Source organism: Endomicrobiales bacterium, from assembly GCA_023228045.1.
Lineage (GTDB): Bacteria > Elusimicrobiota > Endomicrobiia > Endomicrobiales > JALOBY01 > JALOBY01.
In genome coordinates this window covers 1-57671 of record JALOBY010000003.1, presented here as the reverse complement: position 1 = coordinate 57671, position 57671 = coordinate 1, and the positions used below count along the sequence as shown (strand labels likewise).

General features: G+C 35.6%; 58 protein-coding genes and 1 pseudogene (1 of these 59 running past the window's edge). 58 read left to right on the top strand and 1 reads right to left on the bottom strand.

Going from position 1 to position 57671, the window contains the following annotated elements:
* The 22 genes from M0Q46_01345 to M0Q46_01240 all read left to right on the top strand — a co-directional run.
* Positions 1–914 carry the 3' portion of a flippase-like domain-containing protein gene (locus tag M0Q46_01345; protein MCK9582258.1) on the top strand. 55 nt of this gene lie to the left of the window's left edge, so only the last 914 of its 969 coding nucleotides appear in the window; the start codon falls outside the window, past its left edge; the stop codon is at positions 912–914.
* A gap of 123 nt (positions 915–1037) precedes the next feature.
* Entirely contained in the window at positions 1038–2150 is a 1113-nt protein-coding gene (locus M0Q46_01340) for a glycosyltransferase family 4 protein (GenBank protein MCK9582257.1), read from the top strand.
* Between the two features lie 20 nt (positions 2151–2170).
* Entirely contained in the window at positions 2171–3307 is a 1137-nt protein-coding gene (locus M0Q46_01335; protein ID MCK9582256.1) for a glycosyltransferase family 4 protein, read from the top strand.
* Positions 3308–3479: 172 nt separating this feature from the next.
* Entirely contained in the window at positions 3480–4613 is a 1134-nt protein-coding gene (locus M0Q46_01330; GenBank protein ID MCK9582255.1) for a DegT/DnrJ/EryC1/StrS family aminotransferase, read from the top strand.
* On the top strand, positions 4610–5656 hold the full coding sequence (locus M0Q46_01325) for an undecaprenyl/decaprenyl-phosphate alpha-N-acetylglucosaminyl 1-phosphate transferase (GenBank protein ID MCK9582254.1): 1047 nt from the start codon (positions 4610–4612) through the stop codon (positions 5654–5656). The genes M0Q46_01330 and M0Q46_01325 overlap by 4 nt, the downstream gene beginning before the upstream one ends.
* Positions 5653–6951, top strand: coding sequence for an NAD(P)-binding protein (locus M0Q46_01320; protein MCK9582253.1), 1299 nt, complete (start codon positions 5653–5655; stop codon positions 6949–6951). The genes M0Q46_01325 and M0Q46_01320 overlap by 4 nt, the downstream gene beginning before the upstream one ends.
* Positions 6952–8103 (top strand): glycosyltransferase family 4 protein, encoded by a 1152-nt coding sequence (locus M0Q46_01315; GenBank protein MCK9582252.1) that lies wholly within the window; start codon positions 6952–6954, stop codon positions 8101–8103. It abuts the gene before it with no gap.
* Between the two features lie 158 nt (positions 8104–8261).
* Positions 8262–9332: an isocitrate/isopropylmalate dehydrogenase family protein gene (locus tag M0Q46_01310; GenBank protein ID MCK9582251.1), complete on the top strand. Its 1071-nt coding sequence runs from the start codon at positions 8262–8264 to the stop codon at positions 9330–9332.
* The gene (gene ndk / locus M0Q46_01305) at positions 9325–9933 is read left to right on the top strand and encodes a nucleoside-diphosphate kinase (GenBank protein ID MCK9582250.1); all 609 of its coding nucleotides are present in this window, start codon (positions 9325–9327) and stop codon (positions 9931–9933) included. The genes M0Q46_01310 and ndk overlap by 8 nt, the downstream gene beginning before the upstream one ends.
* 3 nt (positions 9934–9936) lie before the next feature.
* Positions 9937–11139, top strand: a complete 1203-nt coding sequence (locus tag M0Q46_01300; protein MCK9582249.1) for an acetate kinase — start codon at positions 9937–9939, stop codon at positions 11137–11139.
* A gap of 44 nt (positions 11140–11183) precedes the next feature.
* Positions 11184–11639, top strand: coding sequence for a DUF177 domain-containing protein (locus M0Q46_01295; protein ID MCK9582248.1), 456 nt, complete (start codon positions 11184–11186; stop codon positions 11637–11639).
* Positions 11640–11657: 18 nt separating this feature from the next.
* Positions 11658–11897 (top strand): 50S ribosomal protein L32, encoded by a 240-nt coding sequence (gene rpmF / locus M0Q46_01290; GenBank protein ID MCK9582247.1) that lies wholly within the window; start codon positions 11658–11660, stop codon positions 11895–11897.
* The gene (gene plsX, locus M0Q46_01285) at positions 11897–12907 is read left to right on the top strand and encodes a phosphate acyltransferase PlsX (protein MCK9582246.1); all 1011 of its coding nucleotides are present in this window, start codon (positions 11897–11899) and stop codon (positions 12905–12907) included. Before rpmF ends, plsX begins: the two co-directional genes overlap by 1 nt.
* Position 12908: 1 nt before the next feature.
* Positions 12909–13886 carry a ketoacyl-ACP synthase III gene (locus M0Q46_01280; protein ID MCK9582245.1) on the top strand — a complete coding sequence of 326 codons (978 nt, stop codon included), beginning with the start codon at positions 12909–12911 and terminating at the stop codon, positions 13884–13886.
* A gap of 4 nt (positions 13887–13890) precedes the next feature.
* Positions 13891–14838, top strand: a complete 948-nt coding sequence (fabD, locus tag M0Q46_01275) for an ACP S-malonyltransferase (GenBank protein MCK9582244.1) — start codon at positions 13891–13893, stop codon at positions 14836–14838.
* 15 nt (positions 14839–14853) lie between these two features.
* Entirely contained in the window at positions 14854–15597 is a 744-nt protein-coding gene (gene fabG / locus M0Q46_01270; protein ID MCK9582243.1) for a 3-oxoacyl-[acyl-carrier-protein] reductase, read from the top strand.
* A 29-nt stretch (positions 15598–15626) separates the two neighbouring features.
* A complete protein-coding gene (gene acpP, locus M0Q46_01265; GenBank protein MCK9582242.1) occupies positions 15627–15866 on the top strand; it encodes an acyl carrier protein in 240 nt (79 codons plus the stop codon).
* A 96-nt stretch (positions 15867–15962) separates the two neighbouring features.
* Positions 15963–17204: a beta-ketoacyl-ACP synthase II gene (fabF, locus tag M0Q46_01260; protein ID MCK9582241.1), complete on the top strand. Its 1242-nt coding sequence runs from the start codon at positions 15963–15965 to the stop codon at positions 17202–17204.
* Complete coding sequence (rnc, locus tag M0Q46_01255; GenBank protein MCK9582240.1) at positions 17194–17889, top strand: ribonuclease III; 696 nt, start codon at positions 17194–17196, stop codon at positions 17887–17889. Before fabF ends, rnc begins: the two co-directional genes overlap by 11 nt.
* 12 nt (positions 17890–17901) lie before the next feature.
* A complete protein-coding gene (locus M0Q46_01250) occupies positions 17902–19062 on the top strand; it encodes an acyl-CoA dehydrogenase family protein (GenBank protein ID MCK9582239.1) in 1161 nt (386 codons plus the stop codon).
* A 39-nt stretch (positions 19063–19101) separates the two neighbouring features.
* On the top strand, positions 19102–19881 hold the full coding sequence (locus M0Q46_01245) for an electron transfer flavoprotein subunit beta/FixA family protein (GenBank protein MCK9582238.1): 780 nt from the start codon (positions 19102–19104) through the stop codon (positions 19879–19881).
* Positions 19882–21120, top strand: coding sequence for an electron transfer flavoprotein subunit alpha (locus M0Q46_01240; protein ID MCK9582237.1), 1239 nt, complete (start codon positions 19882–19884; stop codon positions 21118–21120).
* A gap of 275 nt (positions 21121–21395) precedes the next feature.
* Here M0Q46_01240 and amrA read toward each other — a convergent pair whose 3' ends face one another.
* Positions 21396–21950, bottom strand: a complete 555-nt coding sequence (amrA, locus tag M0Q46_01235; protein MCK9582236.1) for an AmmeMemoRadiSam system protein A — start codon at positions 21948–21950, stop codon at positions 21396–21398.
* Between the two features lie 100 nt (positions 21951–22050).
* Between amrA and mfd the strand changes: the two genes are divergently transcribed.
* The 36 genes and pseudogenes from mfd to M0Q46_01055 all read left to right on the top strand — a co-directional run.
* On the top strand, positions 22051–25116 hold the full coding sequence (mfd, locus tag M0Q46_01230; GenBank protein MCK9582235.1) for a transcription-repair coupling factor: 3066 nt from the start codon (positions 22051–22053) through the stop codon (positions 25114–25116).
* 61 nt (positions 25117–25177) lie between these two features.
* Positions 25178–26083, top strand: a complete 906-nt coding sequence (locus M0Q46_01225; protein ID MCK9582234.1) for a peptidylprolyl isomerase — start codon at positions 25178–25180, stop codon at positions 26081–26083.
* A 108-nt stretch (positions 26084–26191) separates the two neighbouring features.
* Entirely contained in the window at positions 26192–27223 is a 1032-nt protein-coding gene (locus M0Q46_01220) for a peptidylprolyl isomerase (GenBank protein ID MCK9582233.1), read from the top strand.
* A 239-nt stretch (positions 27224–27462) separates the two neighbouring features.
* Positions 27463–29745 (top strand): carbamoyltransferase HypF, encoded by a 2283-nt coding sequence (gene hypF, locus M0Q46_01215; protein MCK9582232.1) that lies wholly within the window; start codon positions 27463–27465, stop codon positions 29743–29745.
* Between the two features lie 71 nt (positions 29746–29816).
* On the top strand, positions 29817–30041 hold the full coding sequence (locus tag M0Q46_01210; GenBank protein MCK9582231.1) for a HypC/HybG/HupF family hydrogenase formation chaperone: 225 nt from the start codon (positions 29817–29819) through the stop codon (positions 30039–30041).
* The gene (locus M0Q46_01205; protein MCK9582230.1) at positions 30028–30555 is read left to right on the top strand and encodes a GNAT family N-acetyltransferase; all 528 of its coding nucleotides are present in this window, start codon (positions 30028–30030) and stop codon (positions 30553–30555) included. The genes M0Q46_01210 and M0Q46_01205 overlap by 14 nt, the downstream gene beginning before the upstream one ends.
* A gap of 1 nt (position 30556) precedes the next feature.
* Positions 30557–31111 carry a TIGR00730 family Rossman fold protein gene (locus tag M0Q46_01200; protein ID MCK9582229.1) on the top strand — a complete coding sequence of 185 codons (555 nt, stop codon included), beginning with the start codon at positions 30557–30559 and terminating at the stop codon, positions 31109–31111.
* Positions 31101–32129: a hydrogenase formation protein HypD gene (gene hypD, locus M0Q46_01195; GenBank protein ID MCK9582228.1), complete on the top strand. Its 1029-nt coding sequence runs from the start codon at positions 31101–31103 to the stop codon at positions 32127–32129. Before M0Q46_01200 ends, hypD begins: the two co-directional genes overlap by 11 nt.
* Entirely contained in the window at positions 32104–33135 is a 1032-nt protein-coding gene (gene hypE / locus M0Q46_01190; protein ID MCK9582227.1) for a hydrogenase expression/formation protein HypE, read from the top strand. The genes hypD and hypE overlap by 26 nt, the downstream gene beginning before the upstream one ends.
* A gap of 5 nt (positions 33136–33140) precedes the next feature.
* Complete coding sequence (locus M0Q46_01185) at positions 33141–34118, top strand: NAD(P)-dependent oxidoreductase (GenBank protein ID MCK9582226.1); 978 nt, start codon at positions 33141–33143, stop codon at positions 34116–34118.
* A gap of 18 nt (positions 34119–34136) precedes the next feature.
* On the top strand, positions 34137–35447 hold the full coding sequence (locus tag M0Q46_01180; GenBank protein MCK9582225.1) for an aminotransferase class I/II-fold pyridoxal phosphate-dependent enzyme: 1311 nt from the start codon (positions 34137–34139) through the stop codon (positions 35445–35447).
* A 146-nt stretch (positions 35448–35593) separates the two neighbouring features.
* Positions 35594–36841, top strand: a complete 1248-nt coding sequence (locus M0Q46_01175; protein ID MCK9582224.1) for a glycosyltransferase family 4 protein — start codon at positions 35594–35596, stop codon at positions 36839–36841.
* A gap of 119 nt (positions 36842–36960) precedes the next feature.
* Positions 36961–37476: a winged helix-turn-helix transcriptional regulator gene (locus tag M0Q46_01170; GenBank protein MCK9582223.1), complete on the top strand. Its 516-nt coding sequence runs from the start codon at positions 36961–36963 to the stop codon at positions 37474–37476.
* A gap of 37 nt (positions 37477–37513) precedes the next feature.
* Positions 37514–38512, top strand: coding sequence for a UDP-N-acetylglucosamine 4,6-dehydratase (inverting) (pseB, locus tag M0Q46_01165; protein ID MCK9582222.1), 999 nt, complete (start codon positions 37514–37516; stop codon positions 38510–38512).
* A gap of 1 nt (position 38513) precedes the next feature.
* Positions 38514–39674 (top strand): UDP-4-amino-4,6-dideoxy-N-acetyl-beta-L-altrosamine transaminase, encoded by a 1161-nt coding sequence (gene pseC, locus M0Q46_01160; GenBank protein MCK9582221.1) that lies wholly within the window; start codon positions 38514–38516, stop codon positions 39672–39674.
* Positions 39664–40527: an aldo/keto reductase gene (locus M0Q46_01155; GenBank protein MCK9582220.1), complete on the top strand. Its 864-nt coding sequence runs from the start codon at positions 39664–39666 to the stop codon at positions 40525–40527. Before pseC ends, M0Q46_01155 begins: the two co-directional genes overlap by 11 nt.
* Positions 40524–41288 carry a glycosyltransferase family protein gene (locus M0Q46_01150; protein MCK9582219.1) on the top strand — a complete coding sequence of 255 codons (765 nt, stop codon included), beginning with the start codon at positions 40524–40526 and terminating at the stop codon, positions 41286–41288. The genes M0Q46_01155 and M0Q46_01150 overlap by 4 nt, the downstream gene beginning before the upstream one ends.
* On the top strand, positions 41285–42607 hold the full coding sequence (locus M0Q46_01145) for an aminotransferase class III-fold pyridoxal phosphate-dependent enzyme (GenBank protein ID MCK9582218.1): 1323 nt from the start codon (positions 41285–41287) through the stop codon (positions 42605–42607). Before M0Q46_01150 ends, M0Q46_01145 begins: the two co-directional genes overlap by 4 nt.
* Positions 42604–43368, top strand: a complete 765-nt coding sequence (locus M0Q46_01140; GenBank protein MCK9582217.1) for a sugar phosphate isomerase/epimerase — start codon at positions 42604–42606, stop codon at positions 43366–43368. The genes M0Q46_01145 and M0Q46_01140 overlap by 4 nt, the downstream gene beginning before the upstream one ends.
* Complete coding sequence (pseH, locus tag M0Q46_01135; GenBank protein ID MCK9582216.1) at positions 43355–43897, top strand: UDP-4-amino-4,6-dideoxy-N-acetyl-beta-L-altrosamine N-acetyltransferase; 543 nt, start codon at positions 43355–43357, stop codon at positions 43895–43897. The genes M0Q46_01140 and pseH overlap by 14 nt, the downstream gene beginning before the upstream one ends.
* Positions 43884–44957 carry a pseudaminic acid synthase gene (gene pseI / locus M0Q46_01130; protein MCK9582215.1) on the top strand — a complete coding sequence of 358 codons (1074 nt, stop codon included), beginning with the start codon at positions 43884–43886 and terminating at the stop codon, positions 44955–44957. Before pseH ends, pseI begins: the two co-directional genes overlap by 14 nt.
* A gap of 155 nt (positions 44958–45112) precedes the next feature.
* Positions 45113–45598: pseudogene (locus M0Q46_01125) on the top strand (D-sedoheptulose 7-phosphate isomerase).
* Between the two features lie 170 nt (positions 45599–45768).
* Complete coding sequence (locus M0Q46_01120) at positions 45769–46623, top strand: N-acetylneuraminate synthase family protein (GenBank protein MCK9582214.1); 855 nt, start codon at positions 45769–45771, stop codon at positions 46621–46623.
* Positions 46620–47366 carry an acylneuraminate cytidylyltransferase family protein gene (locus tag M0Q46_01115; protein ID MCK9582213.1) on the top strand — a complete coding sequence of 249 codons (747 nt, stop codon included), beginning with the start codon at positions 46620–46622 and terminating at the stop codon, positions 47364–47366. The genes M0Q46_01120 and M0Q46_01115 overlap by 4 nt, the downstream gene beginning before the upstream one ends.
* Positions 47367–48746 carry an aminotransferase class III-fold pyridoxal phosphate-dependent enzyme gene (locus tag M0Q46_01110; GenBank protein MCK9582212.1) on the top strand — a complete coding sequence of 460 codons (1380 nt, stop codon included), beginning with the start codon at positions 47367–47369 and terminating at the stop codon, positions 48744–48746.
* A gap of 3 nt (positions 48747–48749) precedes the next feature.
* A complete protein-coding gene (locus M0Q46_01105) occupies positions 48750–49184 on the top strand; it encodes a VOC family protein (GenBank protein MCK9582211.1) in 435 nt (144 codons plus the stop codon).
* A gap of 1 nt (position 49185) precedes the next feature.
* Positions 49186–49845 carry a class I SAM-dependent methyltransferase gene (locus tag M0Q46_01100; protein MCK9582210.1) on the top strand — a complete coding sequence of 220 codons (660 nt, stop codon included), beginning with the start codon at positions 49186–49188 and terminating at the stop codon, positions 49843–49845.
* Between the two features lie 37 nt (positions 49846–49882).
* Positions 49883–50686, top strand: coding sequence for a radical SAM/SPASM domain-containing protein (locus M0Q46_01095; GenBank protein MCK9582209.1), 804 nt, complete (start codon positions 49883–49885; stop codon positions 50684–50686).
* 16 nt (positions 50687–50702) lie between these two features.
* Complete coding sequence (locus M0Q46_01090) at positions 50703–51941, top strand: hypothetical protein (GenBank protein ID MCK9582208.1); 1239 nt, start codon at positions 50703–50705, stop codon at positions 51939–51941.
* A gap of 10 nt (positions 51942–51951) precedes the next feature.
* Positions 51952–53499: an oligosaccharide flippase family protein gene (locus tag M0Q46_01085; GenBank protein ID MCK9582207.1), complete on the top strand. Its 1548-nt coding sequence runs from the start codon at positions 51952–51954 to the stop codon at positions 53497–53499.
* 14 nt (positions 53500–53513) lie between these two features.
* The gene (locus M0Q46_01080) at positions 53514–54050 is read left to right on the top strand and encodes a class I SAM-dependent methyltransferase (GenBank protein ID MCK9582206.1); all 537 of its coding nucleotides are present in this window, start codon (positions 53514–53516) and stop codon (positions 54048–54050) included.
* A gap of 18 nt (positions 54051–54068) precedes the next feature.
* Positions 54069–54854, top strand: a complete 786-nt coding sequence (gene rfbF, locus M0Q46_01075; GenBank protein ID MCK9582205.1) for a glucose-1-phosphate cytidylyltransferase — start codon at positions 54069–54071, stop codon at positions 54852–54854.
* A complete protein-coding gene (rfbG, locus tag M0Q46_01070; protein ID MCK9582204.1) occupies positions 54836–55915 on the top strand; it encodes a CDP-glucose 4,6-dehydratase in 1080 nt (359 codons plus the stop codon). The genes rfbF and rfbG overlap by 19 nt, the downstream gene beginning before the upstream one ends.
* Before the next feature lies 1 nt (position 55916).
* Complete coding sequence (locus M0Q46_01065) at positions 55917–56582, top strand: class I SAM-dependent methyltransferase (GenBank protein ID MCK9582203.1); 666 nt, start codon at positions 55917–55919, stop codon at positions 56580–56582.
* A gap of 15 nt (positions 56583–56597) precedes the next feature.
* Positions 56598–57047, top strand: coding sequence for a dTDP-4-dehydrorhamnose 3,5-epimerase family protein (locus tag M0Q46_01060; GenBank protein ID MCK9582202.1), 450 nt, complete (start codon positions 56598–56600; stop codon positions 57045–57047).
* A partial coding sequence (locus tag M0Q46_01055; protein ID MCK9582201.1) for an SDR family oxidoreductase occupies positions 57044–57671 on the top strand: 628 nt, incomplete at its 3' end. The genes M0Q46_01060 and M0Q46_01055, both read left to right, overlap by 4 nt.

The following is a 57671-nucleotide window of genomic DNA, read 5'->3' as shown; positions in this document are numbered from 1 at the left end:
CACTTAGGCAAATTGACTTAAAGAGTTCTTTTGAGTTTGTTAAGGCATCAAATTGGCTGCTTTTACTTGTGGGTGCGGTTCTTTATTGTTCCTCTTTTGTTATAAGAAGTTTTAGGTGGAAAATGCTTTTGTCTAAGCTTGTAAATTTGCCTACTAAAAGATGTTTTTCATTTTTAGCAATTGGTTTTTTCGCAAACAACACATTGCCATTTAGAATAGGTGAAATTGTAAGGGCATACATAACAGGCAAAAAAGCTTTAGTTTCAAAAAGCAGTGTGCTTGCTACAATTGTTATTGAACGGATCTTTGACGGAGTGGCGTATGTTTTTTTACTTGCCTTATCAATGCTGATGTTAAACGCTTTGCCAAGCGGCATAAAAAACACACTTATAACTGCCTCAATTATTTTTATTGGAGCATTCGTTTTTCTTATAACATACTCAAAAAACAAGGAACTTGTATTAAAACTACCGGCTATTTTGCCATTTTCGCAAAAATTTAAAGATCGTCTTTTTCATTTAATAAATAATTTTGCTGGTGGGCTTGAAATACTTCACGAAAGAAAAATATTGTTTTTGACATTATTGTTGTCAGTTATAATATGGCTAATTGAAGCAAGTGTTTTCTTTACTGTGGCCTCTGCATTTTCATTGCAGTTAACATATCAACAGTGTCTTTTTGTAATGATAGCAATTGGCTTTGCCGCTATATTGCCAAGCGCGCCCGGGTATGTTGGAACAGTTGAGTTTGTTGGGGTAAGCACACTTGCTATTTTTGGTGTTGAAAAAAACATTGCTTTTGGATATATTTTAACTTTGCACGCAATTCAACTGCTTTGTGTGGCCTTTATGGGAATAACTTCAATAGTAAGAGAAAAATTGACATTTGCCGAGCTTGTAAAAATTCAAAAATAGGTTAAATCTTCTGGGAATAATCCATGTGCAATATTACTAGAGTTGGTATAAATCGCTTAACGGAAAAGAAAACCACGACAAGTTATTATACTCAATTTTAATGTTTAAGGCATACATCAATTAATGAATATTCTATTGCTTCTTAGCGCAAAAAAAATTTATGGTAGTGAACGTTTTGTGTTAACACTTTCAAAACGCCTTATCGCACTTGGGCACAACTGCGCAGTTGTAAATATTTTCAGAGAAGTTAACAATGAGTTTAACAGCACTCTAACAAGTATGGGTATAAAAAACTATGTCTTTGCCTGCAAGTCAATGTATGATAAAAGTGTTATTGCATCACTCAACCGAGTTATAAAAGAAGAAAACTATCAAATTGTTCATGCAAACGGAATAAAACCTGATTTATATGCATTGATCCTAAAACAAAAAACAGGTGTTAAAATACTTGCTACATGCCACAATTGGATAGAAAAATTCAATTTTTTCGAGTTGTTAGATAAATTTGTATTGCATTTTTTTGACCATGTTGCTGCTACATCAAGAAAGGTTAAAAAGATTTTGATAAATCATAAAGTAAACCAAGCCAGAATTACAATAGTAAGTAACGGTGTATCATTTGATGATGTAAAAGAGTTTTCCGATGTTCAAAAGGCTAATACAAGACGGAATTTTGGTATCAAAGATGAGGTACTTTTTTCATTTGTTGGCCGCTTATCACCTGAGAAAGGGATAATAAACCTGATTAATGCTTTTGGAGAAATTTGCCGAATACCAATTAGTGTAAAATTAATTATTGCAGGTGATGGGAAACTAAAGCGAAAGTGCGAAGATTTGGTAAAAACTCTTAACATTGAAAAAAATGTGATATTTATTGGCGATACCAATGATGTCTCACTTGTTTATAATATATCCGATATTTTTGTTTTACCTTCGTATGATGAAGCAAGCCCCTATGCGCTTTTAGAGGCAATGGCGCATGGTAAAGCGGTTGTTACAACGGCTGTTGGTGATGTTCCTGAAATGGTAATAAACAATGTATCTGGTTTAATTGTGCAACCAAATATACAAAGTATTTCTGCAGCTATGAGCATATTAGCCCTTGATAAAACGCTTAGGCAAGTTCTTGGGGAAAATGCAAAATTGGTTGTTATGGAAAAATATTCTGATATTATAATGGCAAATAATTATTTAAAAATTTATAAAGGTTTAATCACTACAAATGCAAGTAACTAAAAACTCAGGAGTAGTTTTATATGTTGTTAACAAACGATAAACTTAGAGTGGTTTATTTGAGGTCAACTTCTATATTCAATGACTCAAGAGCTACAAAAGAAATTAATACTCTAATAGAATATAATTGCAAATTACTTGTTTTAGGTTGGGATAGAGATGGTTTTGGTACAAGCAAACTTAGTTCGTTGTCTGAAAAAAATAATTTCAAAATAGCTTATTTCAAAATAAGAAGTAATTATGGGGATGGATACAAGTCGTTAGGTAAACTCATCCTTTTCCAATTGTGGTTGCTAATTAGAATGTTAAAAAACTTAAATTCGTTTGACATAATCCATTGTTGTGATTTTGAAACAGCATTACCGTCATTTCTTATTTCAAAAATATTTAAAAAGAAATTAATATATGATATTTATGATTATTATATACATTCACGGCCCGTCCCAAAATTTCTTAAGAGATTTATAGAAAATTTAGAAATAGGGATCATAAATAACGCTGATACCGTGATTATTTGTAATGAAAACAGATATGAGCAGATGAGTAAAACAAAACCTAAGAATATAATTGTTATTCATAACACGCCAGAAATCAACTTTGCTAATGATTCAATTTCATTGAATAAACAGAATAATCGATTTAGAATTGTTTATGTTGGATTATTGCAAAATGGCAGATTGTTATCGGAGATTGGAAATTTAATTTCAGTTAATCCTGATATTGAGTTGCATATTGGCGGCTATGGCAAACTTAGTGAATACTTTAAAGAATTGTCAAAAAAACATAACAATATTGTTTTTTATGGAGAAATGGATTATAACAGCGCATTGCTTCTTGAAGCCAAAGCTGATGTTCTTTTCGCGACATACGATCCTGAAATTATTAATCATAAGTATTCTGCTCCGAATAAGTTTTATGAAGCAATGGCTTTTAAAAAACCTATAATAGTTTCCAGGGGAATTGGTATTGATAAAGTTGTTGAAGAAGAAAACATTGGTATAGTAATAGATTATGATGCAAAATCCTTCTTTGCAGCAGTGCAGTATTTAAAAAATAATCCTGGTAAATGTATTGAAATGGGGAAAAATGGGAGATTATTATATGATAAAAAATATAGTTGGGAAATCATGAAAAAAAGACTATTAGGTATATATAAATAGATACCTGAAGTTGGATTATATTTAATAGTGTTGGCGGTTGGAATTTTTGCCTCTATTTATGTTATCATCTCTGAAAATATATTTATTGGCGCATTTTTTAGTGTTTTTGTCAGTTATTTATCCACTTTTATGCGGGGTTCTTAAGACAAAATTAAAACTCGGAAATTAAACTATGAACATTCCTCTAACTGACTTGGTTGAAAATTATCACTCTATAAAAGAAGAAATTGATTGCGCCGTTATGGCTGTATTTGAGAAAACCGATTTTATCCTTGGTAGCGCTGTAACTTCTTTTGAGCAAGAGTTCGCCGCTTATAGCAAAACGAAATATGCTGTTGGCGTGGCAAATGGAACAGATGCCTTGTTGCTTGCGTTGCTTGCATGTAATGTTAAAATAGGTGATGAGGTAATAACAACCCCATTTACATTTATTGCAACAACAGAGGCTATAATTCATTGCGGCGCAAAGCCAGTTTTTGTAGATATAGACCCTAAAACATACAATATTGATGCCAGCAAAATTGAAGGGTCTATAACACCGCGCACAAAAGCTATCCTTCTGGTACATCTTTACGGTATGCCGGCACAGATGGATAAAATAATGGAAATTGCCAAAAAATATAATTTGAAAGTTGTTGAAGATTGCGCTCAGGCATTTAGTGCATCGTGCCAATATAATGGGCAAAAGTTTCAGCCTGTAGGTTCAATGGGCGATGCGGGTTGTTTTAGTTTTTTCCCGGCAAAGAATATGGGCTGTTTTGGTGATGGGGGAATGGTAGCAACAAACAATGGTTCGGTTAAAGAAAAACTAACGATGCTTAGAAATCACGGCAGCAAGGTTCGTTATTTTCATGATATAGACGGTTTTAACTCTCGCTTAGACACGGTGCAGGCCGCAATACTTCGTGTTAAAATGAAATATATAAATCAGTGGACAGCCAAACGCAATGAATGCGCAAAACTTTATGCAACAAAATTAAGCAATTTCGTAATTGTGCCATCTGTTAGTAAAGAAGGCATAACTCATTCATTTAACTATTACACAATTCGTTTTAGCTCAAAAGAACAAAGGGATAAAGTTCAAAATTATCTTACAAAAAATGGCGTTGCTAACCAGATTTATTATCCGCTTGCATTGCACATGCAAAGAGTGTATGCAAACCTTGGGTACAAAAAAGGTGATTATCCGCAGGCAGAAGCAGTTTGTGACACCGTGTTGTCGTTGCCAATATACCCCGAGCTCTCGGAAGATAAAATTAATTACATTTGTAAAAATATCATTGATGCTATTAGGGTAAATAAATGAAGGATTTCATAAATTCATATCCGTTTTTGATATATTTTGTAACCTTCATTATAGCTCTTGTCAGTTCCTCTATACTAACCCCAATATTTCGCTTAGTGGCAATAAAATTAAACATTTTAGATTGCCCACACTCACAGATAAAAACACACAAAAAACCAACGCCTTACCTTGGCGGCCTTGCAATATGGTCTGGATGGGTAATTGCACTGTTCGTAGTGAGGTTGTTTACACATTTTCCTAATGGTACACTAGTAAACCTGCGTGGTATCATTACAGGGTCTCTCATTGTGCTCATTCTTGGCCTAATTGACGATATTGTGCCAAAGGGGATTGGTTTTAAGTGGAAATTTGTTTTTCAGATTACGGCCGCCATAGCGCTTTTGTTTTTTGATATACGCATACACTTTGTTTCGCCATATATAATTGCAGCGGCATTTACGATATTTTGGGTTGTAGCTATAACAAATGCCTTAAATATAATTGACATTATGGACGGCCTATCAAGCGGAGTTGTTTTTATTGCAAGTATGGCATTTTTGCTTATTTCTATGCGCGGCGAGGCAATATATGTAAACTTCTGCGCCGCGGCTCTTGCAGGCGGCACACTTGGTTTTATACCCTATAATTTTTCAAACAAATTTAAGATATTTATGGGTGATACTGGTAGCTTAACATCCGGTTTTATTTTGGCTGCAATAGCAATGGGCACATCTTATACAAAATTAAATGATTTGGCCTTAATTGCACCTTTACTAATTTTGATTATCCCAATTTATGACACAATTTTAGTTTCTTTGATCCGCTGGCAAAAGGGGAAGTCGCCATTTCTTGGCAGTAAAGACCACTTTGCTTTACGTTTAGAAAAAATGGGATTCTTGAGAAGAACTATCATATTTTTAACATATATTATGGCGATTGTTGTTTCAATTGGGGCATATCTGATAACCCGCTCTAACATAAGCAATGCAATTATGTTGCTTTGTGTTTTAGCTTTTATTATTTTTTTAATTACTAACCGGATAAACAAGGTAAAAATTGAATGAGTGATGTTTTAATAATTGGTGGCGGAATTACAGGCCTTGCCTGCGCCAAGTTTTCAAAACTTTCTTACAAACTCTTTGAGCGCGAAGCTACATTAGGTGGGCTTTGCCGTTCTGTTGAAGTTGATGGTTTTACTTTTGACTACTCAGGTCATTTTATTCATTTAAGAAACCTTTATGTAAAAAATTTGCTTTCAAGTATGCTTGGTAGTAACTTTGTGCAAATTAAGAGAAATTCGGCAATCTACACGCATAAATCATGGGTACCATTTCCTTTTCAGGCAAACCTATACTATTTGCCGCAAAACATCAAAGATGAATGTGTAAAAGAGTTCCTACGCAAACCATCACTTAAAAAAACAAAAGAGTTTCCTGATTTATTAAGCTGGTCTGTTGCAACATTCGGTCGCGGTATAACGAAGTATTTTATGCAGCCATACAATGAAAAACTTTGGACAATTAAAGCTAATAAGCTTTCAACACAGTGGGTGGCTCCATTTGTTCCAAACCCAAGCAAAGACGAAATTATTCAAAGCGCATCAACTCCCAGAAACAAAGACTTTGGCTACAATGTTCACTTTAACTACCCCAAAAAAGGTGGATGCCAGTATTTAATAGATTGTTTCTCAAAAAAACTTGAAAATATCGCTACTGGTATAAGTGTAAAAACAGTTGATTTAAAAGCTAAAACCATAACGGACTCAAATGGTAAAGTTCATTCATATAAATATCTTATATCAACACAGCCGCTACCCGAACTTTTAAAGTCAATAAAAGGCAACTATGAGCGAAAAGCAAAAGATTTATCTGGTAAATTAAAATGGAATTCCGTAATGTGCGTAAATATTGGTATCAAAAGAAACAAGCCTAACAAACCCTTTGCTAATGCTCAGCACTGGGTTTACTTTCCTGAAAACAAATATCCATTTTACAGGGTTGGTGTTTATTCAAATGTTACAAAGAATTGCGCTCCCGATGGGTGTGCTGCTATTTATGTAGAGTTGAGCCGTAAACCAAAAACTAAAGTTAATAAACCAAAAATCTTAAAAGAAATTATTGCTGGTCTAATTGATGCTGGTATAACAATGGTATCAGATAAAATTGAAACGCTAAATTTTCTTGATATGCCGTATGCTTATGTAACTTATGATTGGCAAAGGCCGGTGCTTTTGAAAAAAATCAATGAACTGCTTAATAAAAATGGTGTTTATTCAATTGGCAGATATGGCGCTTGGAAGTACTCTTTTGTTGAAGAATCTATTAGCGATGCAAAAGCGCTTATGGAGAGTTTAGAGTAAATGCGTAAAATAAAAGTTTGCCATATAATTACCCAGCTTGAACTTGGCGGTGCGCAGCTGGCAACACTGCATACCGTTAGTAAATTAAATAAAGATATATTTGAGGTTTCTTTAATTAGCGGCATTGGTGGAATTCTTGATGAAACAGCAAAGCAAATCCCCGACATTAAGAATTATTTTGTAAAAGAACTTGTGCGTCAAATTTCGCCACTTAACGACATAATTTGCACTTATAAACTTTGGAGGTTATTGAAATTTATCAAACCAGAAGTTGTGCATACGAATTCATCAAAGGCGGGTATTTTAGGTAGAATTGCGGCAAAGCTGGCCTGCGTGCCCGTAACAATTCATACATTCCACGGTTTTGGTTTTAACGATTACGAAGGGAAACTCAAAAAAACCATATTTCTAATGTCGGAAAAACTCATAGCGCCAATAACTGATAAGTTTATTGCGGTATCAAATGACAATATATCAACAGCTATTGCAAAACATATAGGCAAAAAAGATAAATATGTGTTAATCAGATGCGGTATTAAAACAAGCAGGTATTTTGAAAATAAAGCCGATGTTGAAGCATTAAAGAAATCTTTAAACATACCTGCCAATAAAAGTGTTATTACAACCATCGGGCCGTTTAAACCGCAAAAAAATCTGCTTGATTACATTAGAGTTGCTTCCGAGGTTTTATGGAAAAACGCAAACTGTATTTTTTTAGTTGTTGGTGATGGTAAAGGGCGGTGCGAGTTAGAAATGGAAATAAAAGCCCTCGCTTTAGAAAACAAAGTGTTACTGCTTGGTTGGAGAAAAGACATACCTGATATTCTTGCAATGACCAATATTTTTGTTATGACATCATTATGGGAAGGGTTGCCAAGGACAATTTTAGAAGCAATGTGTTCTTCAAAACCTGTTGTTGCAAATGCTGTTGATGGAGTGCGTGAAATAGTATATGAAGGCGAAACCGGTTTCCAAATTACTCCGCGTGATGTAAGCACAATGGCTGAAAAAATACTTTATCTTCTAAATAACGCTGAAGTTGCTTTAAGGTTTGGACAAAGCGCAAGAAATAAAATGACAAAAGAATTTGATATTGATTATATGGTTATCCAACAAGAACAATTATACAAAGGACTTACCAGTACTCTATAAAAAGGTTTAAAATTGACGCAAATAAAAATATTAATAGTAAATGACGAAAAGAAAATTCGGGTTCAAGGATAGTTGCTACTTTTCTCGCGGCAATTCGTTGGTTGACAAAAAATGCACTTTCGTATAAAATCAGTTTCAAAAAAATATTGGAGCAAAAAATGAAAAATTACAATGTGTCGTTAATTCCGGGAGATGGAATCGGCCCAGAAATTTCAAATATTACAATAAAAGTTGTTGAGGCCACAGGTATAAAAATCAACTGGGAAGTAGTTGAAGCAGGCGCCGATGTTATGGGTAAATACGGCACACCATTGCCAGAATCAACACTAAACTCAATTCGCAAAAACAAAGTTGGCTTAAAAGGGCCAATTACAACACCTATTGGTACTGGTTTCCGCTCTGTTAATGTGGCTATTAGAAAGGAGTTAGACCTTTATTGTTGCCTTCGCCCATGCAAAACATTTAAAGGTTTAAAAACCAGTTTTGAAAATATCAATCTCGTAATCGTTAGAGAAAATACTGAAGATCTTTACGCCGGCGTAGAGTTTCCTGCAGATAGCAAAGAAGCAAAACAAATAACAGCATTAGACCCTAAAAAAATACGCGAACACTCCGCAATATCAATTAAACCAATTTCTGTATTTGGCTCAGAAAGAATAGCACGCTTTGCGTTTGACTACGCCATAAAAAACAATCGCAAAAAAGTAACCGCCGTAACAAAAGCAAATATCATGAAGTTTACAGACGGGCTATTTCTTGAAACTGCGCGCAAAGTTGCAAAAGAATATGAAGGGAAAGTTGAATATGAAGAAAGGTTAATTGACAATATGTGTATGCAGTTAGTTCAAAAGCCACAACTATATGACATGCTTTTACTTCCAAATCTTTATGGTGACATCGCTTCGGACCTTTGCGCCGGGTTAATAGGTGGGCTGGGGCTTGCCCCCGGGGCTAATTTTGGCACTGATTGTGCGGTTTTTGAAGCAGTTCATGGATCTGCACCAAAATATAAAGGTTTAAACAAAGTAAACCCCACGGCGTTAATACTTTCCGCGGCATTAATGCTTAAACACCTCGGCGAGGATATTGCCGCAATAAGTGTTGAAAATGCCGTTGCTGCTATAATTAAAGAAGGCAAAACATTAACTTACGATATTGGTGGTTCAGCTGGAACAAAAGAGTTTGGGAATGCCTTAATTGAAAACGTAAAGAGAAATATGAATGTTTGAACCCGAACTTTGCAATAGGTTTGAGAACAGAGGCGAAATAGACGGAGGCAGTTTTGACGCAAAAACTGCAGCTAATGGTAATTCCATTGGCAAAGATTTTGCGGATAAAAATGTCCCGAATCTTTTGACGAATTCCGAACCCTATTGCAAAATTCGGGTTGAACGCTCTTGCCTAATAGTAAAGCCAGACGGTGTTTGTAAAAATATTTGTGGGCAGATATTTGCCACTTTGCAAAACAACAACCTTAAATTGATTGCGCTTAAAATGCTAAAACCAAGCAAAGAGGTTATTGAACAATTTTACAGCATCCATATCGGTAAGCCATTTTTTGAAAAACTAATTTCTTTTATGCTTAAAGCTCCAATTATTGTTTCTGTTTGGGAAGGTGAAAATGCCGTTGCAAAAATAAGACAACTTATAGGTGCAACAAACTCTGCAGATGCAGCACCCGGAACTTTAAGAGCAAAGTATGGAACGGATAATCGCAGGAATGTAGTTCACGCATCAGATTCTACTGCTTCAGCCGATATAGAAATTAAGCATTTTTTTGCGGATCACGAAATTTTTCATTATTCGCAAGATGCATGGAAAGAGGATTAAACATTGAAAGCACTCGTAATTAACTCCGGCTCATCTTCATTAAAATACACTCTCTTTGATGTAGAAAAAGAACTCCAACTCGCAAACGGTATAATTGAGTGCATTGGCACGCAAGAGGCCACATTTAAGCACCAGTTCGCAAACGAGCAAGATTGCAAAGAACCTTGTAAAGCAAACTCTCACCATGAAGCAATAAAACTTGTTTTAGATAAATTGCTTGATAAAAAATACAACTTAATAAAATCTAAAGATGAAATTTCTGTTATTGGTCACCGCGTGGTACATGGGGGAGAAAAGTTTTCAGATTCTATTTTAATAAACAACTCCGTAATTGACGATATAGACAAGTGTTCAGCACTTGCGCCATTACACAATCCTAAAAACATTGAAGGCATTATTGCATGTGGCAATGTTTTACCAGGTGTTTCTCAAGTTGCTGTTTTTGACACCGCATTTCACCAAAGCATACCTCAATGCGCATACATGTATGGCTTGCCTTACGACTACTATAAAAATTACAAAATTCGCAAATATGGTTTTCATGGCACATCTCATAAGTATGTAGCGCAACGCGCTGCAATTATGCTTAAAAAACCTTTAAATGAGCTAAAAATAATTACCTGCCACCTTGGTAATGGATGCAGCATTAGCGCTATTGAAAACGGCAAATCAGTTGACACTTCAATGGGTTTTACCCCGCTAGAAGGGGTTGTTATGGGCACTCGCTGTGGCGACATTGACCCTGCAATAGTAACACACCTGGTTGAAAATGAGTCAATACCACTTAAAGAAATAAATTCAATTCTTAACAATAAAAGTGGTCTACTCGGTCTCACTGGGTTTACCAATGACATGAGAACAATATTAAAGGGAGCCAATTGCGGTAATGAAAGGGCAAAAATGGCAATAGATGTTTACTGCTACAGAATTAAAAAATACATATCCTCATATCTTGGTGTTTTAAACTCTGCGGATGCTATTGTGTTTACAGCCGGAGTGGGTGAAAATAACCCAATAGTCAGAAGTTTGTGTTGTGAAAAAATGCACAATCTTGGTATTGAACTTGATAATAACGCCAACAATATATTATCACAAAAAGAAAGGGAAGTGTCAGCACCAACATCGAAGGTAAAAGTTCTTGTAATTCCAACTAATGAAGAGCTTATGATAGCTCGTGAAGCTGTTCGCGTATTGACAAATGCATAAGCAAACCTTATAATAGCAAAAATTTGTTCTTTGGATGTGCAACAATGAAAGATATAATTCTCAAAACAGAAAACATAAAAAAACAAGGCACTTTGCATGGCAGCAGTGAAGGCCTTGTTTTTGAAAATGTTGGTGAGCTTGTAAAAGCCCAAAACATTGGGGTTAATTATACAGCTAATTTTATTGATGGTGGCTTTACTATTAATTATGCTATCTCTGGCGTTATCAATGCTGTATGTGCTAGATGTCTTGAAGAGTTTAAGCTTCCAATTAATCTTTCCGATGTTAAGTTTTACCCAGTTGAAACACAAGAAATTAATGTGTCCGAACAGCTGAGGGAAGATATAATTTTATTTATTCCCCAAAACACTCTTTGTAAAAATGATTGCCTTGGCCTTTGTCAGGTTTGCGGAGTGTCAAAAAACAAAGAAAGTTGCACTTGCAGTGACAATAAACCTATTGACACTCGCTGGAGCAAACTAAAAAATCTATTAAAATAATCAAATAATGGAGGAACAGTGCCAAATCCAAAAAAGAAACATTCCCAAAGTAGAAGAGATAGCCGCAGAGCATCAAACTGGACAATTAAAGCTGAAAATTCATCAAAGTGTCCAAACTGTGGTGCCGCAAAACTACCGCATAGAATTTGTAAGGCATGTGGTTTTTACAACGGTGAACTGATAGTTCCTAAAAAAGAAAAGAAAAAAACTGCCGAGCAAAAAAAAGAAAGCGAACAAACAACAGAAGGTAAAAAGTAATGCGTCTTGCCCTTGATGCAATGGGTGGCGACAATGCTCCTTCCGTAACAGTTTCTGGCGCACTTTTGGCTGCTGCGCAAACAAACCACGAGATAATTCTTGTTGGCCAAGAAGCTGTACTTAAGTTAGAGCTTGCACGCCATAAAAAAATACCACCCAATATATCTATAGTAAATGCCGACGAAATAATAACAATGGATGATCATCCTGCCCAAGCCGTACGGCAGAAAAAAAACTCATCTATAGTTGTTGCAGCTTTGCTTGTAGCGGAAAACAAAGCCGATGCATTTTTTACAGCTGGCAACTCTGGTGCGGCAATGGCCGCCGCAATGATTTACCTTGGAAGAATTGAGGGTATAAGCAGGCCAGCTATAACTGCAATTTTACCAACATCTTGCGGGCAAACAGTACTAATTGATGTTGGTGCAAACTCCGACTGCAAGCCAAAACATCTATTAGAGTTCGCACTCATGGGCAGAATTTATACTGAAAAATTATTTGGAATTAAAAACCCGACAATCGGTTTACTTTCAATAGGTGAAGAGGAAACCAAAGGCAATGAACTCACCATTGAAACATACAATACATTAAAAAATTCCGGAATGAATTTTATTGGTAACATTGAGGGGCGAGACATTACAGCAGGTAAAGCCGATGTTGTTGTTTGTGATGGTTTTGTAGGAAATGTGGTTCTCAAATTTGCTGAAGGTATATCAAAAATGCTGCTGACACTAGTAAAGGAAGAGTTAAAATCACACCCTCTTGCATGGATATCTTTACCGTTCATATGGGCAGCATTAAAAGATTTGCGTAAACGCGTTGATTACTCTGAGCATGGTGGGGCGCCTTTACTTGGTGTTAATGGGGCGTGTTTAATTGGCCATGGAAGATCAAATGAAAAAGCTATTAAAAATGCTTTAATTAACGCTGGTCATTATGCTGAGTTAAATGTGCACAAACACATAGCAGAAGAGATTAAAAAATTCACATTGGATGACACGAATGAATAAAATTGGCGTGAAAATACTTGGTACTGGTTCGTTTTTGCCAGAGAAAGTTCTTACGAATTTAGAACTTGAAAAAATTGTTCAAACAAGCGATGAATGGATAACAACGCGCACAGGTATTAAAGAACGCAGAATAGTTGATGATTCTATTGCAACTTCAGACATCGCAATTAAAGCCGCAAAAAAGGCCTTAGAAGAGGCAAATGTTGCCCCGCAAGATTTAGACGCGATAATCGTTGCTACAATAACACCCGATATGTTTTTTCCATCAACTGCGTGTTTTGTTCAAAAAGGACTTGGGGCTACTAAAGCATTTGCATTTGATATGTCTGCGGCATGCACCGGGTTTATTTATGGTCTTGGGGTTGCAAAAGGGCTAATAGAGAGTGGTTCTTATTCAAAGATTTTGCTTATTGGCGCTGAAACACTTTCAAAAATAACAGATTGGCAAGATAGAAATACATGTGTGCTATTAGGTGATGGAGCTGGTGCCATTGTGCTTGGCGCAACCAATCAGGAATCAAATATTCTATCTATATACCTTGGTGCAGATGGCAACTACGAAAACCTCTTAAAACTTCCGGCAGGTGGCTCGCGCAACCCAACATCTCAAAAAACAATAGATGAACGCCTTCATTATATGAAAATGGAAGGGAGAGAAGTTTTTAAAGTAGCTGTAACAAAAATGGCTGAAGCCGCAAAAAAAGCGCTTGAAATAGCAAACTTAACTGCTAATGATATATCGCTTTTAATTCCTCATCAGGCAAATCTGCGAATAGTTGAAGCCATTGCTAAAAGAATGGAGTTCCCACTTGACAAAGTTTTTGTAAATCTGCAAAAATACGGTAATATGTCATCTGCAACCACAATAGTGGCTTTAGATGAGGCAAGAAAAGAAGGCCGTTTAAAACAGGGTGACCTGGTAGAACTTGTAGCATTTGGCGGCGGTTTTACATGGGGTGCCGCGGTACTAAGGGTTTGATAAAATGAAAATTGGTCTTATATTTCCAGGTCAGGGCTCACAATATATTGGAATGGCAAAAGAACTTTCTGAAAATTTTCAGGAAGCAAAAGCTGTATTAGAAGTCGCGAATGCATCGCTTGGCTTTGATATTTCAAAGATAATGTTTGAAGGCCCTGATGATTTGCTAAAACAAACACGCTACACTCAACCAGCGATATTTACTGCAAGCGTTGCCGCATTTTCTGTGTTTGAAAAAAACTTCAACCTTGCCAACCACGAAATTATTGTTGCTGGTCACTCTTTAGGTGAATACTCGGCACTTGCTGCTTCAAAAGTGTTTTCATTAAAAGACGGCTTAAAACTTGTAAAAGCCCGCGGTGAGTTTATTCAAAACGCATCAATAAAAAACCCAGGTGCAATGGCGGCAATAATGGGTCTTGAAAAGAATAAAGTGTTGGAAATTTGCAAAAACTCATCTTCTTTTGGAGTTTGTGAAGCCGTAAATTTTAACTGCCCTGGTCAAATTGTTATTGCTGGTTCCAAAGATGCAATTGAAAATGCTGTTAACCTGGCTTCCAGCTCTGGTGCTATGAAAGCTGTAGTTTTAAATGTATCCGGGCCGTTTCATAGTGTGCTTATGTCTGAGGCTGCAGAAAATATGAAAGCCGAACTTGGTAATTATAACCTTTCTAACCCGTTATTTCCGGTTGTAACAAATTGCGATGCGCAACTTACAACTACAGCACAAAACATTAAAGAAAAGTTGGTTCTGCAAATAAACCATCCCGTTCTTTGGGAAGATTCAATCTCTCTAATGATATCAGCAGGAGTAAATGTGTTTGTTGAACTTGGCCCGCAAAGGATTTTGTCGGGTTTGGTTAAACGCATATCAAAAGCAGTAAAACTGCTTAATGTTGAAGACCTTAAAACTTTAAATAAAACAATTGAAGAACTGCAAAAATTAAATTAATTGGAGTAAGCAAGTATGAAACTTAAAGGTCAGGTAGCAATAGTTACGGGTTCAGCGCAAGGTATTGGCCGCTCTGTTGCGGAAGCATTGGCAGCAGAAGGTTGCTCTGTCGTAATTTCAGACATAAACGATGCACTTGCTTTGCAAACGGCCAATGAAATTAAAGAACAGTTCAAAGTTGAAACACTCGCAATTGCGGCGAATGTGGCGGTGCTTGAACAGTGCGAAAACCTTATACAAAAATCTATTGACAAATTTTCCAAAATAAATATACTAATCAACAATGCCGGCATAACCAGAGACAACCTAATATTGCGCATGAGCGAACAGGAGTGGGACTCTGTAATTGCGGTAAACCTAAAAGGCGTTTTTAACTGTATAAAAGCGGTAAGTCGTGTAATGCTCAAAGCCCGCGGCGGTAAAATCGTTAACATTGCCTCAGTTGTCGGACAGATGGGCAATGCTGGACAGGCGAATTACTCTGCTTCAAAAGGAGGGGTAATAGCTCTAACAAAAACTTGTGCAAGAGAATTTTCTTCAAGAAATATAAATGTAAATGCGGTTGCTCCGGGGTTTATCAAAACTGCAATGACCAATGCCTTAAGTGAAGAAGCCAAAAAGAAACTTGCAGACCAAATACCGCTTGGCCGCTTAGGCGAAGCACGAGATATAGCAAAAGCAGTTGTTTTTTTATGCACTGAAGATTCATCTTATATAACCGGACAAGTCATCGCCGTTAACGGCGGTATGTACCTATAATAAACAAAAACCAAAAGGAGGGCGTACAGATGTCAGCAGAAATAGAAGCAAAGGTAAAAGAAATCATTCAGGAACAGCTTGGCGTTGACCCGGCAGAAATTACAATAGGTGCTTCTTTTGTAAATGACCTTGGAGCAGATTCACTTGACACGGTTGAGTTGGTCATGGCTTTTGAAGAAGAGTTTGGTTTGGAAATTCCAGACGAGGAAGCGGAAAAAATTCAATCGGTTGGTCAGGCAGTAGATTACATAAAAGCACACAAAAAATAATTTATTTAACTTAAAACAATTAACCAACTCGCGATTGTTAATTACAGTTGCGAGCTGGTTGTTGTTTCGGTTTTTATTTACAGAGGTGAAAAGGCAATGAATAAACGCGTAGTCATAACCGGCATAGGTGTGTTTTCGCCTATTGGCATAGGTTTTGAAACTTATTCTAACTCTCTTAAAATTGGGAAATCCGGTGCGGGGTTGCTAACTCGTTTTGACACAACCAATTACCCTACAAAAATTGCGGCGCAAGTAAATGATTTTGTTCCGGAAAATTTTCTTGACAGAAAGAAAGCCAGAAGAATGGCGCGTTTTACCCAGCTTGGAGTTGCAGCCGCAATAGCCGCTGTAAATGATTCAAAACTTGATCTTTCAAAAGAAGACCTATCTCGTATTGGCGTAGTTACTGGCACTGGTATTGGCGGTTTGGATGTAATTGAAGAAGAAAATAAGACGCTTTTAGAAAAAGGCCCTCGCCGTGTAAGCCCATTTCTAATTCCAATGATAATAACAAATATGCTCTCAGGTGAAGTTGCAATTCATTTTGGTTTTACAGGTCCAAACTATGCTATTTCAAGCGCTTGTGCTTCCTCAAATCATGCGATTGGGGACGCATTGCGTTTACTGCGTTATGGTGATGCCGATGTAATGGTATCCGGTGGTTCTGAGGCCGCTTTAACACCTCTTGGCCTTGCCGGTTTTTGCAACATTAAAGCTCTCTCTGAGCGTAATGATGAACCTCAAAAGGCATCTCGGCCTTTTGATAAAAACAGAGATGGTTTTTTAATGGGTGAGGGTGCCGGTATAGTTGTACTTGAAACACTTGAACATGCAAAAAAGCGTGGAGCACACATATATGGTGAGCTTGCCGGATATGGTGCTTCAGACGATGCTTATCACATGACGGCTCCAAACCCCACCGGTGATGCGGCGGTTCAAGCAATTAAAACTGCAATTAACGATGCTGGTGTAAGCATTAACGATATTGACTATATTAATGCCCACGGCACATCTACTGAATATAACGACAAAACAGAAACACTTGCAATTAAAAAAGTTTTTGGCGAAAGAGCAAGAAGTATTCCAATATCGTCAACTAAGTCAATGACAGGTCATTTACTTGGTGCGGCAGGCGCAGTAGAATTAATAGCGATACTCGCATGCATGAAAGGTGGTTTTATTCATCCTACAATAAACTACGAAACACCAGACCCCGAGTGCGACCTTGACTATGTGCCAAATATTGCCAGAGACATAAAAATAAATTGTGCACTTTCCAACTCTCTTGGGTTTGGCGGGCATAACGCGGCAATTGTAATTAAAAGATATGTTGAATAATTTCTCTAAGCTTGAAAAAACCATAAGTTATAAGTTTAAAAGTAAAAAGCTCCTTGAAAAATCACTTACACATAAGTCCTATGCCTCAGAGAATAACTCTGATGAGTTTAATGAACGGCTTGAATTCCTTGGCGATAGTATTCTTGGTGCTTGTGTGGCAGAATTTCTTTACAATAAATTCCCGAACGAAGCAGAAGGTCGCCTCTCTCAACTAAAGTCGTATATTGTTTCAGGGCAAGGTCTTACCCGCTGGGCAAAAGCCATTAACTTAGAAATTTATTTATTGCTTGGCACTGCTGAAGATGCAAATGGCGGTAGAAAAAGAGATAGCATACTCTCAGATGCCTTTGAGGCACTTGTTGCCGCAATTTACATTGATTCTGGTTTTACTCAAGCGAAAAAGTTTATTCATGGTTTTTTAAATAAGCAAAAACGCCTTGTCGTGCGTGACTCAAAAAGCAAACTCCAAGAGCACACACAATCACACCACCAAACACTACCGCGATACGCTGTTTTAAATGAATCAGGCAGTGATCACGAAAAAATTTTTGAGGTTGGCGTTTATATTAAAGAAACTTTAGTGGCAAAGGGTTCTGGTCGTTCAAAAAAAGAAGCAGAACAATCCGCCGCGCGTTTTGCTTTGCGTGCAATAAATAAAATCAAAAACAGTGTTGCGAAAAAATAATGGAGGATGTAAATGGATTATTTTTTATCTGATGAACAAAAGATGATTGTTGATTTGGCGAGAAAAATTGCAATAGAGAAAATAAAACCTGTTAGAGAACACTACGATGAAACCGAAGAGTTTCCATGGCCAATTATGAAAGAACTTGCGCAAGCAGATCTTTGCGGCGTTTACATTCCTGCAGAGTACGGCGGTTTTGGCGGCGGGGTACTTGACCTTGTTCTTGTAGTTGAGGAACTTTGCAAAATTGACGGTGGTATAGCTCTTGGCCTTGCCGCAACAGCTCTTGGCACATTTCCAATACTTCTCAACGGTAACGAAGCACAAAAGAAAAAATATCTTCCAGATATTGCCTCAGGTAAAAAACTTGCGGCATTTGGTTTAACTGAGCCGGAAGCTGGCTCCGATGCAACTGCAATGAGAACAACAGCAAAGTTAGAAGGCGATTTCTATGTTCTTAACGGTACAAAGTGTTTTATTACTAATGCTGGCGATGCCGAAACATATACTGTGTTTGCAAAAACAAATCCAGCAAGAGGTGCCCGTGGCATATCTTGTTTTATAATTGAAAAAGGCACTCCAGGTTTTGAGTTTGGTAAAAAAGAAAAAAAGATGGGTATTCGCGCATCTTCAACCAGAGAATTGATTTTCAATAATTGTATGGTTCCAAAGGAAAATTTACTAGGCAAAGAAGGGCACGGCCTTATAATTGCTCAGTCAACGCTTGACTCGTCACGCCCGGGTGTTGCGGCACAGGCACTTGGAATTGCGGCTGGCGCGCTTGACGAAGCGGTTGCATACTCAAGAACAAGAGTACAGTTTGGTCAGCCAATCTGCTCGTTTCAAGCGATTTCACATATGATGGCTGATATGGCAACAAAAGTTGAAGCTGCAAGAGCGCTAATATATGCAACAGCAAGAATGATGGATTCAGATAGAACGAAAAGAACAACAAAAGAATCGGCAATGTCAAAGCTGTATGCTTCTGAAGTTGCAATGGAAGTTACAACGCAAGCAGTACAGATTTTCGGCGGTTATGGATATAGCCGCGAATATCCTGTAGAAAAAATGATGCGCGATGCGAAAATTACACAAATTTACGAAGGCACAAGCCAAATTCAACGCAATGAAATAGCACTGTCGTTAATAAAAGAAAGCGCTGCAAAGAAATAAGTACTAAGTTTTTGTACAGTCAAAAGGAGCATTTACAAAATGCATTTTATTGTTTGCATTAAGCAAGTTCCAAACACAACTAATGTTCAATTAGACCCAACAACCAATACATTAAAAAGAGAGGGTGTTGAGTCGATAATTAATCCTTTTGATGAGTACGCTATAGAAGAAGCTGTGCGCCTTAAAGAACGCACAGGCGGCAAAACAACTGTAATTACCATGGGGCCACCTCAAGCGGAAAATATATTAAGGGAAGCTCTTGCGCGCGGAATTGATAATGCAATTCTTGTATCCGACAGGGCATTTGCTGGCGCGGACACTTGGGCAACTGCTTACACACTTGCCACGGCCATAAAAAAAATTGGAGATTATTCTCTTATTTTAACAGGCAAGCAGGCAACCGATGGCGACACAGCTCAAGTTGGACCTGGTGTAGCTGAAATGTTAGATATACCTCATGTTGCCTATGTTAGAAAAATTGAAGAAATAACAACAAACACAATTCGTGTTGAACGAATGATGGAGGATGGATACGACATTATTGAAATGCCACTTCCTTCTTTAATATCAGTTGTAAAAGAAATAAACAAGCCACGCTTACCCTCATTAAAAGGTATGATGGCATCAAAAAAAGCCATAATTACAAAGTGGACAGCTCAGGATATTGGAGCGGATACATCTAAAATAGGGCTCACTGGTTCACCAACTCAAGTTATGAAGGTTTTTACACCAGTCGCAAGAGGTGGCGGGGAAAAACTTGAGGGTTCGCCAGAAGAAATTGCCCAAAAATTGATTGGTAAATTAAAAGGATTGATTTAAATGCCAAACCAAATTAATATTATACCTGAAAAATGTATAGGCTGTGGTCTGTGTTTTAAAGATTGCCTATTTGGCGCGATATCTATGGCAGAACGCCTAGAACACCCTAACAAATTCAAACTTGCGATTATTGATTTAAATAAGTGCACATTCTGCGGAGCATGTGTACAGGCATGTAAAAAATTTAATGCGGTTCACCTTATAAAAGAAGCGTCAATACATCTTGATAAAGACATTTCGCACTACAAAGGTGTATGGGTCTACGCGGAACAACGCCATGGGGAAGTATCTTCGGTGGTTTTTGAGCTTCTTTCAAAAGGCAGGGAGTTAGCCGACAAATTACAGGTGCCCTTAAGTGCAATTTTAATAGGTTATAAAATTGAAAACAAAGCACCGGAACTTATTGCTTATGGTGCCGATAAAGTTTTTGTTTTTGACGACCCAATTCTCTTTGAATTTCAAGACGACCCATACAGTGATGTTCTTGCTCATTTTATAGAGCAAAAAAAACCAGAAATAGTGTTGATGGGTGCAACAAATATAGGCAGGTCTTTTGCTTCGCGTGTTGCGGCAGATATTTATACAGGTTTAACCGCCGACTGTACCGCTTTAGACATTGACCCGCAAACACGCAACTTGCAGCAAACGCGGCCAGCATTTGGTGGCAACATTATGGCAACAATTCTTTGTCCAAGGTTTCGCCCGCAAATGGCAACTGTTCGTCACAAAGTTTTTAAACCTCTAACACCGGATTCAAACAGACGCGGCGAAATAATTAAAGAAACAATTGATGCTTCAAAAATAATCAACAGAACAAAGTTCGTAAATTACATAAAAGATCTCTCCGCAAAAATAAACATATCCGATGCGGATGTTATATGTTCCGGTGGAAGAGGCCTTGGGAAACCCGAAGGCTTTAAACTTATTGAGGAGCTTGCGGAATGTCTTGGCGGAGCAGTTGGCGCATCAAGAGCGGCGGTAGATGCTGAATGGATACCTTACTCTCATCAAGTTGGACAGACTGGAAGAACAGTGGGCCCTAAAATTTATATCGCATGCGGAATTTCGGGTCAAATTCAACATCTTGTTGGTATGTCCTCATCCGACACAATAATTGCCATCAACAAAGATGCAAGTGCCCCTATAATGAAGGTTGCCAATTACGCAATTGAAGGTGACCTTTACGAGATTATACCGCAGATAATAAAAGAAGTTAAAAAACTGCGCGGGCTAAACTAAGTTTAATTGTCTAAATTTTATCACACCTGTTTGTTTAACTATCGTAAAAAACTAAATTTTCATCTAAAATCATAGTTAACAGAATTAGCCGTCATACCGGCGCAAGCCGGTATCCAGGAAACAGAATCAATGAAGAGCTGGATTGCGGTTTTCACCGCAATGACATCAAAGACATTTTCAAATCTAAAAATGACTAATCTACGAAATATGCTGCCCAAATTGGACGTATGTAATCCAAAATAACAGATAGAATGAAGTGTTTACAGTTTTAAATTTTACTTATCCTCAAATGACACCACGCTAAAAGTATATAGTTCCGTGCTTTCGTCTTTCCATGCGTCGCTTTCAAGCCCTGCTTTTTGGGAGCAAAGCTCACTTAAAAAATCTTCCTTATTTGGTAACTCTTTCCATACCTGAGGTAAAAATAGGCCACTTCTATTTTCTTTTTTTACCATAACACCATCTATATTTCGCCTTATCTTTTCTGCACTTTTTACTCTGGCAAGTGGTGAAAGCACAGAAATTTCAATTTTAATGTCATTTAACTCTTCTAAACCAACTTCATTGAAACGAGTGTCCTCAATTGCAGCAGCTACAGCCATTTGCGCAACAGCTTTATATAACGGTTTATATGCCGCCGTTGTGCCAATGCATCCTCGCAAGTTGTTGTTTTTCATAAGCGTAACAAAAACCGCTGCATTGGTATTTAACTGCACATCATTTGTTTTCATGTTTTTCTTTAAACCACCTTTTAAAAATGATTCTATGCTCTCTCTTGCAACTTTAAGCAAAAAATCTTTGCTTTCCTGTGATATCATAAATTCTTCCATAAATTTACCTCTTTTAACTTAACGATTCTTGCCTTTCGGTTAATTAAATTTATATTAAATTGCAGCAAATTGTCAAAAATTATAAAATGAAACTATCAAAATGAACACAACTATAAACAATTTACCTAAAAGTGCCATTCCATACTACTTATTAAAGAACTACTCAAAAAAACAAAACATTTTGATTGTAGTCGATGAAGAGGAAATAACAGAATATGCATCGGATGCTTCTGCCATATCCGAAGTTTTCTTTAATTCAAGCATAAATGTTTTAACATTCCCATCAAAATCACACTTACAACGAGTTCTTGCATTGTCCAAATTATTAACTATTAAGTATAACTACATTGTAACATCACCGCAAGCACTTACGCAAAAAACATTTGATATTAACACTCTTAAAAAAACTACTTTAAATTTATCAAACGCTCAGCACTTTCAATACAACAACCTTGCAAATTTGGCAACCACCCTTGGTTATGAGCGAACTTCATTCGTTGAACAAGAAGGACAATTTTCTAAAAGAGGCGAAGTTTTTGATATTTGGCCAGCTGGCTTAGGCGCACCTGTACGAATTGTTTTTTATTACGACTCAATAGAGTCGTTAAGAAACTTTGACCCTGTCACACAACTTTCCGAAGGTTTTTTAAATAACTTAGCAATTCTCCCTGCAGTTGAAGAGTCGCAAACAACACTGCAGAGGCTTTTAACTGATTCCCTTATAATGCTATTTACTAAATCCGATTTTTACAACAGCAGTTTCAGTGGTTTTGAAAATATTATTTTAAACCAGTCCACACAAAAGACAATAGATGCGAATTTTTTTAAGTTTGCTCGTTGGGCAGGTAATATTGATGGCTTTTCAAAAGAGCTTTCCGACTTCTTGGCAAAAGGTTTTAATACTCACATTTTTTGTTCAAACAACGGAGAACTTGAACGCATTGAAGAAATTGTGTTTACTCATAAGCTTCCAAAAAATAAAATTAAATTCCACCTTTCTGCTTTAGAAGAGAGCTTTTATTCAAACTCACAAAAAATAGCCGTAATAACATCTAAAGAAGTACTTTACAGGCGCAACCCAACAAACTTTCCAAAGTTTAAAAGCGGAAGGCGCCTTGAGGGGTTATGGGAAATTGTGCAGGGTGACTTTGTTGTTCACGAAAAATACGGCATAGGTAGATATCTTGGTTTAAAAAAAATTGAGCGTGCTGAGCAGATTAAGGAGTATCTTGCCATAGAATATCGTCACAAAGATAAACTATATGTACCCTTAGAAGATTTTAACTCGGTACAAAAATATATTGGTTTAGAAGGTTTTAGGCCAAAGCTACACTCGCTTGATACAGTTGCATGGGAACGCGCAAAGCTTAAGGCAAAAGAATCGGCGAAAGAGATTGCCGATGAGCTTTTAAAGCTTTACGCTCAAAGACGCTCGGAAATGCGCCAACCTTACCCGGCGCAAACAATTTGGGAAAGCGAGCTTGCCGACTCTTTTGCTTATGAAGAAACACCTGACCAGAATAAAGCAATTTCTGAAGTTTTTGAAGATTTAGAAAAACCCTATCCAATGGAACGTCTCATTTGCGGTGATGTTGGTTTTGGCAAAACAGAAGTGGCAATACGAGCGGCCTTTAAAGTCGCCACAAATTCAAAACAGGTTGCCATACTTGTGCCAACAACAGTTCTTGCGGAACAACACTACAACACAATAACAAACCGTCTTGCCTCTTTTCCTCTAAGAGTTGCAATCTTAAGCCGCTTTCAAAGCAAAAAAGATCAAAAAATAACCCTTCAGGCGATATCTAATGGAAGTGTGGATATTGTTGTTGGAACTCATCGCCTACTGCAAAAGGATATAGTTTTTAAAGATCTCGGATTGCTTATAATTGACGAAGAACATCGTTTTGGCGTAAAGCAAAAAGAAAAAATAAAGCAAATGAAAAAAAATGCCGACATATTGCTGTTATCCGCGACACCAATTCCAAGAACAATCTCAATGTCACTATCAAACTTAAAAAATTTATCTGTAATTGAAACTCCTCCTTTTGGGCGTTTGCCAATAGAAACCCATATAGGCCACTTTGATACAGAAATTGTAAAAAAAATAATCGAGGCTGAACTTTCAAGAGGGGGGCAGGTTTATTACCTGCATAACCAAATTCACTCAATGATTTCCAAGGCCAATCAGATTAAATCAATAGTTCCTTACGCAAAAACCGCTGTTATCCACGGGCAGCTTAATCCAACACAAATAGAAAAAACAATGTGGGACTTTCTGCATAGGAAAACAGATATTCTAATAGCCACAACAATCATTGAATCTGGTTTAGATATACCGAGTGTAAATACAATGATAATTGAAGATGCTGAAAACTTTGGTTTAGCTCAACTATACCAGTTGCGTGGGAGAATTGGACGGGAAAAACAAAAGGCCTATTGCTATTTATTCCATTCACCTGGCAAATTAAGTGAAGATGCGCAAAAGCGTTTAACTGCCCTTAAGGAGTTTACTGAGCTCGGTTCTGGCTTTCGCCTTGCTTTACGCGACCTTGAAATTAGGGGAGCTGGAAGTATTCTTGGAGCCCAACAACATGGTTTTGCAAAAGAAGTTGGTTTTGAACTATTTTCTCGCCTCTTAGAAGAGGCTAGCGGTAAAATAAAACCAAGCTTTCAAAAAATAGATGAAAGAACAGAAATAGACCTCAAAATAGCCGCATATATACCACCGCAATATATTGAACAAGAAGATATTCGTATAATTTTTTACAGAAAGCTTGCTTCAGCTACTAAAATTGATGATTTTACTGCTATTGCTATTGAGCTTAAAGATCGCTTTGGAAATTTACCAATTGAGCTTGAAAACCTTTTTGAAATAACAAAACTAAGATTATTAGCGCAAACATCTGGGATCAGTGCGATAGCGGAAGATGAAAACTATCTAAATATTTATTTTAAACCTGAAGTGCAATTTCCGGCAGAAAAGCTTAAAACATTAATTAAACATTATTATCATATACTTGAATTTGCACGAAACAAGGCGCAACTTTTAAGGTTTAAAAAAACCAACAGCGCTGAGCCACAGAAAATGTTAATTAGTCAGCTTAGTGTTTTCTTGTCAAATATAAACAAATATGCTACCATGCCTAGGGTTAAATTTGACCGGTGAGAACTATGCTTCGGTCAAATTCCAGATCCTGTTACAAAATGCGGGATTAAACGGAGAAACAATGAAAAAAGCAATTATTTTCTCAACTCTTATTTTTGGTGTAGTATTTTCTGGTTGTTTTAAGAAAGAAGTGATTGTGGCGGAAGTTGGTTCGGAAAAGATTTCCATGGAAATGGTTAAAGAACGCCTAAACGAAACATCACCATTTTACAGGAATTTTTTCACATCAGATGCTGGCAAAAAACAGTTTTTAGACCTTCTAATTCGCGAAAAAATTATTGTAGAGGCATCAAAAAAAGCTGGTGTGGAGGCAACTAAGGAATTTAAAACTTCCATGGATGAATTCAACAAAGAAAGTGCAAAAAAAGCAAAAGAGTTTAGGGATAATATGCGCATTGAACTTTTTGTAAAAGAACTACAAAAAGGTGTATTGCAAGTAACTGAAAAAGATATAAATGACTATTACATTACAAACAAGGCAGAATTTGAAAAGCCACTTGAAGTAATGGCAAAACACATACTTCTGCCATCAAAAGAGTTAGCAGAAAAAGCAATGCGGCGCATTAAATCAGGTGAAAGCTTTGCTAAGGTTGCCTCTGAAATGTCTATAGATCCTGTTTCTGCAAATAAAGGCGGACAAATTGGACCTTTTAAACGCGGAGACCTCTTGCCGGAATTTGAAAAAGCATTATTTCCTCTTAAAGTGGGGCAAATTGCAGAAATAGTTCAAACGCAATTCGGGTTTCATATAATAATGAAATCATCGCAAAAAGTTGCATCTTCCATTCCTTATCAACAAGCAAAAGAACTTATTAAGCGTTCCTTAGAGAAAAACAAGTTTGATCTTTGGTTAGATGCAACAAAGAAAAAGCTTGGCATAAAAATTGACTATGACTCTCTTGCGAAAGTTGCAGTAGACAACGCGTCATTTTCAGAAAATAAAGCTAACACTCAAAGCGCAGAGTAAAATATTAAGAAGTGAAAAATACTAAGTCCCGCTAAAGGTGGGATGTCCGCCTCACTCGTATGAGTGGGCGAGACCTCGCCCAAGGGGCGGGCGATATAGGAGATTATAATGAAAAATGTTGTGTTTTTATTTGTTTTATTTCTTGCATCTGTTAGCATTTGTAGCGCAAAAGTTGTCGATAAAGCAATAGCCGTAGTAAATGGCGAAGCTATTATGCAAAGTGAGTTTGAGAAAAACGCACAACCAATGATAGAACAGTACGCAAAAAGTGCGCCACCTGCCGAGCAATCACCAGCAAAAATTGAAGAGTTTAAAAGTAAATTATTGGATCAAATGATCGACGAAAAACTTCTAAAACAACAAGCTACAAAGGCAAAAATAAAAGTAACCAAAAGAGATATAGCAAACGGTTTAGATACAGTAAAGAAACGCTTTGCAACTGAAGCAGAGTATCAGTCAGAGCTAAAAAACAATGGTCTAACAAATACTCAGTTTGAAAAACGCATTGAAGAACAACTAATGGTTATGAAGTTAATTGAAAATGAAGTAAAAGCAAATATACCAAAACCAAGCGATCTGGAAGCAAAAGCTCTATATGATAAAGTTCAATTAAATCTTGCAGAAGCAAACAAAGCGCCATCTGGCGATGCAAATTATGATGCGTTAGTAAATGTTTTCGCTCGCCTCTCGTCTGAGCAGGTAAGAGCTCGCCATATTTTAATAAAGGTTGACAAAAACGCATCCACATCAATGAAAACTGACGCTTTAAATAAAGCAAAAAAAATAAGAAAAGAAGCATTGCTTAAAGATGCTGATTTTTCTGTATTAGCCGAAAAATACTCCGATGACACGGGCTCAAAGCAGCGTGGCGGAGACCTTGGTTATTTTGCTAAGGGCGATATGGTTCCTGAGTTTGAAAAAGCAGCATTTTCTCAAAATGTCGGTACTGTCTCAGAACCAATACTTACAAGCTTTGGCTATCACATAATCAAAGTTGATGAAAAAAAAGCAAGCAAAAAAATGTCATTTGAAGAAACGAAAAATGATCTTTTAGATTATATTTATCGTTCAAATGCTGAAAAAAAATACGAAACTTGGCTTGAAAACCTACGCTCAAAAGCAAGCATCAAGAAAAATTAAATAAATTAATTTTACCTAAAAACGACTTTCAACCTGGACTTTGCAATAGGTTTGAGAACCGAAGCGAAAGAGATGGAGGCAGTTTTGACGCAAAAGTTGCAGGTAATGGTAATTCCATTAGCAAGGCTTTTGCGGAAAAAAGTGCCCCATATCTTTTGACGAATTCCAAATCCTATTGCAAAATCCGGGTTTAGCGGCGGCGTTTGATATTATCAGATGTCGCCGCTTTATTTATTATTATGTCACAAACACAAACTATTCAATTAAAACTATTTGGTACTGTGCAGGGCATTGGTTTTAGGCCTACTCTTTACCGTATTGCAAAAACTCAAAAACTTTTAGGGCAAATTAGCAACACATCATCCTCTGTTTTATGCATATTAACAGGCAAAAAGGCACGCATTGACGCTTTTTTAAAGCTTTTACCAACTCGCCTACCAACCTTAGCCAAACTTGAAAAAGTGGCACTTAAATATATTAGATACCGCAAGTTTGATCTCTTAACAATTTTAAAAAGTACATCTGATAATAAATCAAGTGTAGACATTCCGCCAGATATAGCAGTTTGTAAAAACTGTATAACGGAAATGTCAACGCCAAGTGACCGTCGCTACAATTATCCTTTTATAAGCTGTGTCGATTGTGGACCAAGGTTCAGCATAATAAAAGCGGTACCATATGATAGAAAAAACACAACAATGTCTAAGTTTCAATTATGTAAAGAATGCTCTGCAGAGTACACAAACCAGTCAAACCGTAGGTTCCACGCACAGCCAAATGCCTGCGAGCTATGCGGGCCATCTCTTCTGCTAACAACAAATAAGGCAAAAGTTATTGCAAAACAAACAAATGCCATTAAGCGCTCAATAGATGAATTATTAAATGGCAAAATATTAGCTATAAAAAGTATTGGTGGTTATCACCTTGCTTGTAATGCATTCAACAAAAAAACTGTGGCTTTATTAAGGAAACACAAAAATCGCGAGCAAAAACCTCTTGCTCTAATGGTAAAAAACATTGAAATTGCAAAAAAATACTGTTTAATAACGCCCCTTGAAAAAAACTTACTTAACTCACATCAAGCACCAATTGTATTATGCAAAAAAAGGAAATCCACAAAACTTACCACAAAACACCTTGCCAATAACAATCACTCACTTGGGATTATGTTGCCAAATGCGCCATTGCACCATTTGCTATTTACTGATAACAAATTAAATGCTTTGGTTATGACATCTGGCAACAAAAGCGATGAACCAATTTGCATTGACGATAGCGCTTATAAAGAAATCAACAATATCGCAGATTTCTTTTTAACAAACAATAGGCCAATACATAACCGATTAGATGATTCAATAGTATTTCATAACCCACTGTCAAATAAAAAAGCTTTTGTAAGAAAAAGTCGGGGTTACACGCCAGAACCTATTAAAATATTTAATAAGCAATCATACGGCAGTATTTTAGCGCTTGGCGCGGAGTTAAAAAATTCCATTTGCATAACAAGAGGTAATAAAGCATACGTCTCACAATACCTTGGTGACATGAATAACTTAGAGGCAATAAATTTCCAAAAAGAAGCTATCAATAAGTTTTCAAAATTTCTTACTGTTTCACCGTCTATTGTAGCTTGTGACCTTCACCCAAACTACATAACAACACACTTGGCAGATGAAATTACAATGAGAAACCCCAAAGTTACAAAAGTATCAATACAGCATCACCATGCACACATTGCTTCTGTTATGGCAGAAAACAGACTAAAAAAACCATTAATTGGCTTTGCATTTGACGGTACTGGATATGGGCAAGACGGTGCAATTTGGGGTGGGGAATGCTTTTATTTTGACGGTAAAAAGTTTTTACGCAAGGCACATTTTGATTATTTTGACCTTCCAAGTGGTGATGACGCATCAAAAAATATATGGAAAGTTGGTCTTTCACTTTTGCATAAAGCTGGTGTCAAAGATATTCCAAAACACTTAAAGGCTTTCCCATACAAAACCATCCTTGAAATGATTGAAAAAGGACAATGTCAAAAATCATCTAGCGTTGGCAGAATATTTGATGCTGTAGCGGCAATAACTGGTCTTCAATTAACATCCTCCTATGAGGCGCACTCAGCAATGGCACTTGAGGCCATTGCGTTAGACATAAAGCCACAAAAAGGTTATAATTTTATATTCAAGAAAAATGACGATAAAATTTTAATTAACATTGATCAATCAATAAGAGAAATTATCAAAGATTTTTTTAATAAAACTCCAACAAGCATAATTAGTGCAAAGTTCCATTTAATGATTGCGCAAATTGTTGTTGATGTGTTTAAAAAGCTTAGTATTGAACTTGAAACAAAAACCGTTATTTTTAGTGGCGGAGTGTTTCAGAACAAAGTTCTTTTAGAATTACTTAAAACTAAACTTGAACCTTTGGGTGCAAATTACTACACAAATGAATTTGTGCCAACAAATGATGGCGGCATATCGTTAGGCCAAGCTTGGCTTGCAGGGAATTTTAAATAACAAAAACAGATAAGAATTGTCTGTCATCCCGTCAGCCCGAGGCTGACCCGCCTTGGGCGGGGAGATAATATATGTGTTTGGCTATACCAGCAAAAATTTTAAATATAACAGGGCTCAGTGCGGATGCAAATTTTGGCGGCGCAAAGCGCAAAATTCGCTTAGATCTATTGCCCTCTGCTAAAGTTAACGATTATGTTTTAATACATGCCGGTTTTGCAATCTCAAAAATATCACAAGAAGAAGCCCAAACAACTGAAAGTATATTAAAAGAAATGATAGATAATGAAACCAACTAACCTCAAAACAAAAAATCTAATTCTTCGTTCATTAAACATATCCGATGCCAAGGATATGTTTGCTTATGCATCAAATCCAATCGTTAGCAAGTACACCCTATGGAACCCGCATACTTCTATTGAACAGAGTATCGATTTTATTAATTTAATGTTAAATAACTCGCATGATAATGAATGCATCTGGGCTATAGAGTACGACAAAAAACTTATCGGCACAGCTGGATTTTTTGATATAAACACGCATAATAAAAGCGCCGAAACTAATTATGCTTTGTCTAATGATTTTAGAGGAAAGGGGCTAATGGTTGAAACATTAAATGAACTTTTCAGTTTTGCTTTTAATAAACTCACTCTTGTCAGAATTACGGCAAAATGCATGCAGGAAAATAGCGCATCTGAAAGAGTGATGGTGAAACTTGGTATGCAATATGAGGGAACTCTACGGAGCGCTCTTTACTCAAAAGGCATTTTCCATAACATGAAGCTTTACTCAATATTAAAAAAGCGGCTATAAAATGAAAAAAATAAGCAGTATCTGTGTTTTCTGTGGTTCAAACACTGGCAATAATAAAAAACATATCGTAGCGGCTAAGCGATTGGGCACTTTAATTGCTCAAAAAGGGCTTACTCTCGTTTATGGTGGTGGAAAGGTTGGTTTAATGGGTATCATTGCCGATGCTGTAATAAATAAAGGCGGCAAAGTAATTGGTGTAATACCTAAACACCTGGCAAATCGCGGAATTGTGCATACCGGCATTACAAAACTTCATATTGTTAATGGTATGCACCAAAGAAAAGCTTTAATGTCAAAGCTTTCTGATGCTTTTATCGCAATGCCTGGGGGAATAGGAACTTTAGAAGAATTTATTGAGGTAGTAGCATGGTCATCTTTGGGATTGCATAAAAAAACTTTTGGGTTGTTAAATACTGCTGGTTACTTTAACTCTCTAATTAATTTTTTCAAACACATCACAAATGAAGGTTTTTACAACAAGGAGCATAGTGCTTTGATATTTACTAAAAGCACCCCAGCTACTCTATTAGATGAGATAATTAAGCATGCAAAATAAAGTTACAATTATGGAAGTTTGCGGCACTCACACTATGGCAATTGCCCGCTTTGGAATTCGTTCTTTGCTGCCTGCTAATGTAAAGCTTATTTCAGGGCCAGGGTGCCCTGTTTGTGTAACCCCGATTAGTGCAATTGACAAAGCTATTGCGCTTGCAAAAAAAGAGAATGTAATTATAACCACCTTTGGCGACATGCTTAAAGTGCCCGGCTCATACTCATCCCTAAATAAAGAACGCACTAACGGCGCAACAATTAAAATTGTTTATTCCCCGATAGATGCGCTTGATATAGCAAAAGAAAATCCGCATAAAGAAGTGGTTTTTATTGGGGTTGGTTTTGAAACAACATCACCATTAATTGCCGCAACAATAATACAAGCGAAACTCTTAAAAATTAGCAACTTTTCTGTATTGTGTCTATTTAAGGTTATACCACCTGCGCTTAAATTTATCGCTGAAAACAAAATATGCAAAATTAACGCCTTTTTACTACCCGGCCATGTTTCAACAATTATTGGTTCAAATATATATAAATTCCTTGCAAGTAAATACAATCTACCTGGTGTTGTTGCTGGTTTTTCATATAAAGAAATCACAAAAGCAATAAAACTATTAACATCAATGGTAAGAAACAATAAACCAAGGATTGTAACGCAATGCAGTGATATTGTAAGCGTACAAGGCAATAAAAAAGCACAAATCATTTTGTCAAAAGTTTTCAAAATTGTTGATTCAGATTGGCGGGCAATTGGTATAATTGCTAAAAGCGGTTATGCTATAAAAGATGCCTATGCCGCCTATGATGCGGAAAGAAAATTTAGCATTAAAATAAAAAGCAAAAGTGAACCTAAAAATTGCCTTTGTGGGGCTGTAATGCTTGGCCAAAAAACACCGCCTCAATGCCCACTTTTTGCAAAAATATGCACACCAGCTTCTGCAATTGGACCATGCATGGTCTCATCAGAAGGTGCTTGTGCCGCAGAGTACAAGTATGGCAAAAACACCAAACGCAAATAAACAAGCTAACAAAATTACACTTGCTCACGGCTCTGGTGGGCGGCTAACGCATGAACTAGTAAAAAATGTTTTTGCTAAGTACTTTAAAAATAAAATTCTAAGCCGTCTTGACGATGCGGCTGTATTGGGCACTTACAACAAAAATATAGTTTTTACAACTGATGCATTTGTCGTTAATCCATTGTTCTTTCCTGGCGGCGACATTGGTCGTTTGTGCATTTGCGGTACAGTAAATGACCTCTCTGTAATGGGGGCAACACCCGTTGCCATAACTGTTGCCGCAATAATAGAAGAGGGGCTTGGCTTTGATGTACTTGAGCGTGTAGCAAAGTCAATAGCTTTAACTGCAAAAGAGGCAAATGTGCTAATAGTTGGTGGGGATACTAAAGTTGTAGAAAGGGGTAAGGGCGATAAACTATTTATTACAACCTCAGGCGTAGGTGTTTTAAATGTCAATGCAAAGTTTAGCGGTTCAAATGCAAAACCTGGCGAGTGTGTGTTGCTAAATGGTAATATTGGAGATCATGAAGTTGCTGTAATTGGTGCCAGAAATGAGTATGGTTTTCTAACAAATGTAAAAAGTGACGTCGCCCCTCTAAATGGCCTTATAGCAAAAACACTGCCTTTTGCAGGTGAAATAAGTGTTATGCGCGATCCAACCCGGGGCGGGCTTGCAACAACACTAAACGAAATTGCCAATATGTCTAATGTAGGCATAATTATAGAGGAAAAACATATACCCATTTCAAAACAAACCAAAAGTGTCTGTCAAATGCTTGGTTTGGACCCTCTCTATTTAGCAAACGAAGGCAAGGTAATTGTAATTGCACAGGAAAGTGCAACGAGCAAAATTGAAAAGGCAATGGCTTCACACAAATATGGACGCAACACAAAAATAATCGGGACCGTTGTTAATTCACCAAAAGGTGTGTGGCTTAAAACACTTAACGGTGGGTTGCGCCCTATTGTAATGCTTGAGGGTGAACAACTCCCAAGGATTTGCTGAAAAAAATGAAAATATTAATAACCGGTTCAAATGGTTTTGTAGGAAGCAACCTTGCAGATTATCTGCTTGAGCAAGGCCATAGTGTGGTTTGCCTTGTGCGCAAGAGCAGCAATTGCAAATGGTTGGCCGGCAAAAAACTAGAATGCCGCTATGGCGATTTAAACCAACCCGAAACACTAATAAATTCGCTTGATGGTATTGACGCGTTAATTCATGCGGGCGGTTTAGTCAGGGCATTAAAAAAAGAAACCTACTATAAGGTTAATAAAGTCGGCACAGGAAATCTGGTAAATGCCCTCCTTTCACCAAAAAACAAAACCTGTAAAAAAATTATTTATATATCATCACAGGCAGCTATGGGCCCGTCTACAAATGGCAATTTCAAGGAACTATCCGAGCAAGAAAACCCTGTTTCGGACTATGGAAAAAGCAAACTTGCAGGTGAAAAGGAACTTATTGCGCTAAATAATAAAATACCTTACACAATACTTAGGCCTGCTTCAGTTTATGGGCCAAGGGATAAAGACCTATTTATTTTTTTCAACCTTGTAAACAAAGGGCTAAAACCATTTACTCTTACTAAAAAAACCATTCAACTTACATTCGTGCAAGACATCTGTAAAGTTTCAGAGATTTGTCTTTCAAGCGATAAAACAAACTACAAAACATTTTGCCTCGCAGAACCTGCAAAATACACATGGGGACAAACGGCAAAAACCATCGCAAAAGCAATAAATAAAAAAACAATACCTCTGCCATTGCCAAGCATAATATTTTGGATTGCGGGAGTAGTTTCTGAAATAATTTCACTTATAACAAAAAAACCTGCCGTATTAAACTTTCAAAAAATAATTGAAATGCAACAAAAAAATTGGTTGTTTAACACCAAGTACACTGAAGAAGAGCTGTCTTTTACCTTTACAAAATTGGAAATTGGTGCTAAAATTACTTATTCTTGGTACCAAAATAATAAATGGCTATAAACTTATGGGGGCTTGAAAATGCAAAACTCCGATTTATTCGCAAAATGTTTTAAATTCACAACAGTACATGAAATTATTGCCGCGGGTGTTTACCCTTATTTTAAAAAAACAGAATCCGGGCAAGGGCCCGAAATAATTGTAGAAGGCGAGAAAAAAATAGTTATTTGTTCAAATAATTACCTCGGACTTGCCAGTCACCCGAAGGTAAAAGAGGCAAGTGTTGAAGCTGTGCGCAAATATGGAACATCGTGTACCGGCTCAAGGTTTTTAAATGGAACAATAGATCTTCACGAAAAAGTAGAAAAGAAATTTGCGAAATTTGTCGGTAAGGAAGCTGCCGTACTTTTTACAACCGGGCACCATGCAAACCTTGGGGCAATAACCTCATTAGTAGGTAAAAATGAAATAGTCATCACAGATAAACTTGATCATGCGTCAATTATAGACGGTTGCCACCTTGCTTTGGGTGAAATGGTGCGTTTCCGCCACAATGATATGGCCGACTTAGAAAGGCAATTGCAAAAGTATGAACACACCCCAAAGCTAATAGTAGTTGACGGTGTATTTAGTATGGAAGGCGATATTGCAAATTTGCCAGAAATAGTTAAGCTTGCCCGCAGATATGAGGCAAGAATAATGGTTGATGAAGCACATTCACTTGGCGTTCTTGGCGAAACAGGCAGGGGAACCGGTGAACATTTTGGTTTACAACATGAAGTAGATATTGTTATGGCAACCGCTTCAAAGTCATTGGCATCTATTGGCGGTTTTATTGCAAGCCGCGAGGAAGTTGTACACTACATAAAGCACCTCTCGCGTTCTTTAATATTTACCGCAAGTTTGCCTCCAGCTTGCGTTGCCGCAATAGATGCTTCTTTAGATATAATTGAAAAAGACAAAGAACTAATCGCAAAACTTTGGCATAACACAAAGAAAATGAAAGAGGGTTTTGAGGCAATTGGATTTAATACAAGAACATCCCAGTCGCCGATTATACCACTAACAGTTGGGGAAGATATGAAAGCATTTAAAATGTGGCGTATGCTTTACGACGAAGGGGTTTTTGCATCTCCTGTTGTAAGCCCGGCTGTACCAGAAGGCCAAGCCATCATAAGAACAAGCTATATGGCATCTCACACCGACGAACAACTTGATTTTGTGCTTGATAAATTTGAAAAAGTTGGCAAACAATTAGGCATAATTCCAGGCGGCACAAGAAAAATAAAACCAACAGTACAAGAAAAAAAATGGAAGTTTTCTTTCACCAGTATGAAAATGAACTCATCACTTAAAAGCTGGTTTAAAAATCTTTGGAACTCAAATAAATAACACTTTCACATACACCACTTTTTTATAATATGACCATTGTTCAAAATAAAAAACATTTCAAACTGGATGTATTGTTTATCAAGTTTGCGAAGTACTCTTTTTTACAAAAATCAAAAAACTCTCTTCATTGTTGTTTAATTTAAATTATGACTAAAAAAACAATTGCATATTACTCCGATTGCCCATTTTTTGCAGGTTGTGAGAATATGCTTTCATACTTTTTTGCTAGTCAAGATATAAAATCATCATTTAATATTTTATTTTTTTACAGGCATTCAACTGAATATAATGATGGGCTAATGAAAAAAGCATTTTTCAAAGATGTTACATACATACCACTTAACATTTGGGACTTTGAAACTATAAATGAAAAAATAAATCATTCCAAATTAAAGCCCTTATTCTTTCCGATTAAAGTTATATTAAAATATGTTTTTTTTATTCGTAATCTTTTAGTTATTTGGCATAATTTATCAAACAGAAAAATAGAGATACTTCATGTAAATAATGGAGGCTACCCTGCTGCATATTCCTGCCTTGCAGCTATCTTGGCAGCAAAATTTGCCGGTATAAGTAAAACTTTAATGGTTGTAAACAACATTGCGTTTGGTTATAAATTTGCCAGCAGAAAATTTGATTATTTGATAGATAAACTTATAGCAATTAATACAAATCTTTTTATTACTGGTTCGCAAAATGCACTTGATGCATTGTCAGATATGCTTAAATTGCCCAAAAAAAAGTTAATGAGTATTCATAATGGAATACAAACAAAAAAACCTGATGTTAGCCGGTTTGATTATCTTAAGCAAAAAGGCATAAATACCAACAACAGGCCCATTTTTGGCATTGTGGCCCTTTTAATTGAAAGAAAAGGTCACAAGCACCTTTTAAATGCTCAAAAAATGCTAGTTGAGCGCATGGGTAATAGAAAAGCTCCACTTTTGCTTATTGAGGGGACAGGACCTCTTGAGGCAGAGCTAAAAAATCTTTCCGATTCACTTGGTTTATGTGATGATGTAATTTTCACCAAAGGCGAGGAAAATATATTCAATTTTATTAATGTTTTAGATGTTTTTGTGCTCTCATCAATCTGCAATGAGGACTTTCCTTTTGTAATATTAGAGGCAATGTCTATTGGCAAAGCGGTAATTGCTACAGATGTTGGAGGGGTTAAGGAACAAATAATAAACAATGAAACTGGATTAATTGTTGAACCTGCAAATAGTGTAGCTCTATCCTTAGCCATGCAAGAGCTTGCATCAAACCATGAGAAAGTTACTTCTTTTGGCGTTGCAGGCAAAAATCGTTTTTACAAACATTTTGATTATAAAATTGCAACAAACAAGTATTTAGCCGTTTATAATAAAATGCTTAATAAAATCTCCAATTAACGCATAAAATTGTTAGTTTAAGTATTCAACACAGCATAACTTGACAAACCTAAATCCAAAATATACAATGTTCAACAGTTGAACAAACGATTTGTCGCATGTTTAAATTTTGGGGAAATATGTCAATAAACGATAAAGAATTTGCTGTAATAAAAGAAATATCAAGCAATCAAAGTCCAGATCAGCGTTCTATTGCAATCAAAACTGGTATATCTTTGGGTTTGACAAATCTTATAATAAAACGCCTTACAATAAAGGGATATATTAAAGCAAAGCTTTTAAATCGCAAAAAAATTCAATACCTTTTAACTCCAGAAGGGTTTTCTGAACAAGCAACGCGTTCTTACGCATTTGCCAAAAGAACAGTGGGTTTATTAAAAAAGATAAGGGAACAGATCCAAGAACTTGTTATTAAACACTATAAGCTTGGGTGCAGGTCTTTTTCAATTATCGGTTCAGACGAGCTTGCGGATATTGCTGAAATTGCCATAAAAAACCTTAAAACAAAAGATATAGCAATAGACAGGAAACAAACTTCAACTGACACTGAAGTGGTAATTTTGGTAACGGACATGGGTGAAAATATTGATCTTTTAAAATACCTTTCAGATACTCAACTGTTGCTTAAAGATTAAAGCAAAAATGTTTTAATAAATTAAACAAGGGGAATTTATGTTGACAGGAAAAATCATACTTGTAACTGGCGGAACAGGATCATTTGGAAAATCGTTTATAAAGCGTTTATTTGAAAAATATGACCCAAAAAAAGTAATTGTGTACTCAAGAGATGAATACAAACAATATATAATGCAAAAGCAATTTGAAAAATACAATGACAAACTTAGGTTTTTTATTGGAGATGTTCGCGATAAAGAACGCCTCTGCCGTGCATTTGAGGGCGTTGATGTAGTTGTGCACGCTGCCGCATTAAAACATGTTCCAGCCGCTGAATATAACCCTATAGAGGCAATAAAAACCAACATACATGGGGCAGAAAATGTAATAGATGCCGCCATAGATAAAGGTGTAAATAAAGTTGTAGCACTTTCAACTGATAAAGCTTGCAACCCTATAAATCTATATGGTGCTACTAAATTAGTTTCAGATAAATTATTTGTTTCAGCAAATGCCTATTCTGGATCACGCAAAACAGTTTTTAGTGTTGTTCGCTATGGTAATGTTACCGGCAGTAGAGGTTCCGTTATTCCATTTTTTAAGTCACTAATTGATAAAGGCATAAAAAAACTTCCAGTCACAGATATAAGAATGACAAGGTTTTGGATCACGCTTGAGCAAGGAATAGACCTCGTAATAAAAGCTTTGGGCGAAGCAAAGGGCGGGGAAATATATGTAGCTAAAATACCTTCTTGCAAAATGATTGACTTAGCAAAAGCAATGCTCCCATCTGTTGAAATTGACGAAATAGGTATACGGGAAGGCGAAAAACTTCACGAAGTAATGATAACCGAAGAAGATGCTAGAAACACTTATGAATATGCTCAAACATATATAATTTACCCACATTTCAATTGGTGGAACTTTGAAAAACATTTCACTAAAGGTGGTAAGAAAGTAAGTGAAGGATTCATGTACTCGTCAAATACTAATCCTCAAAAAATAAACATAGAAGAAATAAAAACACTCTTAAACACAATAGAAATTATTTACTAAAATGAACTTTATACCTTACGGACGACAATCAATCGATTCAGAAGACATTAAAGAAGTCATTAAAACTTTAAAGTCACAGCTATTAACGCAGGGTCCGAAAGTTGGCGAATTTGAGCAAGCTGTGGCAAAATATTGTGGAGTGAAATATGCTGTTGCGGTTTCTAATGGTACTGCAGCTCTGCACTTGGCTTGCCTTGCCGCAGGGCTTGGTGAAAATAACGAAGGTATAACATCGCCAATAACATTTGTTGCATCTTCAAATTGTATGCTTTACTGTAATGCAAAACCAGTATTTGCTGATATTGAAAATGAAACCGCAAACATATCAATCAAAGACATTGAAAAAAAAATTACACCTCGCACTAAAGTATTAATCCCTGTTCATTTTGCTGGTCACCCTTGCAATATGCCGCAAATATACACACTCGCAAAAAAACACAAATTAACTGTTATTGAAGATGCCGCTCACGCTTTAGGTGCAAAATATAAGCACAACAATAAATGGATTAAAGTTGGTTCTTGTGCGCACTCCGATATGACAATACTAAGTTTTCACCCAGTAAAACACATAACTACCGGTGAAGGTGGCATGATACTTACTAACAGAAGGGATATGTATGATAAGCTAATAAAGTTAAGGTCTCACGGTATTACAAAATCAAACTTTATAAACAATCCTGATGGCGAGTGGTATTATGAAATGCAAGAATTAGGATACAACTACCGAATTACAGATATACAATGCGCGCTCGGAATTTCACAAATCAAAAAGTTAGATTCTTTTATAAATAAAAGAAAAGAAATAGTTAAAAAATACAATAAAATATTCAAAAATAATCCATTTTTTTCAACCCCAGTTGAAAATGAATGCTATTCTTCTTCTTATCATCTCTATGTTGTAAAATTAAAACCAAATCTTTTTTCAAAAAGAAAATTAATTGTTTCAAAGCTAAAAGAAGAACACATTGGCACGCAAGTTCATTACATTCCAGTTTATAAACAACCGTATTATAAGTCGATTGGATACAAATCAAATATATGTGCAAACGCAGAAAATTATTACAAAGCAGCTTTAAGTTTACCTCTGTTCCCAAGCATGACAAACTCTGAAGTAGAATATGTTGCCAAAACAGTTTTAAAGGTAATTAATGATGTCAAGTAAACTTGCTCTTGGTACAGCTCAATTTGGACTTAATTATGGGATTAACAATTCATCCGGGAAAATTCCCAAAGAAACTGCTTTTGAAATTTTAAACAGTGCTATGAATAATTCTATTGATACATTAGACACGGCAGCAGCATACGGCGACAGCGAAGAGGTAATAGGCGCATTTATAAGTAAAACAAACAGCAATATAAAAATAATATCTAAAATCACATCAAATACTAATTGCATAGAAGGAATTGAAAGCTCATTGGCTCGCCTACATATCAATAATATTTATGGTCTTTTAATACACAACTTTAATGATTTTAAAAATAATAATTCTTTGTGGGAAAAACTTCAAGAACTTAAACAAAAAGGGAAGGTAAGTAAAATTGGATTTTCTTTTTACAACCCTGTAGAATTTGACGAAGTATTAGTAAGTGGAATAATGCCTGATATTATACAAGCGCCTTATAGTGTTTTTGACCAACGCTTTGCAACTTGTTTTCAGATATGCAAAAAAAAAGGAATAGAAGTTCATACAAGGTCAGTTTTTCTTCAAGGGTTAGTGTTTAAAAATCCAAATGAACTTAATTCATTTTTTGCGCCTATAAAACAAAAAATAAAAAAGCTTGCGGAAATTTCTAAAGAACAAAAAATAGCGGTAAACTCATTGTGTTTGTGTTTTGCGTGTCTTAACAGCAACATAGACAAGGTAGTAATTGGGGTAGATAGCTTAAATAACCTAAATGAAAATATAGAAAGTTTAAAAGAAATGCGGCGAGTTAAAAATGTTTACACGGCTTTAACATGCTTAGAAGTAAAAGATGAAAATATGATTTTACCTACTAAATGGAACCTACAATGAAAATACTATTAATAATCCAAGCAAGAACCGGCTCAACTCGGCTTCCTTCAAAGGTATTATTAAACTTAGAAGGCAAAACAGTTCTTGAACAAGTAATTAGGCGTGCAAAAGCAAGTAAACTAACAACTGATACACTTCTTGCAACAACAATATCAAAAAGTGATTTACCAATTCTTGAAATCTGCATTAAAAATAATATACAAGTCTTCTGTGGCTCTGAAAATGATGTATTAGACAGGTTTTATCAGTCAGCAAAATTGTTCTCACCTGATCACATTGTAAGAATAACAGCCGACTGCCCTATAATAGACCCTTCCATAATTGACAATGTTATTGATGTTCATCTTAAACAAAAAAATGACTACACATCAAACACACTAGACGAAACATTTCCAGACGGGGAAGATGTTGAGGTATTTACCTTTGCAGCACTCAAAAACGCATGGGAAAATGCAAAACTATTATCCGAAAGAGAACATGTCACGCCATTTATAAGAAACAATAGTGAAATTTTCAAAATCGGAAATGTGAGTTGTGCTCAAAACTTATCTAACAAAAGGTGGACATTAGATAACCCTGAAGATTATGAATTTATTAAAAAGGTTTATTCCGAACTATACAAGCAAAATGAACTTTTTGGAATGAATGAAGTTCTAAGTTTATTACAAAAAAAGCCTGAATTAGAAAAAATCAACTCGGCAATTACACGCAATTTAGGATATATCAAGTCAGTAAATAACGATAAAGAGATAAAAAAATGAAAAACAAAATTGGCAAATCACAAAAGCTTTATGAAAAAGCAAAACTCCTGATACCAGGAGGAACACAGCTATTATCCAAAAGACCTGAAATGTTTTTACCAAATTACTGGCCCGCTTATTACAGCAAGGCAAAAGGCTGTGAAGTTTGGGATTTAGATAATAGAAAATACATAGATATGAGTTATATGGGTATTGGATCCTGCGTACTTGGTTATGCCGACCCAGATGTAAATAAAGCTGTTAAATCTGCTGTAGATGCCGGTAATATGACCACGCTGAATGCTCCTGAAGAAGTTGAACTCGCCAATCTCTTGTTGGGTTTACATAAATGGGCTGATATGGTTAGATATTGTAGAACAGGCGGCGAGGCAATGTCATTAGCAGTAAGAGTAGCAAGAGCAAAAACAGGAAAAGATATAGTATTGTTTTGTGGTTATCATGGCTGGCACGATTGGTACCTATCATCAAACATAGCCGACAGTAAGTCATTAGATGGACATTTGCTCCCTGGATTAAGCCCTTTAGGTGTGCCGCGTGCATTAAATAAAACATCGTTTCCTTTCAATTACAATGACACTAAGCACTTCTTGAAGCTTATAAAAGAACATAAAGGTGAAATTGGCGCTGTAATAATGGAATCAATACGAAACACCCAGCCAAACAAGGAATTTATAGAAGCCATTAGAACTGAAACCAAAAAAAACAAAATACCCTTAATAATTGATGAAATAACTGCTGGCTGGCGCCTAAATGTTGGTGGCGCACATTTGCTTTATAATTTAAAGCCCGATTTGGCAGTTTTTGCAAAAGGCATAAGCAATGGATTCCCTATGGCCGCAATAATTGGCACAAGAAATTATATGCAAATAGCACAAGAAACATTTATTAGCAGCACCTATTGGACCGACAAAATCGGCCCTACAGCGGCATTAGCAACAATAAAGAAATTTAAGAAAAACAATGTCCACAAACATTTAGAAAAAACTGGGAAGTTGGTTCAACAAGGTTGGCTTAAAGCCGCGAAAAAACACTCTTTAAAAATTCATTGCGGCGGCATATACCCATTAAGCCACTTTTCATTTGAGTACAATGAACCGCTTGTTCTTAAAACTTTATTCACGCAGGTTATGTTGGAAAATGGGTTTTTAGCTAGCACCGCCTTCTATGCATCATTTGCCCATAAAGAAAAACATGTTAAAAGTTATTTTGTCGCGGTTGATAAAGCATTTAAGTTTATTGCTGATGCGTTAAAGTCAGGTAACCCAAAAAAATATCTTCAAGGCCCAGTGTGCCACTCAGGGTTTAAACGGTTAACATGATAAATATTGGCTTAAAGTTGTGGTCAACAAATTCGAATTATATTGAGGAAGCAAAAAGGTTGTACAGTAGTGGGACATACAGTTACATTGAGCTGTATGTAATTCCAAATTCGCTTAACAATGTGTCAATATGGAAAAATTTTAAAATCCCATTTATAATACATGCGTCACACTTTAAAGATGGTGTAAATTTAGCAAAAAAAGAATGTAAAATTAAAAATATGTTAGCAGCAAAAGAAGCAATAGAATTTGCAAATATATTAAACGCTAAATATATAATATTCCACCCTGGTATAGCCGGCGATATAAAAGAAACAGTTGAACAACTAAACGAAATTAACGACAAAAGAATTTTAATTGAGAATAAACCATACTTTATTGAAATGAACAACTCTATTTGCAATGGAGCCACTATTGAAGAAATTGATTATGTTTTAAACAATACCAATGTTGGCTTTTGCTTAGACATTGGTCATGCAATTTGTGCAGCAAACGCAAATAAATTAGATGCCATTGAATATATTAAGCAATTCTTAAAGTTTAACCCAAAAATGTTTCATTTGGTTGATAATAAATTTGATTCAATTTATGATAAACATTACCACATTGGGAATGAAAATTATCCAATTAAAAAAATAATTGAACTGCTCCCAAAAGAAAGCTTAATAACACTTGAAACATACAAAAACTCCAATGAAAATTTGGACGATTTTTCAGCAGATGTACTCAGAATAAATACAATAATAAATGAAAAGTCATAACGGAACACATATTGCAATCAACGGTAACACTCTAACAAACTTCATTAATCTCACTGATGAACAACACAAAATTGTTCTCTCAATGCGAAATGATACTTCTATATTAAAGTGGATGTATGGTAGACATATTATTAAATTAAGTGAACACTTAAAATTCATTAAAAAATTAAAAAACGACAAATCAAATCATTACTGGCTTGTTCGTGACTCTTCAGGTAACTACATTGGGGTAATCTCAATAAATAAACTACACACTGAAAATAAAAATGCCTACTTAGGCATATACACAAATCCATCAATTAAAATTAAGGGTTTGGGGCATGTTTTAATTGATTGTTTAAAATACTTAGCATTTATTGAGTTTAAACTTCATACCTTAAAACTTGAAGTTTTTGAAAACAATGAACGGGCAATAAAGTTTTACGAAAGAAATGGATTCATCAGGGAAGGCCTTCTTAAGGAATTTGTTTACAATAACAAATCGTGGATAAATGTCGTAGTTATGGGAATAACAAATGAAAATAGCTAATAGGGAAATTGGCGGGCAAGCACCCGCATTTATAATTGCTGAGTTATCAGCAAACCATAATCACAGTTTTGATTTCGCAAAAGCCACAATAAAAGCTATGAAAGAATCTGGCGCAGATGCAGTTAAACTTCAAACCTATACGCCAGATACAATGACATTAGATTCTAACAATGATTGCTTTAAAATTAATCAAGAAACAATTTGGGATGGCAAAACACTTTATCAGTTATATAAAGATGCCTATATGCCCTGGGAGTGGCAACCAAAACTAAAAGATTTTGCTGAATCTATCGGATTAATATTCTTTTCATCTCCATTTGATAAAACCGCTGTTGATTTTTTGGAAGAATTAAATGTTCCGTGTTATAAAATTGCTTCATTTGAAATAACGGATATTCCATTAATAGAATATGTTGCTTCAAAAAATAAACCTATCATTTTTGCAACAGGAATAGCAGAAATAGAAGATATAAATCTTGCAATAGATACATGCAAAAAATGTGGGAATGAGGATGTAGTTTTGCTTAAATGCACATCTAATTACCCAACGCAACCGTCAGAAATGAATTTAATAACAATTCCAGACATGGCAAATAAATTTGGGAAGATAGTCGGATTATCAGATCATAGTTTAGGAATAACAGCACCAATTACAGCAGTAGCGTTAGGTGCTAAGGTAATAGAAAAACATTTTATTTTAGACAAAACTATTGGCGGACCAGATGCCAGTTTTTCATTGGAGCCAAATGAATTTAAAGAGATGGTAAGGTGCGTTAGAGAAACAGAAAAAATATTAGGTGAAGTTGATTATAGCTTAAGCGATAAAATTAAAAAATCTCGAAAACTTTGTAAATCCATATTTGTTTCAAAGAATATAAAAAAAGGCGATGTTTTAACAGAAGAAAACATAAAAGTTATTAGGCCTGGATATGGGTTACATCCTAAATATTACAAAGAAATTTTAGGTAAGAAAGTGGTGAGAAATGTTGAATTTGGAACACCATTTAGTTTGGATTTAGTAGATATAAAAGGTCCCAATCCATTACGGTTGCAAAAGTAGACATCCTATAAAAACCAGGATATCTTGAGTTGTTTAAGGGGAAGAAAGGTATAATGAACCAGTATATCAAGGACCAAATTCAAACCTCATGCGATGTCAAACTCAAAATACTTCAAAAACCTGAATTTATTAACACTATAGCAGCTGTTTCCAAAGAAGTGATATCTGCATACAAAACAGGAAATAAAACATTAATAGCCGGCAACGGCGGAAGTGCTGCCGATGCCCAGCACATTGCAGCAGAATTTGTAAGCAAGTTTTATTTTGACCGCCCCGGCCTTGCCTCAATAGCACTTACCACTAACACTTCTATATTAACCGCAATCGGTAACGACTACGGCTATGAAAAAACCTTTGTCCGCCAAATAGAAGCCAATGGCAAAACAGGCGACATCTTTTTTGCAATATCCACATCTGGCAATTCAAAAAATATCATTGAAGCATTAAAAATATGCAAACACATGGGTATCAGAACAGTAGGTTTTACCAATAACACTGGTGGAGATATGAAGCCGCTGTGTGACTACTGTATCCAAATCCCGTCTATGGAAACCCCACGGATTCAAGAATCGCATATTTTGATATGTCACATCATTTGCGCAATTGTAGAGAAAGAATTATTCGGGAATGCCAAGGATTGATACAATAATGCATAGAATGTTTTTGCAGTATTTTTTAAAAACTATTCAAGAAGATAATTGTGCTGAATCTTAATGGTAAAAGGATACCGATTAAATAGATAATGCTAATTCAAAAAGGATGGCAGGTTCTTGTGTGTCAAATCAAATAAATATAGAGGAGGATGTGTAAAATGTCAATTTTTATTATTGCAGAGATCGGGATCAACCACAATGGGGATATCAATATTGCCAAAGACCTGATTAAAGTTGCAAAAGAAGCAGGATGTGATGCAGTTAAATTTCAAAAACGCACAATTGATTTGGTTTATACCAAAGAACTTTTAGATTCTTTAAGGGAAAGCCCTTGGGGAAAAACCCAGAGAGCTCAAAAAGAAGGCCTTGAGTTTGGGTCAGAACAGTACAAACAGATAGACCAATATTGCAAAGAGTTAAAAATAGAGTGGTTTGCCTCTGCCTGGGATGTAGAGAGCCAAAAATTCCTGCGGCAATTTAATTTAAAATATAACAAAGTTGCTTCCGCAATGATTACTTACGATAATCTCCTAAAAGAGATTGCATCAGAAAAAAAACATACATTTGTTTCTACGGGTATGAGTACAGTAGAACAAATAGATCATGCCGTTGAAATATTTAAGAAAGCAAATTGTCCTTTTGAATTGATGCATGCAGTTTCAACTTATCCTATGGATGATGAAGATGCTAATCTTAATTGCATAGAAACTCTGAAAGAAAGATATAAATGCAATGTGGGTTACAGTGGCCATGAGGTTGGATTGGCTGTAAGTTATGCCGCGGCAACAATGGGAATATCTTCCCTTGAGCGCCATATTACTCTAGACAGAGCGATGTATGGTTCTGACCAGTCGGCTTCGGTTGAACCGTCAGGGCTAAGAATGTTGGTAGGTGCTGTAAGGAAAATTGAAAAAGCTATGGGCGACGGAAAGTTAGGAGTGAACCCTAAAGAAGTTCCAATTGCAAAAAAGTTAAGAGCCCATATACCATTAAGAGGAGAAGGATCTAAATGAGTATAGTTGCAATAATACCTGCCCGTGGCGGTTCAAAAGGTGTGCCCGGCAAAAATATACGCTTACTTGCCGGTTATCCTTTGATTGCTTATTCCGTTGCGGCGGCAAAACTTTCAAAAAAGATTGAAAGAATAATAATATCTACGGATTCCGATGAAATTGCTGCCATTTGTAAGAAATTTGGTGCTGAAGTTCCATTCATGCGTCCTTCAGCATTGGCTCAAGATAAATCAACAGATCTTGATTTTATGATTCATGCACTTAGTTGGTTTATGGATAACGAAAAGGGAATTCCTGATTATTGGGTGCATTTACGGCCAACAACTCCGCTTCGTAACCCTATGATAATTGATATGGCAATCAGCGATATAATCGTTAAATCAAACTCAACTTCGCTGCGTTCCGCTCATAAAGCGCCGGAATCTCCGTTTAAATGGTTTAAGAAAAATGAAGAAGGATTTTTTACCTCCCTTATGAATGGATTAAGGAATGATAAACTTAACGATCCTCGCCAGGTTTTTCCTGATGCATATGTGCCGGACGGATATGTAGATATTCTTAAAGCATCGTTTATTATGAACAATAAAATTCTTCATGGTGATAAAATGATCGGTTTTATTTCACCTTTCTGTACCGAAGTAGATTCTTCGGAAGATTTTGAATATCTTGAATACGAGATAAAAAGTAAGGGGAGTGTTCTTTTAAACTTTCTAAAAATGAATTTTCCAAAAGGGAGTAAGTGAATGTCTGGATTCAGATTTAATATTGTCCCCCGTGAAGTTCCAAAAGTAAAAACTAAATACAGGACAATTAAAACGAAGCTTCCGGTTCCTGAGAGCCTGAAGATCCTTGAGAACCTTGATAAGTACGAATCCATTTCAATGCATGGACAGCTTCCGGTTGTCTGGCATAAAGCAAAAGGTTTTCAGGTGTCCGACGCGTGGGGAAATACCTGGATAGATTTTACGAGCACTATTTTTGTTGCTAATGCCGGACACGGAAATCCCAGGATAATTAAAGCACTGAAAAAAGTCCTTCAAAAGCCACTCCTTCATACATATACATATGCCAGTGAGGAACGGTCAGATTATCTGGAATATCTTATCAAGAATACCCCCAATCAGTTTGAAAAAGCATACCTCATATCGGCCGGAACCGAAGCAACCGAAACCGGGCTAAAACTTATGCGTATGTATGGCCAGAAAAAAGGAAAAAAGAGGTTGGGGATAATTGCATTTGAAGGTAATTGGCATGGAAGAACAATGGGTGCTCAGATGATGAGTTATAATCCTGCTCAAAAAGAGTGGATTGGCTATTTAGACCCCAATATTTACCATCTTCCTTTTCCTTATCCGTGGCGAAAAGAAGCGATAAAAAATCCAAAAGCATATTTTAGGGATAATATAGAAAAACTCCTAAAAGAAAAGGGGATATCACCCAAGGAAGATCTTTGCGGGTTTATGTTAGAAACATTTCAAGGATACGGAGCAGTTTGTTACCCTCCCGAGTTTGTCCAGGAAGTGGAAAAATTTGCCCGCGAAAATAATATGCTGCTTGCTTTTGATGAGATGCAGGCGGGTTTTGGCAGAACAGGAAAGCTTTTTGGTTATATGCACTACGGGGTTGAGCCGGATATACTTTGCTGTGGAAAAGGCGCAAGTTCCAGTATGCCTTTATCAATAGTTCTAGGCAGAAAAGAAATTATGGATTTGCCTGAAATAGGTTCTATGAGTTCAACTCATTCGGCTAATCCTATGGTTTGCGCCGCAGGAAAAGCGAATCTTCAGGCAATACTTGAAGACGGTATAATGAAAAACGCAGAAGTGTTGGGGAAGCTTTTTCATCAAAAACTTAATGAAATAAAGAATCGTTATCCAGATATAATCAGCGACATTTTGGGTATGGGGCTTGTCGCTGGTGTTATTTTCAATACGCCTGAAAGAAAGCCTTTGACAAATTTATGCGATAAAATAGCTGAAACTTGTATGCATAAAGGGCTTCTTGTAGTTCATACAGGAAGAGAATCCATAAAGCTTGCTCCACCGCTTGTTATTACACAAGAAGCTCTGTTGGAAGGGCTTTTGGTTTTTGAAGAATCTATTATAGAAGTAAATAAGGGATAATTTATGACCGTAAAAGCCAGGCATTTTGGTATTGTAGTTCAAAATTTGAGCCAATCGCTGAAACTGTATAAAAAAATATTAGGATTAAATATTTGGAAACGCAATGTTGAGAAAGGCTTTTATATAGATAATGTTGTTGGTCTAAAAAACACGGTTTTAGAATGGATAAAACTTAAAGATAAAAACGGTTTTATTCTAGAACTTATCAAATATCATCGCCCTGCATTAAAAAAGAATTCAAAAGCAATTCCCGCAAACCAAATTGGTTGTTCGCACATAGCATTGACGGTTTTAAATATTGAATCAATGTATAAAAAACTAATAAATAATGGGTACCACTGTAACAGTGTTCCGCAAGTGTCTCCGGATGGGAAAGCAAAAGTGTTGTACTGCCGTGACAAAGATGGAGTTATCATGGAACTTGTGGAGGAGTTATAATATGCCTGACTACATAACGGTGGTTTATGACGAAGGCAAACGCCCATATACAGATTATCCGGAAAAACTTTGTCATTATCTGTTTAGTGCTTTCAAAATGTCACCCGGGATGAAATTTCTTGAGACTGGTTGCGGGAGAGGGGAGCATTTAAGGCATTTTAAAAATCTAGGGCTGCAGGTCACCGGCATTGATTTAGCCCAAAGCACTGCTCAGTTCAGTCCTGACCTTGATATAAAAATTTGCGATGTTGAAAAAGAGGGTATTTCATTTCCTGATTCGTCATTTGATATAGTTTATTCAAAATCGTTCATAGAACATCTTTATTATCCGGAAAAGTTTGTTAAAGAGGCATTTCGTGTGCTTAAACCTGGTGGAATATTTTTAACATTAGTTCCAGATTGGGAAGCAAATTACAAAATATATTTTGATGATTATTCTCACAGAACCCCTTTTACCAATTATGCGTTAGAAGACATTTATAAAATATACGGTTTTAGCGAAATTAATGTATACAAATTTCGTCAACTGCCGATTGTCTGGAAATATCCGGTATTAAATTATTTTTGTGCTGCAATATCGTCATTTATTCCAGTAAGAACAAAAAATAAATTCTTGAGATGGTCCAGAGAACTGATGTTGATAGGATTTGGAAAAAAATAGATTAAATAAATTTCGCTGTTTTAGAATGGAGATGCACATGAACAAATGTTTTAATGGATTAACAACCGTAAATGTTGAATTAACCAGCCGCTGCAATAAGAATTGCTGGATGTGTGGCAGAAGAAAAGTTGACAGAGATTATCCGCAATTGGCTTTGCAATATGGGGATATGGATTTTGACTTAGTTAAATCCATCGCAAAACAGCTTCCCAATAATATTGTTGTTCAGTTTCACGATAACGGAGAGCCGCTTCTCTATCCTAAGTTTAAAGAAGCAGCATCTCTGTTTAAAAGGCAGATTCGTTGCACTGATACCAACGGCAAATTGCTTGTGGAAAGAGCCGATGAAATTATAGGAAATTTAGATACTCTGACTATATCAACATTTGAAAAAGATGAAGATGCCGAAGAACAATATAAGTTAATAGAAGAATTCCTGAAAATAAAAGATGATAGAAAACCCAATGTCATCATCCGGTGCTTGGGTGATGTAGATATAGAAAAATATAAGAAATTTAATTGTATTATTGCCACAAGAATACTCCATTCACCTATGGGCAGTTTTTCGTATAAAAAAAGAAATCCCACGGTTCCGGAAATAGGGATATGCCTTGATTTTCTCAATCATCTGGTTATTCGCACAAACGGAGATGTTTCAATCTGCGTACGGTTTGACCCTAAAGGGCTTGGCATAATAGGAAATTGCAAAAAGACGCCTTTAATTGACATTTGGAACAGTGCAAAAAGAAAAGAATGGATGAAGCTTCAGATAGAAGGGAAAAGAAAAAGCATCCCCTTATGCAGTCAATGTGAATTCTGGGGAGTCCCGACAGGATGTTAATCGCATGGGAGAAATAATGGTAAAAATTACAGAGACAGAAAATATATGCAAAATACTTAATAACCATTATACAGAAATGAAGAAATTTGAAAAAATTTATTTTATCTCTTATATGTCCCTCACCAAAAAATTAAATGAAGATTTTTATTTAAATGAATTAAAAGAAGAGGGATTTGATGTAAAATATTTAGATATCACTAAGATTTTTTTCAAAGATTTTAAAATAGCAGACACATTAAATGCAGATTATATTTTGAAATTTGATAATTATAAAGACCTGAAGGTTTTTTTAAAAAACAATTCAGATGCTTTATATTTTATTTTAATTACATACGAATTAAAAGTTTTTAAATTACATAGATTATTTAGAAAATACAACTTAAAAACGGCTTTTTTTGCAAGATATGGATTGCCGATATACGGAGATTTATGCTTTTCAGAAAAAATATCAAATGTTTGTAAAAACCCATTGAAAATATTGTTTTTTTTCAAAAATAGATTTATTTCACTTGTTCCTAAAATCGCGAAAAAGTTAGGATATACAAGAAATTACGATATTGTTTTTACAACTGGAGAACTTGTTAAAAACAATTTTAAAGATAAAGTAAAACAAATAGTTGAGGTTAATTTTTCTGATTATGATAAATATTTAGAATTAAAAGTTAAACAAAATGATAGATTAATAGATAAAAAATATTGTGTTTTCTTGGATGAATATTTGCCATATCATCCAGATTTAAAAATGTTCAACATTCCAGCTGTAAATGCAGATAATTATTATAAATCTATGAATAACTTTTTTGATTTAATAGAAAAGAAATTTAATGTTGAAGTTGTGATAGCATCTCATCCGAAATCTGATTATTTGGAAAATCCATTTAATAAAAGAAAGATTTTTAAAAATAAAACAGCTGAACTAATAAAATACTCTGAATTTGTTTTTGCTCACATGAGTACTTCCGTTTGTTTTTCTGTATTTTTTAGAAAACCAATATTTTTTTTATATACAAACGAATACAAACAAATTTACAAGGATAATTATTTACCTTTCATTTTTAAAATGGCAGCTACTTTAGGCAGAAAAGTATTTAATATTAACGAAATTGACAATAATTTTTGTTTTGACAACTTTGATATGAGTGTAAATGAGGATTTATATTTAAAATATATTAACGATTATTTTACAACACCAAAATCAAATAATTTATTGTCTAAAGATATAGTTGTTAAGTTTTTAAGGGGAAATATTAATTAAAACATACTCTATGAAATCATATTCAAAAAACTACCTGAAAATATATTCAATACAATTTATATCAATACTGCTCGGTTTTATTTCTGTATTTATTGTTTTGCCGTATTTGTCATCTTCACAGCAAATATACGGCGTTTACGCTCTTTGCATATCAACAACCATATTCCTATCCTATGCCGATTTTGGCTTTCTTACTGCAGCAACTAAGTATGCCAGTGAAACCATTGCTGTAAATAATAAATCTGAAGAGATAAATATAATTGGTTTTGTTCTTTTTATTATGATTTTGTGCTCTTTGATTTTCTCAATTGCAGCTTTTTTAATTTCACAGTATCCAGAAATATTTATAAAAAATATTAAGGGCACAACATCGTATCCGATAGCAAGTAAACTTTTTTTGATACTTGCCGTAAGTGCGCCGCTAATTGTATTAAATAGGGTATTGCAAGTTATATTTACAATCCGGTTAGAAGATTACTTTTCACAAACAGTATTAATAATAAGCAACTTAATAAAAATTGCATCTATTTTTTATTTTTTTTCAAAAGGACAGTACAAAATAGTTGAGTATTTTGCTTTTACACAATTAATTCTTTTTATAAGTTCAATATTTTTGTTAATTATTGTTAAGAAAAAATATTCTTACTCTATAACCGCTTTATTTAGTGCTACAAAATTCAATAAAGTTATATACAGTAAAACTAAAAAACTTGCCTTCGGGTCAATGTTGGGAACAATTCTATGGATTTTGTATTATGAACTGGACAGTTTAGCTATAAGTAAATTTATAGGCCCAAGTGCCCTTGCAATATTTGCCATAGGTGCAAGTATAAGCTCAGTTCTTAGATCACTTTTTGGAACATTATTTAGCCCTGTTTATGTAAGAATTAACCATTTAGTGGCACTAAAAGATGACAAGAACACAATGAAATATATAAATAAAATAATCACACTAACAATCCCTTTGTGTGTAATTGGTATAGGTGTTATTTTGGCCTTAATGCATCCGTTGGTTCTTACCTGGGTTGGTGAAAAATATGTTGATTCTATAGCAATTGCAAAATTTCTTATTTTTGCTTATTCGTTGTCGTTTGTTACATATCCAGCAGGGGCACTGCTTGTGGCAAAAGAAAGGGTCAAAACAACAAACTATGTTATGCTATTATCTCTTCTGATATATTGGGTAGGAATATTGTTATTCTTTAATGTTTATTCATACAAAGTTTTTGCCATTTTTAAGTTAATCACCTTAACTCTTATGGCATTCTTGTATTTTTTTATACTAAATAAATTTATGCTTGGGGAAATTAAAAAAACTGTGCTAAAGAATTTGCTCCCTTTATTTTTAACAACAACTTTAATATTTTTCAGCAGTTATTTAAGCAATACATTTATTATTGCAACAAAATCAAAAATTCAATTATTAATAACAATACTTTACGGAGCCACATTGTTTGTAATTTCATTATTAATTTATGCATTGCTTTCACCAACATTCAGAAATGAAACAATGGCTTATTACAAATCAATCAGAACAAAAAAAATGCTCCAAGTTTAAACATGGAGAAATAAATGAAGCTTGATTTTGGCTGTGGTTCATCTAAAAAAACGGGATTTATAGGTATTGATTGTATAGCATTGCCAAATGTGGATGTTGTGCATAATCTAAACCAATTTCCGTATCCGTTTGAAGCAAATTGTGCAAGTGAAGTATGGTTAGACAATGTTTTAGAACATATGGACAACCCATTAAAATGTATAGAAGAAATACATAGAATATGCAAAAACGGAGCAAAGGTGTATGTAGGAGTGCCATATTTTAGAAGCTTCTACGCTACAATTGACCCAACACATAAGCGTTTTTTTGGAATAAATTGGTTTTATTACTTTGACCCGAGCCATTTATTCTGTAAAAAATACTGTTACACAAATGTAAGATTTAAAGTAGAAAGAATTGAGTTTGACAGAGAGTTTTTAAAAACTAAAATTGGATTGTTTCATAAAATGCTTATAAAATTGGCAGAGAAAAAACCATTTTTTTATGAATCAAAACTTTCGCATTTGTTTCCATTAAACTCTTTAACATTTTATTTACAAGCTATTAAATAATTTTACAGGAGAAATACTATGAAAACAGTAATATTATGTGGTGGTTTCGGCACACGAATTAGGGATGTGGCAGAAGATATTCCAAAGCCAATGATACCAATTGGTGACTATCCAATTTTATGGCACATTATGAAATACTACTCTCATTTTGCTCATAATGATTTTATTTTATGCCTCGGGTATAAAGGCAATGTAATAAAAGATTTTTTCTTAAATTACCACAACTTTACTCAGGACTTTACAGTAACAATCGGAAAAGAAAGTAAAATTGACTACCACACAAAAGCAGTTAACCCAGATTGGAAGGTTACACTTGCCGATACAGGCACACAAACAATGACAGGCGCTAGAATAAAGAAGATTCAAAAATATATTGGTAATGATGAAAACTTCTTTCTAACTTATGGCGATGGTGTAGGAAATATAGATTTAGATGCACTACTTAAGTTTCACAAAAGCCACGGTAAAATACTTACAGTTTGCGGTGTAAACCCTCCTGGCCGTTTTGGTGAGATAGTAGCGAATGAAAATGGTGTAATTAGTGAGTTTAACGAAAAACCACAAGCCACCGGTGGCAGAATTTCAGGTGGTTTTTTTGTGTGTAAAAAAGAAATTTTTAACTATTTAAATACTCAAGACGGTTTGGTATTTGAAAAAGAACCAATTGAAACTCTAGTAAAAGAAAAACAGCTTATGATGTTTGAGCATAACGGTTTTTGGCAACCTATGGACACAGCAAGAGAATATTCTTTACTTAATTCACTCTATACAAAAGGAGAAGCCCCATGGGTAATTTGGAGATAAACAAAAATTTTAGTGTATTTAAAAATAAAAGGGTTTTAGTAACAGGCGATACTGGATTTAAAGGATCATGGCTGTCCCTGTGGCTTTCAATGCTTGGCGCAAAAGTTTATGGTTTTGCCCTGCCACCAGAGGGGAAATATTGTAATTATAATTTACTTGGGCTTAAAAATATTATTAGCCACACCGATGGCGATATTAGAGAAATTGACTTACTTCAAAAAACATTTGATAAAATTAAGCCAGAAATTGTATTTCATCTTGCGGCACAAGCATTAGTGCGAAAATCATACAATGAACCAAAATTAACCTTTGATACAAACCTAAGCGGTTCAGTAAATGTTATGGAAGTGGCACTAAAAACAAAGAACTTGAAAGCACTTTTAATGATAACTTCCGATAAGTGTTACAAAAATAAAGAGTGGCTTTGGGGATACAGGGAAAATGATGAGTTCGGTGGTGATGACCCCTATAGCGCGTCAAAGGCCGCGGCAGAAATAGCAATTCACTCCTACAAGAAATCTTTTTTTGACAAAACAAACATTGGTTTTGCAAGCGCAAGAGCCGGTAATGTAATTGGCGGTGGCGACTGGTCTGAAAACAGAATAATACCAGACACTATCAAAGCACTTTCGCAAAAAAAAACCATAATTATCAGGAATCCGAACTCAACCCGCCCATGGCAGCATGTTTTAGAGCCACTTTCCGGCTATATTACACTTGCCTTAAAACTATTAGCTAACCCCAAAAAGTACTCTGGTTCATGGAACTTTGGACCTGACTTTTCTTCAATCAAAACTGTCCACGACTTGGTGAAACTTGCAGTAACGCAGTGGGGAAGTGGAAAAATCAATTTAATTAAAGAGAAAAATGCTCCTCATGAAGCAGGGCTTTTACATTTAAACTGCGATAAAGCAAACAGTTTGTTGCAATGGAATGCAACATGGGGTTTTAAATCGTCTGTAATAAACACTATTGATTGGTACAAAGAATGTGCAAAAAATAGCAACATGTTGGAAGTTTCAAAAAAACAGATAAAGAAATATATGGGGGAGAAACGTTAAAGTGTATAACATTGTAAAAATAGCAGAGTTGAATATAAAAGAATCAATGATTGAAGCATCCAAGAAATATGCTAAAGGGAGCTTAATAGATATAGGATGTGGAACAAAACCATACAAAAACATTTTTAAAGATTATGTTGATAGTCACTTTGGAATAGAAGAACCAATTCAGAATGAGGCACATTATAAAGAGAAAACAGAAGTTGATTTGTATTGTAATTTTTTAGATTTAGATAAAAGCTACGACAATAAATATGACACATTGCTTTGTAATCAAGTGTTGGAACATGTTTTAGAAACAAATAAATTTATATCCAAATGTCACAATATTTTAAAAAAAGATGGCTATGGAATTTTCACTGTACCTATGACATGGAAATTACATGCTGAGCCGTATGATTACTACAGATTTACAAAATATTCACTTGAAAAATTGTTTAAAGAAAATGGATTTACAATTACTGAAATAAAACCATTGGAAGGAAGTCTTGCTACAACAAGCCAATTAATTATTTTATATTTATGTGATTTAAAAATAAACAATATTTTTTTTAAAGCTTTTAGGAGATTTATGTTTTATGCATTAGATTTTATTGCATTAAAGCTAGACAAGAAGTTTTTTGTAGACAACATTTGTATTACATATTTATTGGTTGTAAAAAAATAAGTTAGGAGCGTCAAAATGATTGATGGAGTGATAATAACGCCATTAAAACAAATTCCTGATGAGCGCGGTAAAATAATGCAAATGTTAAGATCTGACTCAACAAGCTTTAAAACATTTGGGGAAATATATTTTTCTTGCATTTATCCTGGTGCGGTAAAAGCATGGCACCTACATAAAAAAATGGAGTTGAACTACGCTGTTGTTTTTGGGAATATTAAACTTGTATTATTTGATGGCAGAAAAGATAGTAAAACAAACGGAGAACTGCAAGAAATTTTTATCGGGCAGGAAAATTACTCTCTTGTAACCATACCACCCTTTGTCTGGAACGGCTTTAAAGGCATCGGCACGCAAACAGCTATTGTTGCAAATTGCTCAACGATTCCTCATGACCCAAACGAGATAATGAGATTAGAGCCCACTTCGCCTAAAATACCATACAATTGGGAAATTAAAAACAGATGAAGAATATTCTAATTACTGGCGGGTTAGGATATTTAGGCGGCCGAATAGCCCAGCATTTATTAAATACAAACAAATATCAAATAACTCTTTGCTCAAGATCTTTAACTCAAAACTCAATACCACAAGAGCTAATAGACGCAAAGGTAGTTTTATTAGACATTCTTAATTACTCACAGTGTCTGAAAGCAACCGAAGGGATTGACTGCGTTATACACCTTGCAGCGCTTAACGAAATTGATAGTGCCGCAAACCCAGAACTTGCTGCATTGGTAAACACTCAAGGCACAAAAAACCTTTTAGATGCGGCAATTGCTAATAAAACCAACAGATTTGTCTATTTTTCAACTGCGCATATCTATGGTACACCACTACAAGGCATTATTACAGAAGAAACCTTAGCAAAACCAGTACATCCTTATGCAATAACCCATAAAAACTCAGAAGATTATATTCGTGATGCACACAAACAATGTAAAATTCAAGGCATTTCACTTCGCTTGTCAAATGCCATTGGTTCACCTTTAACTAAAAATATTAACCGTTGGACACTTATAGCAAATGATTTATGCAAACAAGCGGTAGAAACTGGCAAACTAACACTTAAAACACCCGGCACACAATTGC

Excerpts from the sequence above, each read along its gene's own strand:
- M0Q46_01340 (MCK9582257.1), top strand. The coding sequence starts at position 1,038 with ATGAATATTCTATTGCTTCTTAGCGCAAAAAAAATTTATGGTAGTGAA.
- M0Q46_01335 (MCK9582256.1), top strand. The coding sequence starts at position 2,171 with ATGTTGTTAACAAACGATAAACTTAGAGTGGTTTATTTGAGGTCAACT.
- M0Q46_01330 (MCK9582255.1), top strand. The coding sequence starts at position 3,480 with ATGAACATTCCTCTAACTGACTTGGTTGAAAATTATCACTCTATAAAA.
- M0Q46_01325 (MCK9582254.1), top strand. The coding sequence starts at position 4,610 with ATGAAGGATTTCATAAATTCATATCCGTTTTTGATATATTTTGTAACC.
- M0Q46_01320 (MCK9582253.1), top strand. The coding sequence starts at position 5,653 with ATGAGTGATGTTTTAATAATTGGTGGCGGAATTACAGGCCTTGCCTGC.
- M0Q46_01315 (MCK9582252.1), top strand. The coding sequence starts at position 6,952 with ATGCGTAAAATAAAAGTTTGCCATATAATTACCCAGCTTGAACTTGGC.
- M0Q46_01310 (MCK9582251.1), top strand. The coding sequence starts at position 8,262 with ATGAAAAATTACAATGTGTCGTTAATTCCGGGAGATGGAATCGGCCCA.
- ndk (MCK9582250.1), top strand. The coding sequence starts at position 9,325 with ATGTTTGAACCCGAACTTTGCAATAGGTTTGAGAACAGAGGCGAAATA.
- M0Q46_01295 (MCK9582248.1), top strand. The coding sequence starts at position 11,184 with ATGAAAGATATAATTCTCAAAACAGAAAACATAAAAAAACAAGGCACT.
- plsX (MCK9582246.1), top strand. The coding sequence starts at position 11,897 with ATGCGTCTTGCCCTTGATGCAATGGGTGGCGACAATGCTCCTTCCGTA.
- fabD (MCK9582244.1), top strand. The coding sequence starts at position 13,891 with ATGAAAATTGGTCTTATATTTCCAGGTCAGGGCTCACAATATATTGGA.
- fabG (MCK9582243.1), top strand. The coding sequence starts at position 14,854 with ATGAAACTTAAAGGTCAGGTAGCAATAGTTACGGGTTCAGCGCAAGGT.
- acpP (MCK9582242.1), top strand. The coding sequence starts at position 15,627 with ATGTCAGCAGAAATAGAAGCAAAGGTAAAAGAAATCATTCAGGAACAG.
- fabF (MCK9582241.1), top strand. The coding sequence starts at position 15,963 with ATGAATAAACGCGTAGTCATAACCGGCATAGGTGTGTTTTCGCCTATT.
- rnc (MCK9582240.1), top strand. The coding sequence starts at position 17,194 with ATGTTGAATAATTTCTCTAAGCTTGAAAAAACCATAAGTTATAAGTTT.
- M0Q46_01250 (MCK9582239.1), top strand. The coding sequence starts at position 17,902 with ATGGATTATTTTTTATCTGATGAACAAAAGATGATTGTTGATTTGGCG.
- M0Q46_01245 (MCK9582238.1), top strand. The coding sequence starts at position 19,102 with ATGCATTTTATTGTTTGCATTAAGCAAGTTCCAAACACAACTAATGTT.
- M0Q46_01240 (MCK9582237.1), top strand. The coding sequence starts at position 19,882 with ATGCCAAACCAAATTAATATTATACCTGAAAAATGTATAGGCTGTGGT.
- amrA (MCK9582236.1), bottom strand. The coding sequence starts at position 21,950 with ATGGAAGAATTTATGATATCACAGGAAAGCAAAGATTTTTTGCTTAAA.
- mfd (MCK9582235.1), top strand. The coding sequence starts at position 22,051 with ATGAACACAACTATAAACAATTTACCTAAAAGTGCCATTCCATACTAC.
- M0Q46_01225 (MCK9582234.1), top strand. The coding sequence starts at position 25,178 with ATGAAAAAAGCAATTATTTTCTCAACTCTTATTTTTGGTGTAGTATTT.
- M0Q46_01220 (MCK9582233.1), top strand. The coding sequence starts at position 26,192 with ATGAAAAATGTTGTGTTTTTATTTGTTTTATTTCTTGCATCTGTTAGC.
- hypF (MCK9582232.1), top strand. The coding sequence starts at position 27,463 with ATGTCACAAACACAAACTATTCAATTAAAACTATTTGGTACTGTGCAG.
- M0Q46_01210 (MCK9582231.1), top strand. The coding sequence starts at position 29,817 with ATGTGTTTGGCTATACCAGCAAAAATTTTAAATATAACAGGGCTCAGT.
- M0Q46_01205 (MCK9582230.1), top strand. The coding sequence starts at position 30,028 with ATGAAACCAACTAACCTCAAAACAAAAAATCTAATTCTTCGTTCATTA.
- M0Q46_01200 (MCK9582229.1), top strand. The coding sequence starts at position 30,557 with ATGAAAAAAATAAGCAGTATCTGTGTTTTCTGTGGTTCAAACACTGGC.
- hypD (MCK9582228.1), top strand. The coding sequence starts at position 31,101 with ATGCAAAATAAAGTTACAATTATGGAAGTTTGCGGCACTCACACTATG.
- hypE (MCK9582227.1), top strand. The coding sequence starts at position 32,104 with ATGGCAAAAACACCAAACGCAAATAAACAAGCTAACAAAATTACACTT.
- M0Q46_01185 (MCK9582226.1), top strand. The coding sequence starts at position 33,141 with ATGAAAATATTAATAACCGGTTCAAATGGTTTTGTAGGAAGCAACCTT.
- M0Q46_01180 (MCK9582225.1), top strand. The coding sequence starts at position 34,137 with ATGCAAAACTCCGATTTATTCGCAAAATGTTTTAAATTCACAACAGTA.
- M0Q46_01175 (MCK9582224.1), top strand. The coding sequence starts at position 35,594 with ATGACTAAAAAAACAATTGCATATTACTCCGATTGCCCATTTTTTGCA.
- M0Q46_01170 (MCK9582223.1), top strand. The coding sequence starts at position 36,961 with ATGTCAATAAACGATAAAGAATTTGCTGTAATAAAAGAAATATCAAGC.
- pseB (MCK9582222.1), top strand. The coding sequence starts at position 37,514 with ATGTTGACAGGAAAAATCATACTTGTAACTGGCGGAACAGGATCATTT.
- pseC (MCK9582221.1), top strand. The coding sequence starts at position 38,514 with ATGAACTTTATACCTTACGGACGACAATCAATCGATTCAGAAGACATT.
- M0Q46_01155 (MCK9582220.1), top strand. The coding sequence starts at position 39,664 with ATGTCAAGTAAACTTGCTCTTGGTACAGCTCAATTTGGACTTAATTAT.
- M0Q46_01150 (MCK9582219.1), top strand. The coding sequence starts at position 40,524 with ATGAAAATACTATTAATAATCCAAGCAAGAACCGGCTCAACTCGGCTT.
- M0Q46_01145 (MCK9582218.1), top strand. The coding sequence starts at position 41,285 with ATGAAAAACAAAATTGGCAAATCACAAAAGCTTTATGAAAAAGCAAAA.
- M0Q46_01140 (MCK9582217.1), top strand. The coding sequence starts at position 42,604 with ATGATAAATATTGGCTTAAAGTTGTGGTCAACAAATTCGAATTATATT.
- pseH (MCK9582216.1), top strand. The coding sequence starts at position 43,355 with ATGAAAAGTCATAACGGAACACATATTGCAATCAACGGTAACACTCTA.
- pseI (MCK9582215.1), top strand. The coding sequence starts at position 43,884 with ATGAAAATAGCTAATAGGGAAATTGGCGGGCAAGCACCCGCATTTATA.
- M0Q46_01120 (MCK9582214.1), top strand. The coding sequence starts at position 45,769 with ATGTCAATTTTTATTATTGCAGAGATCGGGATCAACCACAATGGGGAT.
- M0Q46_01115 (MCK9582213.1), top strand. The coding sequence starts at position 46,620 with ATGAGTATAGTTGCAATAATACCTGCCCGTGGCGGTTCAAAAGGTGTG.
- M0Q46_01110 (MCK9582212.1), top strand. The coding sequence starts at position 47,367 with ATGTCTGGATTCAGATTTAATATTGTCCCCCGTGAAGTTCCAAAAGTA.
- M0Q46_01105 (MCK9582211.1), top strand. The coding sequence starts at position 48,750 with ATGACCGTAAAAGCCAGGCATTTTGGTATTGTAGTTCAAAATTTGAGC.
- M0Q46_01100 (MCK9582210.1), top strand. The coding sequence starts at position 49,186 with ATGCCTGACTACATAACGGTGGTTTATGACGAAGGCAAACGCCCATAT.
- M0Q46_01095 (MCK9582209.1), top strand. The coding sequence starts at position 49,883 with ATGAACAAATGTTTTAATGGATTAACAACCGTAAATGTTGAATTAACC.
- M0Q46_01090 (MCK9582208.1), top strand. The coding sequence starts at position 50,703 with ATGGTAAAAATTACAGAGACAGAAAATATATGCAAAATACTTAATAAC.
- M0Q46_01085 (MCK9582207.1), top strand. The coding sequence starts at position 51,952 with ATGAAATCATATTCAAAAAACTACCTGAAAATATATTCAATACAATTT.
- M0Q46_01080 (MCK9582206.1), top strand. The coding sequence starts at position 53,514 with ATGAAGCTTGATTTTGGCTGTGGTTCATCTAAAAAAACGGGATTTATA.
- rfbF (MCK9582205.1), top strand. The coding sequence starts at position 54,069 with ATGAAAACAGTAATATTATGTGGTGGTTTCGGCACACGAATTAGGGAT.
- rfbG (MCK9582204.1), top strand. The coding sequence starts at position 54,836 with ATGGGTAATTTGGAGATAAACAAAAATTTTAGTGTATTTAAAAATAAA.
- M0Q46_01060 (MCK9582202.1), top strand. The coding sequence starts at position 56,598 with ATGATTGATGGAGTGATAATAACGCCATTAAAACAAATTCCTGATGAG.